Origin of the sequence: Tateyamaria armeniaca, assembly GCF_045797845.1 — a bacterium.
Taxonomy (GTDB): Bacteria; Pseudomonadota; Alphaproteobacteria; order Rhodobacterales; family Rhodobacteraceae; genus Tateyamaria; species Tateyamaria armeniaca.
Genome location: NZ_JBHDIY010000002.1, coordinates 1531888 through 1585835 on the forward strand (window position 1 = coordinate 1531888; position 53948 = coordinate 1585835).

Annotated in this window: 57 protein-coding genes, 1 tRNA gene and 6 pseudogenes (2 of these 64 only partly in view); 38 read left to right on the plus strand and 26 right to left on the minus strand. The window is 60.3% G+C overall.

Translation table 11 applies throughout. From position 1 onward, the window contains the following. The 3 genes from pdxR to ACERZ8_RS07635 all read right to left on the minus strand — a co-directional run. Positions 1–615 carry the 5' portion of a MocR-like pyridoxine biosynthesis transcription factor PdxR gene (pdxR, locus tag ACERZ8_RS07625; RefSeq protein ID WP_407591652.1) on the minus strand. 843 nt of this gene lie to the left of the window's left edge, so the window shows 615 of its 1458 coding nt (coding positions 1–615); the start codon lies at positions 613–615; its stop codon lies off the left edge, out of view. A gap of 494 nt (positions 616–1109) precedes the next feature. After that, positions 1110–1478, minus strand: coding sequence for a hypothetical protein (locus tag ACERZ8_RS07630; RefSeq protein ID WP_407591653.1), 369 nt, complete (start codon positions 1476–1478; stop codon positions 1110–1112). Between the two features lie 122 nt (positions 1479–1600). Next, positions 1601–2449, minus strand: a complete 849-nt coding sequence (locus tag ACERZ8_RS07635) for a hypothetical protein (protein WP_407591654.1) — start codon at positions 2447–2449, stop codon at positions 1601–1603. A 297-nt stretch (positions 2450–2746) separates the two neighbouring features. Between ACERZ8_RS07635 and ACERZ8_RS07640 the strand changes: the two genes are divergently transcribed. Then, the gene (locus tag ACERZ8_RS07640) at positions 2747–2962 is read left to right on the plus strand and encodes a DUF6434 domain-containing protein (protein WP_407591655.1); all 216 of its coding nucleotides are present in this window, start codon (positions 2747–2749) and stop codon (positions 2960–2962) included. 46 nt (positions 2963–3008) lie between these two features. Continuing rightward, positions 3009–4412 carry a hypothetical protein gene (locus tag ACERZ8_RS07645; RefSeq protein ID WP_407591656.1) on the plus strand — a complete coding sequence of 468 codons (1404 nt, stop codon included), beginning with the start codon at positions 3009–3011 and terminating at the stop codon, positions 4410–4412. Positions 4413–4449: 37 nt separating this feature from the next. Here the strand turns inward: ACERZ8_RS07645 and ACERZ8_RS07650 are convergent, their stop codons facing one another. Then, a complete protein-coding gene (locus ACERZ8_RS07650; RefSeq protein ID WP_407591657.1) occupies positions 4450–5844 on the minus strand; it encodes an aminotransferase family protein in 1395 nt (464 codons plus the stop codon). Positions 5845–6239: 395 nt separating this feature from the next. Between ACERZ8_RS07650 and ACERZ8_RS07655 the strand changes: the two genes are divergently transcribed. From ACERZ8_RS07655 to ACERZ8_RS07675, 5 genes are all read left to right on the plus strand, one after another. Beyond that, positions 6240–7247: a taurine ABC transporter substrate-binding protein gene (locus tag ACERZ8_RS07655; protein ID WP_407591658.1), complete on the plus strand. Its 1008-nt coding sequence runs from the start codon at positions 6240–6242 to the stop codon at positions 7245–7247. A 112-nt stretch (positions 7248–7359) separates the two neighbouring features. Continuing rightward, complete coding sequence (locus tag ACERZ8_RS07660; protein ID WP_407591659.1) at positions 7360–8166, plus strand: taurine ABC transporter ATP-binding protein; 807 nt, start codon at positions 7360–7362, stop codon at positions 8164–8166. Next, positions 8163–9428, plus strand: coding sequence for an ABC transporter permease (locus tag ACERZ8_RS07665; protein WP_407591660.1), 1266 nt, complete (start codon positions 8163–8165; stop codon positions 9426–9428). The genes ACERZ8_RS07660 and ACERZ8_RS07665 overlap by 4 nt, the downstream gene beginning before the upstream one ends. 130 nt (positions 9429–9558) lie before the next feature. Next, positions 9559–11910: a GAF domain-containing protein gene (locus ACERZ8_RS07670; RefSeq protein ID WP_407591661.1), complete on the plus strand. Its 2352-nt coding sequence runs from the start codon at positions 9559–9561 to the stop codon at positions 11908–11910. Positions 11911–12093: 183 nt separating this feature from the next. Continuing rightward, a complete protein-coding gene (locus ACERZ8_RS07675; RefSeq protein WP_407591662.1) occupies positions 12094–13011 on the plus strand; it encodes a hypothetical protein in 918 nt (305 codons plus the stop codon). Positions 13012–13300: 289 nt separating this feature from the next. Here the strand turns inward: ACERZ8_RS07675 and ACERZ8_RS07680 are convergent. Both ACERZ8_RS07680 and ACERZ8_RS07685 read right to left on the minus strand, forming a co-directional pair. Further along, a tRNA-Ala gene (locus ACERZ8_RS07680) sits at positions 13301–13376 on the minus strand. Between the two features lie 95 nt (positions 13377–13471). Beyond that, the gene (locus ACERZ8_RS07685) at positions 13472–13804 is read right to left on the minus strand and encodes a TIGR02300 family protein (RefSeq protein ID WP_407591663.1); all 333 of its coding nucleotides are present in this window, start codon (positions 13802–13804) and stop codon (positions 13472–13474) included. Positions 13805–13936: 132 nt separating this feature from the next. Here ACERZ8_RS07685 and ACERZ8_RS07690 point away from each other — a divergent pair. The 3 genes and pseudogenes from ACERZ8_RS07690 (at position 13937) to ACERZ8_RS07700 (ending at position 16460) form a co-directional block, all read left to right on the plus strand. Beyond that, positions 13937–14630, plus strand: a pseudogene (locus tag ACERZ8_RS07690) (M48 family metallopeptidase). A 31-nt stretch (positions 14631–14661) separates the two neighbouring features. Beyond that, positions 14662–15312: a GntR family transcriptional regulator gene (locus ACERZ8_RS07695; protein ID WP_407591664.1), complete on the plus strand. Its 651-nt coding sequence runs from the start codon at positions 14662–14664 to the stop codon at positions 15310–15312. Between the two features lie 65 nt (positions 15313–15377). Next, entirely contained in the window at positions 15378–16460 is a 1083-nt protein-coding gene (locus ACERZ8_RS07700) for a PAS domain-containing sensor histidine kinase (protein ID WP_407591665.1), read from the plus strand. Positions 16461–16463: 3 nt separating this feature from the next. Here the strand turns inward: ACERZ8_RS07700 and ACERZ8_RS07705 are convergent, their stop codons facing one another. Both ACERZ8_RS07705 and ACERZ8_RS07710 read right to left on the minus strand, forming a co-directional pair. Next, positions 16464–17426 carry an acetyl-CoA carboxylase carboxyltransferase subunit alpha gene (locus ACERZ8_RS07705; protein ID WP_407591666.1) on the minus strand — a complete coding sequence of 321 codons (963 nt, stop codon included), beginning with the start codon at positions 17424–17426 and terminating at the stop codon, positions 16464–16466. Positions 17427–17485: 59 nt separating this feature from the next. Continuing rightward, positions 17486–18079 (minus strand): LysE family translocator, encoded by a 594-nt coding sequence (locus tag ACERZ8_RS07710; RefSeq protein WP_407594206.1) that lies wholly within the window; start codon positions 18077–18079, stop codon positions 17486–17488. A 72-nt stretch (positions 18080–18151) separates the two neighbouring features. Here ACERZ8_RS07710 and ACERZ8_RS07715 point away from each other — a divergent pair, with 72 nt between their 5' ends. Continuing rightward, positions 18152–18604 carry an Lrp/AsnC family transcriptional regulator gene (locus ACERZ8_RS07715; RefSeq protein WP_407591667.1) on the plus strand — a complete coding sequence of 151 codons (453 nt, stop codon included), beginning with the start codon at positions 18152–18154 and terminating at the stop codon, positions 18602–18604. Positions 18605–18607: 3 nt separating this feature from the next. Here ACERZ8_RS07715 and ACERZ8_RS07720 read toward each other — a convergent pair whose 3' ends face one another. Next, entirely contained in the window at positions 18608–19075 is a 468-nt protein-coding gene (locus ACERZ8_RS07720; RefSeq protein ID WP_407591668.1) for a DUF302 domain-containing protein, read from the minus strand. Positions 19076–19185: 110 nt separating this feature from the next. Between ACERZ8_RS07720 and ACERZ8_RS07725 the strand changes: the two genes are divergently transcribed. Then, the gene (locus ACERZ8_RS07725) at positions 19186–19659 is read left to right on the plus strand and encodes a transglycosylase SLT domain-containing protein (protein WP_407591669.1); all 474 of its coding nucleotides are present in this window, start codon (positions 19186–19188) and stop codon (positions 19657–19659) included. A gap of 24 nt (positions 19660–19683) precedes the next feature. Here ACERZ8_RS07725 and ACERZ8_RS07730 read toward each other — a convergent pair whose 3' ends face one another. Then, complete coding sequence (locus ACERZ8_RS07730) at positions 19684–20640, minus strand: L-malyl-CoA/beta-methylmalyl-CoA lyase (RefSeq protein ID WP_407594208.1); 957 nt, start codon at positions 20638–20640, stop codon at positions 19684–19686. 252 nt (positions 20641–20892) lie between these two features. Here ACERZ8_RS07730 and dgcN point away from each other — a divergent pair, with 252 nt between their 5' ends. The 3 genes and pseudogenes from dgcN to ACERZ8_RS07745 all read left to right on the plus strand — a co-directional run bounded on the left by dgcN (position 20893) and on the right by ACERZ8_RS07745 (position 23802). Continuing rightward, positions 20893–21894 (plus strand): N-acetyltransferase DgcN, encoded by a 1002-nt coding sequence (dgcN, locus tag ACERZ8_RS07735; protein WP_407591670.1) that lies wholly within the window; start codon positions 20893–20895, stop codon positions 21892–21894. A 78-nt stretch (positions 21895–21972) separates the two neighbouring features. Continuing rightward, positions 21973–22939, plus strand: a pseudogene (gene dgcA, locus ACERZ8_RS07740) (N-acetyl-D-Glu racemase DgcA). Between the two features lie 2 nt (positions 22940–22941). Continuing rightward, the gene (locus tag ACERZ8_RS07745; protein ID WP_407591671.1) at positions 22942–23802 is read left to right on the plus strand and encodes a D-amino-acid transaminase; all 861 of its coding nucleotides are present in this window, start codon (positions 22942–22944) and stop codon (positions 23800–23802) included. A 4-nt stretch (positions 23803–23806) separates the two neighbouring features. Here ACERZ8_RS07745 and ACERZ8_RS07750 read toward each other — a convergent pair whose 3' ends face one another. Further along, positions 23807–24121 carry a DUF1244 domain-containing protein gene (locus ACERZ8_RS07750; RefSeq protein ID WP_407591672.1) on the minus strand — a complete coding sequence of 105 codons (315 nt, stop codon included), beginning with the start codon at positions 24119–24121 and terminating at the stop codon, positions 23807–23809. Positions 24122–24199: 78 nt separating this feature from the next. Further along, positions 24200–24938 (minus strand): annotated as a pseudogene (locus ACERZ8_RS07755) (N-formylglutamate amidohydrolase). Positions 24939–25040: 102 nt separating this feature from the next. On the opposite strand from ACERZ8_RS07755, the gene pyk reads away from it, so the two are divergent. From pyk to ACERZ8_RS07780, 5 genes are all read left to right on the plus strand, one after another. Then, positions 25041–26486 (plus strand): pyruvate kinase, encoded by a 1446-nt coding sequence (gene pyk, locus ACERZ8_RS07760; RefSeq protein ID WP_407591673.1) that lies wholly within the window; start codon positions 25041–25043, stop codon positions 26484–26486. Between the two features lie 30 nt (positions 26487–26516). Next, positions 26517–26741 carry a hypothetical protein gene (locus tag ACERZ8_RS07765; protein ID WP_407591674.1) on the plus strand — a complete coding sequence of 75 codons (225 nt, stop codon included), beginning with the start codon at positions 26517–26519 and terminating at the stop codon, positions 26739–26741. 180 nt (positions 26742–26921) lie between these two features. After that, entirely contained in the window at positions 26922–27122 is a 201-nt protein-coding gene (rpmI, locus tag ACERZ8_RS07770; protein ID WP_014873788.1) for a 50S ribosomal protein L35, read from the plus strand. A 15-nt stretch (positions 27123–27137) separates the two neighbouring features. Beyond that, positions 27138–27503: a 50S ribosomal protein L20 gene (rplT, locus tag ACERZ8_RS07775; RefSeq protein ID WP_407591675.1), complete on the plus strand. Its 366-nt coding sequence runs from the start codon at positions 27138–27140 to the stop codon at positions 27501–27503. Positions 27504–27764: 261 nt separating this feature from the next. Continuing rightward, positions 27765–28196 carry a BLUF domain-containing protein gene (locus ACERZ8_RS07780; protein ID WP_407591676.1) on the plus strand — a complete coding sequence of 144 codons (432 nt, stop codon included), beginning with the start codon at positions 27765–27767 and terminating at the stop codon, positions 28194–28196. Positions 28197–28238: 42 nt separating this feature from the next. Here the strand turns inward: ACERZ8_RS07780 and ACERZ8_RS07785 are convergent, their stop codons facing one another. The 5 genes from ACERZ8_RS07785 to ACERZ8_RS07805 form a co-directional block, all read right to left on the minus strand. Beyond that, positions 28239–28460, minus strand: a complete 222-nt coding sequence (locus tag ACERZ8_RS07785; protein WP_407591677.1) for a hypothetical protein — start codon at positions 28458–28460, stop codon at positions 28239–28241. Positions 28461–28471: 11 nt separating this feature from the next. Beyond that, a complete protein-coding gene (locus tag ACERZ8_RS07790; RefSeq protein ID WP_407591678.1) occupies positions 28472–28621 on the minus strand; it encodes an OmpA family protein in 150 nt (49 codons plus the stop codon). A gap of 34 nt (positions 28622–28655) precedes the next feature. After that, positions 28656–29276, minus strand: a complete 621-nt coding sequence (locus tag ACERZ8_RS07795; RefSeq protein ID WP_407591679.1) for a hypothetical protein — start codon at positions 29274–29276, stop codon at positions 28656–28658. A 30-nt stretch (positions 29277–29306) separates the two neighbouring features. Further along, complete coding sequence (locus ACERZ8_RS07800; protein WP_407591680.1) at positions 29307–29516, minus strand: hypothetical protein; 210 nt, start codon at positions 29514–29516, stop codon at positions 29307–29309. A gap of 230 nt (positions 29517–29746) precedes the next feature. Next, positions 29747–30481, minus strand: coding sequence for an OmpA family protein (locus ACERZ8_RS07805; protein ID WP_407591681.1), 735 nt, complete (start codon positions 30479–30481; stop codon positions 29747–29749). 387 nt (positions 30482–30868) lie between these two features. On the opposite strand from ACERZ8_RS07805, the gene pheS reads away from it, so the two are divergent. The 5 genes from pheS (at position 30869) to pheT (ending at position 36531) form a co-directional block, all read left to right on the plus strand. Beyond that, positions 30869–31942, plus strand: a complete 1074-nt coding sequence (gene pheS / locus ACERZ8_RS07810; RefSeq protein WP_407591682.1) for a phenylalanine--tRNA ligase subunit alpha — start codon at positions 30869–30871, stop codon at positions 31940–31942. A 36-nt stretch (positions 31943–31978) separates the two neighbouring features. Then, positions 31979–32911: a glutaminase gene (locus ACERZ8_RS07815; protein WP_407591683.1), complete on the plus strand. Its 933-nt coding sequence runs from the start codon at positions 31979–31981 to the stop codon at positions 32909–32911. A gap of 44 nt (positions 32912–32955) precedes the next feature. Next, positions 32956–33168 carry a phenylalanyl-tRNA synthetase subunit beta gene (locus ACERZ8_RS07820; protein ID WP_407591684.1) on the plus strand — a complete coding sequence of 71 codons (213 nt, stop codon included), beginning with the start codon at positions 32956–32958 and terminating at the stop codon, positions 33166–33168. Positions 33169–33199: 31 nt separating this feature from the next. Beyond that, positions 33200–33988 (plus strand): alpha/beta hydrolase family esterase, encoded by a 789-nt coding sequence (locus ACERZ8_RS07825; RefSeq protein ID WP_407591685.1) that lies wholly within the window; start codon positions 33200–33202, stop codon positions 33986–33988. A 143-nt stretch (positions 33989–34131) separates the two neighbouring features. Beyond that, positions 34132–36531, plus strand: coding sequence for a phenylalanine--tRNA ligase subunit beta (gene pheT / locus ACERZ8_RS07830; RefSeq protein WP_407591686.1), 2400 nt, complete (start codon positions 34132–34134; stop codon positions 36529–36531). Here the strand turns inward: pheT and ACERZ8_RS07835 are convergent. Beyond that, positions 36497–37414, minus strand: coding sequence for a LysR family transcriptional regulator (locus ACERZ8_RS07835; RefSeq protein ID WP_407591687.1), 918 nt, complete (start codon positions 37412–37414; stop codon positions 36497–36499). The two genes, pheT and ACERZ8_RS07835, sit on opposite strands and share 35 nt — an antisense overlap. Before the next feature lie 85 nt (positions 37415–37499). Between ACERZ8_RS07835 and ACERZ8_RS07840 the strand changes: the two genes are divergently transcribed. From ACERZ8_RS07840 to ACERZ8_RS07850, 3 genes and pseudogenes are all read left to right on the plus strand, one after another. Then, a complete protein-coding gene (locus ACERZ8_RS07840) occupies positions 37500–38129 on the plus strand; it encodes a class I SAM-dependent methyltransferase (protein ID WP_407591688.1) in 630 nt (209 codons plus the stop codon). Positions 38130–38191: 62 nt separating this feature from the next. Next, positions 38192–38638, plus strand: coding sequence for a YtoQ family protein (locus ACERZ8_RS07845; protein ID WP_407591689.1), 447 nt, complete (start codon positions 38192–38194; stop codon positions 38636–38638). A gap of 26 nt (positions 38639–38664) precedes the next feature. Beyond that, positions 38665–40271 (plus strand): annotated as a pseudogene (locus tag ACERZ8_RS07850) (GMC family oxidoreductase). An 83-nt stretch (positions 40272–40354) separates the two neighbouring features. Here ACERZ8_RS07850 and ACERZ8_RS07855 read toward each other — a convergent pair. Then, a complete protein-coding gene (locus ACERZ8_RS07855) occupies positions 40355–41053 on the minus strand; it encodes a glutathione S-transferase family protein (protein ID WP_407591690.1) in 699 nt (232 codons plus the stop codon). A 148-nt stretch (positions 41054–41201) separates the two neighbouring features. Here ACERZ8_RS07855 and mscL point away from each other — a divergent pair, with 148 nt between their 5' ends. From mscL to ACERZ8_RS07870, 3 genes are all read left to right on the plus strand, one after another. Next, a complete protein-coding gene (gene mscL / locus ACERZ8_RS07860) occupies positions 41202–41636 on the plus strand; it encodes a large conductance mechanosensitive channel protein MscL (RefSeq protein ID WP_407591691.1) in 435 nt (144 codons plus the stop codon). Positions 41637–41800: 164 nt separating this feature from the next. Beyond that, positions 41801–42091 (plus strand): hypothetical protein, encoded by a 291-nt coding sequence (locus tag ACERZ8_RS07865; protein WP_407591692.1) that lies wholly within the window; start codon positions 41801–41803, stop codon positions 42089–42091. After that, positions 42091–43824, plus strand: a complete 1734-nt coding sequence (locus ACERZ8_RS07870) for a methyl-accepting chemotaxis protein (RefSeq protein WP_407594211.1) — start codon at positions 42091–42093, stop codon at positions 43822–43824. Before ACERZ8_RS07865 ends, ACERZ8_RS07870 begins: the two co-directional genes overlap by 1 nt. A 96-nt stretch (positions 43825–43920) precedes the next feature. On the opposite strand, the gene rpsU is transcribed toward ACERZ8_RS07870, so the two are convergent. Then, positions 43921–44127 (minus strand): 30S ribosomal protein S21, encoded by a 207-nt coding sequence (gene rpsU / locus ACERZ8_RS07875; protein ID WP_007118112.1) that lies wholly within the window; start codon positions 44125–44127, stop codon positions 43921–43923. Positions 44128–44234: 107 nt separating this feature from the next. Between rpsU and ACERZ8_RS07880 the strand changes: the two genes are divergently transcribed. Beyond that, the gene (locus tag ACERZ8_RS07880) at positions 44235–44930 is read left to right on the plus strand and encodes a COQ9 family protein (RefSeq protein WP_407591693.1); all 696 of its coding nucleotides are present in this window, start codon (positions 44235–44237) and stop codon (positions 44928–44930) included. Here the strand turns inward: ACERZ8_RS07880 and ACERZ8_RS07885 are convergent. Then, complete coding sequence (locus ACERZ8_RS07885; protein WP_407591694.1) at positions 44916–45278, minus strand: hypothetical protein; 363 nt, start codon at positions 45276–45278, stop codon at positions 44916–44918. The genes ACERZ8_RS07880 and ACERZ8_RS07885 overlap by 15 nt on opposite strands. Positions 45279–45334: 56 nt before the next feature. Here ACERZ8_RS07885 and ACERZ8_RS07890 point away from each other — a divergent pair. The 3 genes and pseudogenes from ACERZ8_RS07890 to ACERZ8_RS07900 all read left to right on the plus strand — a co-directional run bounded on the left by ACERZ8_RS07890 (position 45335) and on the right by ACERZ8_RS07900 (position 47962). Further along, a pseudogene (locus tag ACERZ8_RS07890) lies at positions 45335–46323 on the plus strand (NAD(P)H-quinone oxidoreductase). 219 nt (positions 46324–46542) lie between these two features. Further along, positions 46543–47112, plus strand: coding sequence for a TetR/AcrR family transcriptional regulator (locus ACERZ8_RS07895; RefSeq protein ID WP_407591695.1), 570 nt, complete (start codon positions 46543–46545; stop codon positions 47110–47112). Further along, a complete protein-coding gene (locus ACERZ8_RS07900) occupies positions 47102–47962 on the plus strand; it encodes a sterol desaturase family protein (protein ID WP_407591696.1) in 861 nt (286 codons plus the stop codon). Before ACERZ8_RS07895 ends, ACERZ8_RS07900 begins: the two co-directional genes overlap by 11 nt. Here the strand turns inward: ACERZ8_RS07900 and ACERZ8_RS07905 are convergent. After that, on the minus strand, positions 47942–48571 hold the full coding sequence (locus ACERZ8_RS07905; protein ID WP_407591697.1) for a ribonuclease T2 family protein: 630 nt from the start codon (positions 48569–48571) through the stop codon (positions 47942–47944). The genes ACERZ8_RS07900 and ACERZ8_RS07905 overlap by 21 nt on opposite strands. A 126-nt stretch (positions 48572–48697) precedes the next feature. Here ACERZ8_RS07905 and ACERZ8_RS07910 point away from each other — a divergent pair, with 126 nt between their 5' ends. Together ACERZ8_RS07910 and ltaE are read left to right on the plus strand one after the other, a co-directional pair. Continuing rightward, positions 48698–49459, plus strand: coding sequence for a DUF1013 domain-containing protein (locus ACERZ8_RS07910; RefSeq protein ID WP_407591698.1), 762 nt, complete (start codon positions 48698–48700; stop codon positions 49457–49459). Between the two features lie 77 nt (positions 49460–49536). Then, entirely contained in the window at positions 49537–50577 is a 1041-nt protein-coding gene (ltaE, locus tag ACERZ8_RS07915; protein WP_407591699.1) for a low-specificity L-threonine aldolase, read from the plus strand. Here the strand turns inward: ltaE and recR are convergent. Then, the gene (gene recR, locus ACERZ8_RS07920; RefSeq protein ID WP_407591700.1) at positions 50574–51167 is read right to left on the minus strand and encodes a recombination mediator RecR; all 594 of its coding nucleotides are present in this window, start codon (positions 51165–51167) and stop codon (positions 50574–50576) included. The genes ltaE and recR overlap by 4 nt on opposite strands. A 217-nt stretch (positions 51168–51384) precedes the next feature. On the opposite strand from recR, the gene ACERZ8_RS07925 reads away from it, so the two are divergent. After that, complete coding sequence (locus ACERZ8_RS07925) at positions 51385–51924, plus strand: hypothetical protein (protein ID WP_407591701.1); 540 nt, start codon at positions 51385–51387, stop codon at positions 51922–51924. Here ACERZ8_RS07925 and ACERZ8_RS07930 read toward each other — a convergent pair. The 3 genes and pseudogenes from ACERZ8_RS07930 to ACERZ8_RS07940 form a co-directional block, all read right to left on the minus strand. Beyond that, positions 51921–52265 (minus strand): YbaB/EbfC family nucleoid-associated protein, encoded by a 345-nt coding sequence (locus ACERZ8_RS07930; protein WP_407591702.1) that lies wholly within the window; start codon positions 52263–52265, stop codon positions 51921–51923. The two genes, ACERZ8_RS07925 and ACERZ8_RS07930, sit on opposite strands and share 4 nt — an antisense overlap. 17 nt (positions 52266–52282) lie before the next feature. Further along, positions 52283–52648 (minus strand): hypothetical protein, encoded by a 366-nt coding sequence (locus tag ACERZ8_RS07935; protein WP_407591703.1) that lies wholly within the window; start codon positions 52646–52648, stop codon positions 52283–52285. Further along, positions 52645–53948: pseudogene (locus tag ACERZ8_RS07940) on the minus strand (DNA polymerase III subunit gamma/tau); it runs 440 nt beyond the window's last position. Before ACERZ8_RS07940 ends, ACERZ8_RS07935 begins: the two are co-directional and overlap by 4 nt.

Here is a 53948-nt window from a genome sequence, read left to right on the forward strand (position 1 = left end):
CCACAGGGCGTTCTGCGCCCCCATGGTGATGAGGATCTGATCGGCATTTGCGCTGATCCCGCGCCGCGGCAGCGTGTTGCGCTGAATGAACTCGATCAGTTGCGGGTCGTCGCGGTCATAATAGTCGGCCGTCAGCGCCGAAAAGTCGCGCTGCCCCAGCGCCTGCAACGCGCATTGCCGCCAGTTGGCGTGATCAAACAGTTGCGGGTCCGTTTGTCCGTAGATGAAGGCATAGCGAAAGCGCGCCCAGTCCTTGGGTTTGCTGAGGGTGCGCCCGCCCGAAAACCGCTGGCCGATGGCGCGGGTCCAGTCGACGGATTCGGCGGCCATGGGCTGTGGCTGATAGACCGGAGGGACCGGCGCATTGTCCGAGACATAGTACCCTGAACGCCCGCGTGCCGTCAGATAATCCGAGGCAACCAGTTCCGTATAGGCCAGCGTGACGGTAATGCGGCTGATGCCCAGATGCGCGGCGAGTTTGCGCGTGGATGGCAGCTTTTCCCCGGTGCCGAAGCGGCCCGACAGGATGCCGTGCGCGATCATCTGCTGCACCTGGCTTTGAAGGGTGCCCTGGTGGTTGGGGGACAGGAAAAAGGTTTCTATGGGCAGAGCCATGGTGCAACCTTAATCTGGCATTACTGCTATTTCAATCTGGTATTATTTGCGACCGAATGCCAAGGCGATGCGCAGTTCAAGCACATCGACCGCATCATGTTTCACTCATTAGTGGGACAATTTGTATCAATAAACTACAGAAATGCAATCTCTTCTTTTGGGATGGAGGCGATGTCGGGTGCGAGAGCCGGTTGGCGGATCATGCGACCCCATGCCCTCGCCTCGGCAGGATGAGGGAGGATGGGTGCAGCAAATTGGGTCGGATCGGGCTGAAAGCGCACACCGGTGCAATAGGCAAGTGGCGCTGGGCTGCGAAACTGAAGGGGTGCAATTGTATTCTGGGGGTGGCTCAGGTCATCACATATGGGCCAATCGGGTTGCGGCGCTGGCACAGGAAGGAGTGCGTCATTCAGTTGGTCGCCAACTGCCGCATCTACCTACGGAAGCATGCAAGCACTGCTGCAACTATCCGTCTCAGGCACAGTCTAAGCAGACTATTCTGAGGCCAGTGCCTTGATCTGTTCCGCGGCCTCGTCGGCGGGCACAAACTGGTCCGGGCGTTTCACTGCAAACAGGCCCGCACGCTCTGTCGCTTGCAGATACCACAGCCCGGCTTGCCCGTCTGCAATCAACACGTCCGCGCTGGAGACAAGCCCACCGGGCCGTGTCGGGGCCAGTATGACCGCGACGGTGTCGCCGTCTGCCGTACCTTTGAACACCTTGTCGATGCTCACAGTGCCGATGTTTTGAAGGTTGCCTGACCCAGCGATCTCTTCGCTCACCCGGCCCGTCAGGACGCCTGAAACGATCAGGTCGGCCTGTGCGGCGACCTCGGCAGGTGTGCGGTATTCCCAGTCAGCCACGGCTGCCCCTCCTGATGTGACAACCGCCAGACTGATTAGGACAGGCGCAAGAAGCCGTGTGAGCTGCGGGATACTTTTTGCTTTTAGGGTCAAAGGTGTATCCTGCATATCGTTGGCGACCCTCAGGCCGCCTTCTTTTTCGCGCGGCGTCCGTATGTGCCCAGACCTGCGCAGACGGCAAGCAAAGCCCAGCCCATGGCAGGCAGTGGCACAGGCTCCGGTGCGGTTGTGACATCGCGCAGGCCGACCGAACCGATCAACTGGCCGAATTTCGCATATGTGAATTCTCGATCCAGCACCCGCTGGCTGCTTGGCATCGACGTCGCGCCCGAGCCCATGACGCCCCATGCGGATTGGCCGGGGTTTACGGCTTGGGCACCAGCGTGTTCAAGAGACAGCGTGTGTGCAATTTCGTGTGACGTTGTGCCTGCGATCAGATTGAAGAGTTGGTCGTTGTCAGCCGCGAGCCCGGCAATGCTGGAAATTGCGTCAGTGTAGATGGATCCGACGACGTCGCCACTGGTCACACCGAAATTGGGACCGAACCCTGCCGCATTGCGTACGCAGCTCAGGCAGGCTTGGCCGAACAGACCCGGATTGGCTGGAACGGCCGTTCCAATTTGCATGAAGAAGTAGTCGGTGTCTCCGTTCGTCGGTGCGCTGCCGATGCTGCCAATCTCGAAGTCGATGTCCAGTTCCTGGCCGACGGGCAGCGGGCTGCTTGGGTTGAGACCTACCGTTGGGTAGCTGCGGAAATGCTCGGTCACTGTGTTCAGGACGCCCAGCTTGATTTCCGAGTCCGTCAGGCCGGAAAAGCCGAACGGGCTGGAATTGAACGCGTTGGTTGTCGATCCGAAAATGTCGGAGCTGCCAACCGTGTCAAAATCGAGAACAAAGGTAAGAGCCGAGGCTGGTGTCGCCAAGGCCATGACGACGCACGTCGCCGCCGCTTTCAAAAAATTGGATTTCATCGGTCTCTCCTAATCACTTTTTGTCAAATGCCTTTCCCGCGCGGGGTATCCCCCACGAAGCATGTATATCACATTTTTGTCAGGGAACGGTCGTCAAATCAATCATCTTGGCTCATGTGACGGGGATTCAGGCGATTTTTATTCAATATTTTTCGACATTTGGACCTAATCCACTCGTAAGTGACCGACTGTCCCCGATCTGAACTGCTCCGCCTTTGTGCTATACATTGGCGATCGACTCACCGTCGGGGCGCATTCAGCGCATGGCGGTGATGCGCACATCAAGCCGGAGGCGGGATGAGTTTCGACTGGCACAGCGATGCGATCACGCGGGAGACACCTGTCACCGCGACCTATCGCAACACCCAGAACGTGCGCCGTTTTCTGATCAACGCCTGCGGTGCTGAGTTCAAGTTCGATCGTGCCTTCATGGCGTGGATCAAGGATGGAACACCGCGCACCATGGGCGATGTCGCGGATGAATGGCTGCGCCGACACCGGTCGCGTTCGTAACCCCACAATGCTTGCACGGATCAGTTGAACTGTCGCAGGATGCGGCATGGGCAAGCATCTGTCATTTTGGATCGGTTTCTTTGCTGCCGCGCTGTTGGTGGTACCGGTTGCTGCTGCGATCATGGGCGTGGCCGAAGAGCGGCTGCGCGATGTCGCCATCGCCATTTTCGCGGCTGTGGCGGCACTGGTCGTCGTGCTGGTGGTTGTGCTGTTCTTTCGCGACGGCATTTTGCGTCGTCTGGTCGGGCGCAGCGAGGCGACGCTGGAGGATGTGAGCGGATCGCTCGTCGATGCGGTCACCGCCGCCAGCAAGGGCGATACCGATACCGCCGCCACCCATGCCCGCGCCCTCGTGCAAAGCGGGGTGGGCTGGTACACGTGGTCGAATTTCTACCGCTGGGTGATCGGCACCGCGCTGGGCCTGCTGCTGGCCTTTGGCGCATTTGTCGGCACGGTGCTGCTGTTCGAGCAGACGCGCACGCTGCGGGTGCAGACCGAACGGATTGGCGAGCAGACGGATTTGATGACCGCGCAGACCGCGCTGATGGAGGCGCAGACCGAGCGGTTGCGCGAGCAGACCGAAGCGGCGGCGATGCAGAACGAGATCCTGATGCTGTCGCTGGTCAGCGATCTCCGTGCGCGTCTGTTGGCCAGCGCGCGCGAGGTCACCCTGCAAGAGGCGATGCGTCAGGTGCAGTTCCAATTGCCGCCGAGCGCGCGCCTGCAGAACGCGGGGCGCAGTTGCGAGGTGTCGCTGAATGTCGACACCACGATGACTTATCCGCCCAACCGCGCCACCCTGTTTGCGATCCGCGCGCTGGCTGGCAGGGGACAGTTGGGCGAACAGATCAAAGAGGCGCTGTTGATCCTGTTGGTCGATGATGAACCCGCGGTGGTGTTGGGGGCCGCGAGTGTTCTGAGCGCGCTGGACGTCGGGCCGCCCCTGAACGTCATTCAGATGGACCGGGTCGTGGTCGACGAGCTGAACCTGCGCGGCGGGTGGAATTTGCGGTTCACCAACAGCATCGTGCAGGGGCTGCGCTGCGCGGAGTGTCGGGTCGAAATCTACCGGTCCCTTGTGCATCTGGACCGAACCGAGCGGGTGCTCGGCAACCTGAATTTCGAGATCTACGGCACGCCCCCGTTTTTCAACCGCTACAGGGTGCTGGATGATCTACCGGTTTTAGCCGAGCTGGCCGAAACCATCATCGGCAACGAGGTCGGGGGCATTTCCGAGGAATATCAGCTGCGGCTGCGCACGGGGGCGGAGCGTATTTCGGACCTGCGCCCGTTTCTCAATCCATTGGCTGGTGCGCACAATGCGGGTGCGCCCATGACTATGCCGGAACGGCAGTGCGGGGCGTTGAAGCAGTTCGCCGATGGCGGCGCACTGTTTCTGTATGGGCCTGTGACGGAGGATCCGCCCAGCGGTGCGGTGCTGGATTTTTGACCGGTTGGGCCGCGCGTGGTGGCGCGGCCCGCAGATGTCAGCCGAACACGTCCGTCAGTGCAGTGTCCACCGCCCCCACGATGTGATCGATGTTGTCCGTGGTCGCGATCAGCGCGGGCGAGAAGCACAGCGTGTTGTTCCGACCGGGCAGGGAGCGGTTGGTCGCGCCGATAATCACTGCCTGTTTCATGCAGTTGCCGACCACTGCCTGTACCATCTTTTCATCCGCAGGTTCGCGGCTGTCGCGGTCCTTGACCAGTTCGGCGCCCAGGAACAGGCCCTTGCCGCGCACCTGCCCGATGACTGCGTGGCGGTCTTGCAGGGCGCGCAGCTGGTCGAGCATGTAGTCGCCCATTGCGACCGTGTTGCCCAGCAGGTCTTCGTCCTCGATGATCCGCATGTTTTCGATGGCCGCTGCGGGCCCGGCCGTGCAGCCGCCAAAGGTCGAGATATCCCGGAAATAGTTCATGTTGTCCGAGGTGTCGTCCTTGAACATGTCGAACACGTCGTTCGTGGTGACCATGCAGGCGATGGCGGCGTATCCCGAGGCCACCCCTTTGGCCATCGTCACGAAATCGGGTTTGATGCCATAGTGCTGGTAGCCGAACCATTCGCCGGTCCGACCCACGCCGCAGACAACCTCGTCGATATGCAGCAGGATGTCATATTTCTCGCAAATCTCGGCAACACGCGGCCAGTAGCCATCGGGTGCCTCGATCACGCCGCCGCCTGCGGTGACCGGCTCAAGGCAGAGCGCGCCCACGGTGTCGGGGCCTTCGCGCAGGATGATGGCTTCGATCTGGTCGGCGGCCCATTCACCATAGTTTTGCTCAGGTGCGCCGTCTTGCTCGTGCTTGCGGTATTCAAGGCAATGGGGCACGCGCACGAAACCGGGGGTGTAGGGCCCGTATTGTGCGTTGCGTTCGTCCTGACCACCCGCGCTCAGACACGCGATAGTGGTGCCGTGATAGTCGCGGTCGCGGTAGAGGATCTTGTGCTTCTTGCCGCCGTATTTCTTGTGCGCGATCTGGCGCACCATCTTGAAGGCTTTCTCGTTCGCTTCGGAGCCGGAGTTGCAGTAATAGACGCGGTCCATGCCGGGCATCTTGGTCAGCAGCTTTTCAGCGAACAGCGCGCCGGGGATCGAGCCGGTGGTGCCGCCAAAGAAGTTCATCTTGACGATGGCATCGCGCACTGCGTCGCCGATGGTTTCCCGGCCATAGCCGACATTGACTGTCCAGACCCCGCCGGACACTGCGTCGATATGCTCAATGCCCTTCTGATCCCAGACTTTGATTCCCTTGCCTTCGACAATGATCTTGGGGTCCGCGCCGGTAAAGAACGGCTGGTGCTGGATCAGGTGATGCCACACATTTGCGCGATCTGCTTCGATCACACGGCTGATGTCGTTTTCGTTGAACGTGCCGTCCATGGGCTGCAAACCTTTCGATGAGAGGCGGGGCCAGTGTTCAAAAGGCGTTTGGCCGCCGCGCTGTCCCATAATCGCTGAGAATCTAGTCATAGCAATAGGGCCAGTTTGGGGGCGTAAATAAAGCCAGTTTTAGCCGATCAGGGCGTCTTTTTGATGGGTGTTTCGCCCAAATCGCCTTATTTTCAGGCACCTGTCACGATTTTCGATTCATCAAATGTACAGATTAATGCATCCGCAATGTAACAGTTTCTCCGAATAAACATTGATCCTAGGCGCATTATCGGCTCGGATCGCGCCAGCGCCGCAAGGCATAGCGCGCGAACAGAGGCGGACCACCGCCCGAAACCTTATCAAACGTGCGGCCCTCGGGCTGCGTGAACCACGGGAGTAAACGTATGACCTTCAAATCCAAGCTGATGGGTGCAGTTGCAGCCACCGCAATGCTGGCAGGCGCACAGGGCGCAGTTGCAGCAGGCCACGGCGGCGAAATCACAGTTGCCTATTTCCTCGAATGGCCGATGCCATTCCAGTTCGCCAAAGAGACCGGCATGTACGAAGAAGCCATGGGCGGCACCAAGATCAACTGGGTGAGCTTTGACACCGGCACGGCGATGTCTGCTGCCATGGCGTCGGGCGACGTTCAGATCTCGGTCAGCCAGGGCGTGCCACCCTTCGTTGTTGCCGCATCTGCGGGCCAGGACATCCAGATCGTTGACGTGGCCGTGTCCTATTCGGAAAACGACAACTGCGTGGTGAACGCGTCGCTGGAAATCGACAAGGACTCTGCCGGCGAACTGGCAGGCAAGAAAGTCGCCGTGCCACTGGGCACCGCCGCGCATTACGGCTTCCTGAGCCAGATGAACCACTTTGGTGTGGACGTGGCCAGCCTTGACGTCGTGGACATGGCCCCTGCGGAAGGTGCTGCGGCACTGGCGCAAGGCGCTGTCGACATGGCCTGTGGCTGGGGTGGCGCGCTGCGTCGCATGAAAGAATCCGGCAACATCCTGCTGACCGGCGCGGAAAAAGAAGCGCTGGGCATTCTGGTGTTTGACGCGACAACGGCACCCGCCAACTTCATCGCCGAAGAAGGCGAACTGCTGAGCCAGTTCCTGGCCGTCACAGCCGAAGCGAACGCGATGTGGGCTGATGAGGCAAACCACGCCAAAATGCTGCCTGTTATCGCCAAGGACGCGGGTATGGACGAAGACGCCACAGCCGAAACGCTGGCCGGCTTCGCCTTCCCGACTGTCGAAGAGCAGTTGAGCGATGCATGGCTGGGCGGCACGGCTGCATCCTTCATGAAGGGTGTTGCGGATGTGTTCGTGCAGTCCGGGTCGATCGACTCTGCACTGGACAGCTATGAAGGCACTGTGAACACAGCACCTTTGGCAGCCGTCAACTAAGATCATGATTGAGGGCTCGTGTGCCATGCGCGCACGGGCCCTTTTTCTCTCCGAGGCGGGGTGACCCTCGCCGAACCGGGTGCATCAGCACCTAAGCGACAGGTGGGAACCGATGTCCGGACTATCAATCCAAAGTATTTCGATGCGCTTTGATCTGCCAGATGGCGGGCATGTTCAGGCGTTGCAAGACGTCTCGCTTGACCTCAAGGCGGGCGAATTGCTGAGCGTGCTGGGCCCGTCGGGCTGTGGCAAGACAACGCTGCTGAACATCGTTGCGGGATTTCTTGCGCCCACGGGTGGCAAGATGATCCTGAACGGTCACGAGATCAACGGCCCCGACGCCGAACGTGGCATGGTGTTCCAGCAAGGTGCGCTGTTTGAATGGATGTCGGTGCGCGAAAACGTCGGCTTTGGCCCCTCGATGAAAGGGATGCCCAAGAACGACAAGCACGAGATTGTCGATCACCTTCTGGATGTTGTCGGTCTGCAGGATTTCAAGGAAAAGGCCGTGTACGAATTGTCCGGCGGCATGCAGCAGCGCGTGGCCCTGGCCCGCTGCCTTGCCAACGATCCGGACGTGATCCTGATGGACGAACCGCTGGGCGCGCTGGATGCGCTGACCCGTGAAAAGATGCAGTCCCTCGTCCTGAAGCTTTGGAAAGAGACCGGCAAGACGATCATCCTGATCACCCACTCGGTCGAAGAGGCGTTGCTGCTGGGCGAGCGGTTGCTGGTCATGGCCCCGCGCCCTGGCCGCATCCACAAGGAATATCGCCTGCCCTTTGCCGAGATGGGTGTCGATGCCGATCTGCGCGAGGTCAAGAAGCATCCAGAGTTCGGTGAGCGCCGCGAGGAAATCCTGGGCATGATCTGGGATATGGAAGAAGAAATTATGGGCCGCACGGAGGCAGCGACATGATCCCGTTCCTGATATACGTCGCGATCTTTGTCATCGCCTTTTTCGTGGTCAAGGCCGTTGCCCAACGCTCGGCCATTTCCGATTACGGCTCTCTCAAGACTGTCACCTTTGGCGATGAAAGCGCGGTCACCCCAAACCGCGCGGCCAGCGTGATATCCATTCTCACCATCTTCCTGTTGTGGGGCATGTTCACAGGCTCGTCCCTGTTGCCGGGTTTCCTGCACGCCCCCGGCCCGTTCGAGGGCGAAGGCACGTTTGAATACACGGCACAGGCCGGAAACGAGCGCGACACCGCCATGGTGACCGTGGTTGTGCATCCCATCGACGAACCCACAGAAGCCCCCGAAGTTGCGCCCGGGGACGGGTGGGCCAAGGACGATTCCGTTGCCATCGGCATGTGGCGGTCCGGATTGCTGCGGGTTGACCGCAATGACGAGATTGGCCGCGGCGACGGCGCCGAGATCATAGAGATCAACGGCGAACCCGTGCGACCCGGCGGCTCTGTCGATGTTGGCTGGGGCACGGTCAATATTTCCGACAAGGGCACGCCCAACATTCAGCCCAACAAGGGCTGGCAGATGGAACCGATCTGGTTGCCCGCGCCCGAGGCCGTTGTCGTGCGCATTGGCGAGATCGCCAGCGAAGGCTTTCGCGGCTCTACCTTGTGGGAGCACTTGGGCTATTCCCTGTTCCGCGTGATCGTCGGCTTTTTCTTTGGTGCGCTGGTGGGCATTCCGCTGGGCTATGCCATGGGTCTGAGCAACTGGTTCCGGGGCTGGTTTGACCCCATCGTGGAATTCATGCGCCCGGTGCCGCCCTTGGCGCTGATCCCACTGGTGATCATCTGGGCGGGGATTGGTGAGACGGGCAAGATCATCCTGCTGTTCCTTGCCGCCCTGTGGATCATGGCCATTGCCGCGCGGTCCGGGGTGTCGGGCGTCAAGATTTCCAAGGTCCATGCCGCCTATTCCCTTGGTGCATCCAAAGCGCAGATCATGCGCCACGTGATTGTCCCCAATTCATTACCCGAGATTTTCACCGGCGCGCGCGTCGCGATGGGGGTCTGTTGGGGCACGGTTGTGGCCGCAGAACTGGTCGCTGCCGAACAGGGCGCGGGCATGATGATCATGGTCGCCTCAAAGTTCCAAAACACCGACATCGTGATCATGGGGATTATCCTGATCGGGGTGATCGGGTTTGGCATCGACATGCTGATGCGCTGGGCCGAACGCGTGCTTGTTCCCTGGAAGGGCAAGGGCTGACGTCTGCCATCACCCGCCAATTCAAAACGGCACCTTCGGGTGCCGTTTTTTGTGTGTTGGATCGTGCTGGCCAAGTTCTGCGCGCGCCACTAACGTGACGGAAATTCATAAGGCAATTTAGGATGATGCGGTGACGGACAGGGACGACAGCGGCAAGCAATGCGACGCGTTGTCGGATGCCCGCGCGCATCTTGAGGCGCTGCGCGAGGTCCTTGATGTCATCGCGAACAGCCGCGATGACGAGGCGCCCGTCTTTGAATGCATCCTTGATCGCGCGCAGGCCCTGTGCGGTGCGCCAGTGTCGGCCCTTGTCCTTGTGCGCCCCGGAGACACGTTTCAGACCCTCGCGGCACAGCGCGGCGTCAAGGAAAGCGCGGCGCAGTTGTTTCGTGATCGCAAGATGCCGATGGATGCCGAACAGACCTATGCGGCCAAAAGCATTCTGGAACGCAAGCTCATTCATCTGCCCGATATGGCGCACAGCGATCTCTACAAGGCGGGCGCCGCCCCGGTGCGCGCGATGGTCGACGAAATCGGCATTCGCACTGTCCTGTTCGTGCCCCTGATATCCGAGGGCGAGGGGATCGGTGCCATCACGCTGTTCCGGCACGAGATTTCCGCCTTTGACGACCGCCAGATCGCGCTGGTCAAAACCTTTGCCGAGCAGGCGGTGATCGCCATCCAGAACGTGCGTCAGTTCAAGGAGGTCCAGATCCGGCTTGAGCGCGAGCGCGGGATGGCCGAAGTGCTGCACCTGATCAGCACATCGCGGGACGACGAGGTGCCCGTGTTCGATTTGATTCTGAAAAAGGCCGCCGCCCTCTGTGCCGCTGACTCTGCCGCGCTGGCGCTGGGCCGTGCGGGCGACAGCCATCAAAAACTTGCAGCCTCTCTCGGCGTCGATCCGGCGACGCAAAAGGTCTATGACGATGGGCTTGTCACGATGGACCCGGATATTTCGATGGCGGCCAGCTCCATCGTCAAGGGCAAGCCGGTCCATGTGCATGACATGGCCGACACCGAGGGCTACAAAAAGGGCATATCCCACTACGTGACAGTCGTGGAGGATACCGGCATCCGCACCAACCTGTTTGTGCCACTCATGACGCAAACGGGTGGGATCGGGACGCTGATCCTGTTCCGCAAGGACGTTCGCCCCTACACCGCCGATGAAATCGCGCTTGTCGAAACCTTTGCTGCGCAAGCCGTCATTGCCATCGAAAACGTCAATCAATTCCGCGAAATCCAGTCCCGTTTTGAACGGGAGGCGGCCGCCCGCGAGGTGTTGGGTGTCATCAGCCGCTCGCGCGACGACGAGATGCCGGTGTTCGAAGCAATCCTCGAAAACGCCTCGCGCCTGTGCAACGCGCCGCTGGCCTTTCTGCCCATGGCCAATGATGCACGCACCCACGTATCAGTACCCGCTTTTCGCGGGGTGAGGCCGGATTTTGCGGATGCGCTGAAAGAGTTCAACGAGCCGATGGCCGAGTCTGGCCTGGTGGCGGTGCGCGCCGTGGCCGAAGCCCGGATCATCCAGAGCGCAGATCTGGTCAACGACCCGGAATTTCCCGCCTCGGGTCGGTGGCGCAATGAGCTGGTCGAGACCGAAGGTGCCCGATCAGTTCTGCTGGTTCCGCTGATGCAGGGCGACATCGCCATCGGGGCGATCATGCTCTACCGGCGCGAAATTGCGCCTTTTGGCGCGCACGATGTTGAGCTGGTCAAAACCTTTGCCGAACAGGCAGTGATTGCCATCGAGAATGTCCGCCAGTTCCGTGCGCTGGAATCGCTGAATGCCGAACTTGGCACCCGGGTTGAGGAGCAGGTGGGCGAGATCGAGCGGATGGGCCGCCTCAAACGGTTCCTGCCCGCTGCTGTCGCCGATACTGTGGTCAGCCAGGGCTCGGACAAGCTGCTCAAAAGTCACCGCGCGTTGTTGGGCGTGCTGTTCTGCGACATTCGCGGGTTCACCGCCTTTTGCGAAACTGCGGAGCCAGAGGAAACCATCGAAGTTCTGCAATCCTATCACGAAGAGATGGGCGCACTGATCGCCGAACATGGGGCGGGGGTGGACACACGGGCGGGGGACGGGATCATGGTCTTGTTCAACGACCCGCTGCCTTGCGACGATCCGGCGGGCAGCGCGCTGCGTCTGGGTCTGGCGATGCGGTCCCGGATGGCGGAATTGTCGCTCAAATGGCGTCGACACGGGCATCGGCTGGGCTTTGGCGTTGGCATATCGCTGGGCTATGCCACCGTTGGCATGGTCGGATCGGCGGGGCGCTATGACTACACCGCCAGCGGGACTGCGGTGAACCTTGCCGCGCGGTTGTGTGATCAGGCCAAAGATGGTGAGATTTTGCTGAGCCCGCGCGCCTATACGGCCGTCGAGGACAATTTCGATGCCGAAGCGGTGGGCGAGATGTCCCTCAAGGGCATTCACGCACCTGTCGAAGTGTTCCGGGTTGTGACTGGCGACTGATCGCGGTGAGAGTCGCGACTTGATGAGTATCGAATAAAATTCCCGGGTTCGGGGTTATCTGATAGTGTCGCTTGCAGGTTGGCCCATGTGCCGGCCTGACAAATTTGAACACAGCAAAGAATCCGCATTTTCGGAGTTGAAATGACCTGCTTTTGCCCTCCTCGCGTTGCGCCTCTCGGGGCTTTGACGGCGCCCAAGGCCAGCCTTGCCGTGGGCGCTGTGCCCATACAGATGCCAAAAATGGTTGCGATGCTTGGCCTGCCCATGCCCGATTCTGCACCCGCCCCGCGCATCGACATGAAAATGGCCGCCGTCATGGCCCCGATGGTGGGCCAGTCCTGGGTGCCGCCGAAGCCTCCGGCGCTGATGGGCAAGATGGCGTCCTTGTCCTCTTTGGCGGCCTTTCTGCCGCTGACGGATATTGCCGCGCTGATGAATGAATTGCAGCAGATGGTGTCCGAGCTTGCCGAGAACGTGCAGCCCGTGCTGAGTGCTGCGGCCTATATGCCCAAGAAACCCATGTTCAACATGGTGATGGCTGCGCGGATGACCTTGGCGATGCGCGCGCAGGGCCTGTGCCCGATGGATCTGTCCGGGCTTGACAGCACCTTTGCCCAGGCCGAAGGGCTGCCGCCTGCCCCGGGCAAGATGAACGCAACGATGGGTGCTGTGCGCGGGATGGGTCCGATCCCGCGGTTTGCCCTGCCCATTCCAATGCAGTCCATGGCCATGACGTTGGCGAGCCTTGGCCCGCTTGAGACGATCCCCACGTCGCTGGCGATGCCGCCAGTCAGTTCGACCAGCTTTGCCGGGGCGGCGATGGCGATGCTGTCGCAACTGGCACGCATCCCGCCCTTGCCGCTTGATGCCAGCAAGTTGTTGTCCGAACTGGCCCGGCTGACCGATCTTGCAGCCATTCAGGCGGCATTTGGCGAAGGTGCCATGACCACGACTGGCGTTGGCAAAGTGCAGGCGATGCTGAATTACATGAGCCGCTTGCCCCTGCCGCCGATCCCGCCCATGGCACTGGCCATGCAGCCCAAGCTGGACATGTTGCCCCCCTTCCAGCCGTCGAGGCCGGGGCGCGGGTTGCCAGCCTGAACGTGCAGACCTTTAACCAGACGATGTCAATGAGCCCGCCGCGCGTGCCGATTCTGACGCCTTTGATGGCCCTCAACGCGCTGAAAAACGTCCTGGCCGATATTCTGGGGGTCGAGCCGCATTCCGGCTGCCCGGTTTGTCTGGGGTGACACACGGGTCGCCGTATGGGCGCGCGGTGCACGGGCACTGGAGTTGGTTTAGGATGACGCCCCTCGCAGGGGCTCGGGGCATTCTATTCCGAAATTCGATCCACTGGTTCGAATTTTTTGCTTCGCAAAATGGAAAAGAATGGTGGAGCATAGCGGGATCGAACCGCTGACCTCCTGCATGCCATGCAGGCGCTCTCCCAGCTGAGCTAATGCCCCATTCTTCAGGGTCGGCTGTGTCCAGCCGTGCGCCGCTGATTAGGCGCTTTGCCGAACGGGATCAAGTGAAAAAGACCCCGGTCGGCACTGGTGTTTCAGGTGTCGTCGTCGTTGGATGCGACGTCGGCAATCTCTTCGAGCGGGACTGTATCTTCGTCCTCGTCGTCATCATCCAGCAGATCGTCGTCCAGATCCACATCGACGTCATCATCATCAACCACCTGATCATCATCATCCGTGGCGGTTGCGGCCTTGGCCTTGGCTGTCACGGCGTCTTCGGCATCCGCCGCGATCATGCGTGTTTTCGAGCTGTCCAGTTCCACAACGTCGCCTGTATAGGGGCTGACGATGGGCGAGCGGTTCATGTCATAAAACCGTTTGCCCGTGGTTGGGCAGAGGCGTTTCGTGCCCCATTCTTCCTTTGGCATCGGGTATCCTTGTCTGTCTTGCGGACCGGGTGCGCATAACGCGTGGCGGCCGTCTTATATTGCAGCGATTCTGGGCAAGTGCCATAAGGCCGGGACGGAGTCAAAGCCTTATGGCCAGATAGGGGAAATGGGATGTCGATGCGTGTCCTGCAAGGGGATCCGGATATCGCGCTGACCTTGCGCCGATCTGCGCGGGCGCGGCGCATGACCTTGCGCATTTCGCAGTTTGACGGGCGGGTAACTCTGACCTTGCCCACCCGCGCGTCAGAGCGCGAGGCGCTGGCATTTGCCGAGCAGAAACAGGCATGGATCTCGCAAGCATCTGGCCAATTGGGATGGCCACCTGCCCGTTGGTCTGGGGTCTGAAATTCCGATTGATGGCGAGATATGCGTGGTCCAACCCGGCGCGGGGCGGTCGGTGCAACTGGAGCCCGGAGTGTTATCAGTGCCCGGGCCAGAGGCGCGTGTGCCCGCCCGTGTTCTGGGCTTTCTCAAGACGCGTGCCCGTGACCGCCTTGCCGCTGCCAGCGATCACTATGCCGCACAGCTTGGACGCACCTATTCGGGGATTTCCCTGCGCGATACCCGGTCTCGCTGGGGGTCGTGTTCCAGCGCGGGGCGGTTGATGTTTTCGTGGCGTTTGGTCATGGCCCCTCGCGAAGTGTTGGATTACGTCGCTGCCCACGAGGTCGCGCATCTGGCGCAAATGAACCACTCCCCCGCATTCTGGGCCGAAGTGACCCGCATTCATGGCCCTTATGAGGCGCCCCGCGCCTGGCTGCGCCGCCAGGGCAACGATCTGCACCGCTACCGCTTTGACAATTGACCAAGTGGACCACATGTGATCACAAATCAGCATGCAACCTGTTCTGCGCACGAAAGAGGCGTCTTCCGCCGCCCATGACCGCGTCTATCGCCGTTTGCGCACACGTATCATGCATGGCGACATCCCGCCCGGCACGGCCCTGACCCTGCGCGGGATCGGCAAGCAGTACGACGTATCCATGACCCCTGCGCGCGAGGCGGTGCGCCGTCTGGTGGCCGAGGGCGCGTTGACCTTGTCGCAATCGGGCCGGGTGTCGACACCGGAACTGTCCAACGAACGGATCGAGGAACTGGCCGCCTTGCGCGCCTTGATCGAGGTGGAACTGGCCACCCGCGCACTGCCGCGCGCCCATCTTGCCCTGATCGAACGGTTGCAGACCATCAACGGAGCCGTGGCCGAAGCGGTCGCACATCGCGATGGGGTCAGCTATCTGCGCACCAATCTGGAGTTTCACCGTACGCTTTATCTGCGTGCCCAGGCCCCGGCGATGCTGGCCATGGCAGAAACAGTGTGGCTGCAGATGGGTCCGACCATGCGGGCGCTTTACGGGCGTCTGCGCCGCACCGAACCGCCACAATACCACCGCCTCATCATCGCAGCCCTTCGCGCCGGAGACGAGCCGGGTCTGCGCCTTGCCGTGCGTTCCGACGTTACACAAGGGTTAAGGATGTTGGCGAGTTAGGGACTCGGCTTAAGACTTTGGTAGCGTCAGCAAAGCTAGATGGGGCGGACTCCAAGGAGACGGCCATGCGTTGGGAAGACTTTTCCGTATTTGATTTCGTCAATCAGTTCATTTTTGTGCTTGTGCCTGACGCGGACAATCGCCCGATCTATGCGTTCCTGAACAAGATCGGGTCTGACCGGCTGGGAAAAACCCGGGATGAAATTGTGGGGCAGCCCGCGCACGAGATTTTCAGCGGGCGCGCGGCCTATTCTGTGTACCGTCGCCAGTGTGGGGCATGGGCGAACGGGGTTGAAACCGATTACGAGATTGCACTGCCCTTGGGCACGGAAACCATGTGGGCCCGTACCAACCTTGTCCCGGTCCATGATGCAAATGGTCAGGTGACCCACATGATTGGCACGACACAGGATATCACTGACGAACGCAAGCAGTTGCAGGATCATGTCCTGTCCGCCGCCGCCGCGCAGGATCTTGAGGATCTGATGTGCATGGCCGCCCACGATCTGCGCAGCCCGCTGAGCAATCTCAAGACGCTCGCGGGCATGATGCGCAAGGATTTTGTCGATCACGGGGATGGCAAGTCGCAACTGATCGACATGATCGACTCGATTTCTGATCGGGCGCTGTCCGTGGTGTCGAGCATCATGGGGCAGGCCATGGCCATGGGACCGGTAGGTTGCAACGCCGCCTTTGATCTTGGGGCCATGTGCGACGATGTGATGGTGATGCTGGACCCGATCAGCAAACACAGCGTTTCTTACCCGCGCGTCGAGGTGCAGGCCGAAATCATGGTTGTGCACATCGTCCTGCGCAACCTGATCGACAACGCAGTCAAACACTCGGGCAAAGAAGTGGTCAAGATTTCAATCGACATGACCCCGATGAATGCGGAGCGGTTGCTGTTCAGGGTAAGCGACAATGGTTCGGGCTTTGACAGTCGGGTGGTTGACGCATGGGAGACTGCTGAAAGCGGGAATTACGGGGGTTTTGGTCTGATGGGTGTGCGGCGATTGGTACGCTCTCGCGGGGGGAATGTCGCGCTCACCACACCCACGTCGGGGCAGGGTGCAGAGGTGCAGGTGGAACTGCCGGGGCGCATCGTGCAAACACGCGCCGCACCGATTGCATCGCTGCGCGCAGGCTAGCCGTCAGGCTGCAAGTCCAGTCTGCCCGAGGTTCATGAACTTCTTGCGTCGATCCGCGATGAGGGCGTGCGCATCCATCTGGCTCATGTCGTCCAACATCGCGGCGATGGTCTTGCAAACCGATGTCATCGTTTCTGCGGCGAACCGGTGTGCACCGCCCAAGGCCTCAGGAATGATACGATCAATCACACCCAGTTGCTTGAGGTCTTGCGCGGTAAGTCGCAACGCCTCGGCCGCTTCGCGCATCTTTTCGGAATCCTTCCACAGGATCGAGGCGCAGCCTTCGGGGCTGATCACCGAATAGACCGAGTGTTCGAGCATCGCGACCCTGTTGGCGGTGGCAAAGGCGACGGCCCCGCCTGACCCGCCTTCGCCGATGATCACGGAGGCGATGGGCACGCCGATCTGCAGGCACTTTTCAGTCGACCGCGCGATGGCCTCGGACTGGCCGCGCTCTTCTGCGCCTTTGCCCGGATAGGCACCGGGTGTATCAACCAGCGTGATCAGCGGCAGACCAAACCGGTCAGCGATGTCCATCAGGCGGATCGCCTTGCGGTACCCTTCGGGCCGCGCCATGCCGAAATTCCGAGCAATCCGCGATTTGGTGTCGTTGCCTTTTTCGTGGCCCAGCACCACCACAGGCCGGTCGTTGAAGCGCGCCAGACCGCCCATAACCGCGTGGTCGTCGGCAAAGTTGCGATCCCCGGCCAGTGGCGTGTATTCGGTGAACAGCGCATCGATATAGTCAATGCAATGGGGCCGCTCGGGATGGCGTGCCACCTGACATTTGCGCCAAGGCGTGAGGTTCTTGTAGAGGTCCTGCAGCAGGGCCGCCGCCTTGCCATCCAGTGCCGCCGCCTCGTCCGAGACATCCATGTCCTCGTTTTGCCGTGCAAGGGCGCGCAGTTCTTCGGCCTTGCCTTCGATTTCTGCCAGCGGCTTTTCGAATTCCAGATATTGCGTCACGCGCGCACTCCTGATGCGGTTTGTCGCTATATGGCCGGAGGGCGCGGCATTTGCAATGTTCAGGGAAAGACGACCGGGTAAAGCGAGGCGACAAGCAACGCGGCCATCGTCCAGTTGAAGGCGGTCAACCGCGTCGCATTGGTCAGCAGGCGCGCCATTTGCTGACCCATCAGGGTCCACGTACTGACCGAGGGCAGATTGATCGCGCCGAACACCAGGGCGACCAGTGCGATTGCGGGCAAAGTGGTGTCCGGCGTGTAGACCGTCACGGCCGTCAGCGCCATGCTCCACGCCTTTGGGTTGACCCATTGAAAGGCGGCGGCCTGCAGGAATGTCATGGGCGTCCCCTTGCCCTGCCCGGTCTGAACAGGGGCGGCATTGGCGATCTTCCACGCCAGAAACAGCAGGTACAGGACCGATACGACTTTGAGGATCTGGTGGCTGATCGGGTAGGCGTCAAACACCTGCACCAGACCTGCACCGACCAGCAGCACCATGAAACAGAACCCGATGCCGATCCCCAGCATGTGCGGGATCGAGCGGCGAAAGCCGAAATTGGCCCCGGATGCCATCAGCATAAGGTTGTTCGGCCCCGGTGTGATCGAACTGACAAGAGCAAAGGCGGCAAGCGCGGGGACAAGATCAAAAGTCATCCGCAATAAATGACCTCTTGTTTGCGATCATAAATTGCAAAGATGCGGTGTTTTCGCCATTGTTTGCAATGAATGGCTGAAATTGACCAGATAAGTGAACGTATCCTGCGCGAGTTGAGTCGCGATGGGCGGTTGAGCAACATCGCGTTGGCTGAACGTGTGGGCCTTTCACCCTCTGCCTGCCTGCGCCGGGTGCAGGAGTTGGAGCGGCGCGGTGTCATTTCGGGTTACCGCGCGGTGCTGGATCGCACCAAGCTTGGCCAGGGTTTCGTCGCCTATATCGGTGTCGGGCTGAACGAGCATTCCAAGGCCAGCCAGGAGGCGTTCGAACGTGCGATTTCGCGCGCGCCCGAAGTGCGGGAATGCCACAATATTACGGGCACCATCGAATACCTGCTGCGGGTCGAGTGCGCCGATATCGCCAGCTACAAGGCGTTTCACACCGACATGCTGGGCGCGTTGCCGCATGTGCACAGCATCACGTCCTATGTGGTGATGGGCTCGCCCAAGGATGAGCGGGCCTGAACGCTATTTTGCCGCCTCGGCACTGATGGTCGCGAAAATCGCGTCGAGTTCAGCGGCCAGTGTTTCCAGTTCCGGCCCTGCCTCTGCCATGTAGGGGGCAAATACGGTCGAGGGCAGCTTGTAGCTGAGCGTTGCGGTGCCGTCTTGATTTTCCGTCACATACATCCGGATCGGAGCCTCGATCATCGCCGCAGTCGACAGGTTCAGGATGTTGACGGCGTAGACATTGTTGAACAGGCCGATCACGCGGTTGCCGGGGATGGTGATGCCCCGATTTGCTGCGGCCCCTGTGGGTCCGGCTTGGGTCACAACGCCCATCTTGTTGGCCTTCGCCGCCGCTTTCACCGCATCGATCAGCGCGTCATAGCCTTTGTCCGTGGCGGTGACGGACCAGCCATCGCGCGGCGCCATTTCGGCCTGTGTCATGGGGGCGAGAAGGATCAGGATGAGGGCGGCAAGCAGGCGGGTCATTGAACGGCTCCGGTCTATGTCAGGTCCACAGGGAAACATGTGCGCAGAGAGTTGCCCAATCACGTCTGTGTGCATGGCGCGCACAGCGCACTGTTGATAACGATGCGCGCATGATCCGCATTCTGATGACCGTCGCCCTGTTGGCACTTGCCGCCTGTTCCACCAGCGAACCGCCCATGACTGCGCCTGCCGTCCCGCTATATCCCAACGAAACCCCGCAATTGCGCGCGCAGATCGAGGCAGCGGCGGCAGAGAATGACATTCCCGTCGCCCTTGTGCAGCGTGTTGTCATTCGGGAAAGCACGCATCGCCCAGAGGCCCGCAATGGCCCCTATTACGGTCTGATGCAGATCCTGCCCGCGACTGCGCGCAGTATGGGTTTTCGCGGTGAACCGCGCGATCTGCTCGATGCGGAAACCAACCTGCGCTATGCGACGCGGTACTTGCGTGGGGCGTGGCTGGTGTCGGATGGAGACATGGATGCGGCAGTGATGTGGTACGCACGCGGGTATTATTTCGAGGCCAAGCGGCGCGGGCTGATCGAGGAAACGGGCGTGGACGGGCGCAAGGTTTGGCCTTCGTAAAGTAAGGCGGCGCCCGCTGTCCACTCAGCCTGCGATCATCTCGGATTGGCGTACGATGACTTCGGCCTGTTTGATCGATGCGATGTCCACGAGACGCCCCTTGTAGACAGTCGCGCCTTCGCCCTTCGCCTTGGCCTCTTCCATCGCTGCAAGGATTTCGCGGGCTTCTGCAACGGCCTCGACCGATGGGGTGAAGACTTCGTTCGCGATGGCCACCTGTTTAGGGTGGATCGCCCATTTGCCGACCATGCCCAGAGTGGCCGAACGCCGCGCCTGTGCACGGAAACCGTCGTCATCCGAAAAGTCGCCGAATGGTCCATCAACGGGCAGGACCCCTTGCGTGCGACAGGCGGCCACGATTGCGGCCTGCGCCCAGTGCCACGGATCGGACCAGTGTTTCTGACCCTCATGCAGCATGTAGTAGTTTTCCTGCGTGCCCCCGATCCCGGTCGTGGCCATGCCCATGGACGCGGCGAAATCGGCGGCCCCAAGGCTCATCGCGGCAAGGCGGGGCGAGGCGGCGGCGATCTCTTCGACATGGGCTATACCTGCGGCGGATTCGATGATCACCTCGAACTCGATGGGCTTGCTGCGGCCCTTGGCGGCCTCGATCGAGGACACAAGTGCGTCGACCGCGTAGATGTCGGCGGCATTGCCAACTTTCGGGATCATGATCTGGTCAAGGCGGTCGCTGGCCTGTTCCAGCAGATCGACCACGTCACGGTACCAGTACGGGGTGTCGAGGCCGTTGATGCGCACGGACAGGGTTTTGGTCCCCCAGTCGATGTCGTGGGTGGCCTGAATGATGTTGGCGCGCGCGCTGTCCTTGTCAGACGGGGCCACCGAATCCTCAAGGTCCAGGTTGATGACGTCCGCCGCAGAAGCCGCCATTTTTTCGAAGATGGCGGGGCGCGATCCGGGGCCGAATAGCTGACAGCGGTTGGGGCGGGCCGGAGGGGTGGGTTGCAGGCGGAACGACATCATGCGCCCTTTCGGTAAGATTGTTGCGTGTGATTTGCTTCGTCAGTTATTAAATTTCAATCACCTTCACAAGCCGGATTGTGCAGGTGCAGCATCACCGCCCTTATGCATCGAAATGACGCGAGCGGCACGATATGGAGCCGATAGGCGCATCAATAGGTCCCAGATTTGCTCTGGAGTGCCGATTTTGCGATGCGCCCGCCGGGCAAATGCGCCATTTTGGCGCGACAAATGTGAACAGAAAGACCTCAGATGATTCAGACACCCTATCTCTTGTTTCTCGGTGATGCTCCGGACCAGTTGGCCGCGAAAGTGGCCCAGGGGATCACCGACTGGCGCCCCGAAAACGCTGTGGGCCAGTTCCGCCTGCCCGGATGTGGTGCGGATATGGGGCTGACCGACATGACGCTTGAAGAGGGACTTGCCGCAGGTGCGAAAACGCTGGTGATCGGCGTGGCCAACCGTGGTGGTGTCATTTCCGCCGAGTGGAAGGTGGTTTTGGTCGAGGCGCTGAAGATGGGCTATGACCTTGCCGCTGGTCTGCACAATCTGCTGCGTGACGAAAACGAATTGCAGTCTGCCGCTAAGGTCAATGGTGGCACGTTGCACGACGTGCGCGTCCCCACGGTCGCATACCCGATTGCAAATGGCATCAAGCGGTCGGGCAAGCGTGTTCTGGCAATCGGCACGGACTGTTCCTGCGGCAAGATGTATACCGCCATGTCGATGGACGCCGAAATGCAGGCGCGCGGAATGAAGTCTGATTTTCGCGCCACGGGCCAGACCGGCATTCTGATCACGGGGCGTGGCGTACCGCTGGACGCGGTGATCGCCGACTTCATGGCCGGTGCGGTTGAATATCTGACCCCGGACAATGATGCCGATCACTGGGATCATATCGAGGGGCAGGGCAGCCTGTTCCATGTGTCCTATTCCGGTGTCACCATGGCGCTGATCCACGGTGGACAACCCGATGCGCTGGTGCTGTGCCACGAACCGACCCGGACCCATATGCGGGGCCTGCCGCATTTCGGATTGCCCACACTTGAAACGCTGCGGGACACCGCGCTGCCCTTGGCGCGCTTGGCGAATCCGGCTTGTCAGATCACCGGCGTGTCGGTCAACACCAAGGCGCTGGACGAGGCCGCTGCCAAGGCGTGCCTGACCGAGATCGAAGATCGCATGGGCCTGCCCGCCACGGACCCTTACCGCTTTGGTGCTGCCAAGTTGGTGGATGCCCTTGTCGCGTCGTGAGGGTGCGGATGAAAAATCGGCCTTTCCCGGTGCGTTTCGCTTGCGAGTGGGTGGAGCCCCGGTTTCGGGGAGAGCGCGATGCGCATTGACGTAAGTCGCGACGTGTTTCGGCTCGCCAAGGTGTTCACCATCTCGCGCGGGTCGCGGACCGAGGCGCAGGTGTTGAGTGTGACCATCACCGATGGCGCGCATCGTGGCTGGGGCGAATGTGTGCCCTATGCGCGCTACGGTGAAACGCTGGAGTCCGTGACTGCGGAGATCGAAGGCTTGCCAAGTGAGTTCACGCGGCAGGATCTGTATGATCTGTTGCCCGCCGGGGCGGCGCGCAATGCGGTGGACTGTGCCCTTTGGGATATTGAGGCCAAGCAGGCGGGCAAGCGGGCATGGAATCTCGCCGGTCTGGCCACTCCGGGCCCGGAAATCACGGCCTATACGCTGTCTTTGGACACGGCCGAGGCGATGCAGGCGCAGGCGGAACATCACAGCCATCGCCCGTTGCTCAAGATCAAGCTGGGCACGCCGGATGACATGCCGCGCCTTGAAGCTGTTCGCAAAGGCGCGCCCCAATCCCGTATCATCATTGATGCGAACGAGGGCTGGTCCGCAGATGTGTACGCTGATCTTGCCCCCCATCTTGTGCGTCTTGGGGTGGACCTTGTGGAGCAACCCCTGCCTGCGGGTGAAGATGAGGCCCTGATCGGAATGTCGCGGCCTGTGCCTGTCTGTGCCGACGAGATCCTGCCATGACCGGGCCAGTCTGCCCGCGTTGAAAGGCAAGTATGACGTGGTCAATATCAAGCTCGACAAGACTGGCGGTCTGACAGAGGCGTTGGCCCTGCGGGATGCGGCCCGCGCCGAAGGCTACGACGTCATGGTGGGGTGCATGGTTGGATCGTCACTTGCTATGGCCCCTGCGACACTGGTGGCGCAGGGCGCGCGCGTTGTGGACCTTGACGGGCCGTTGCTATTGGCCGAAGACCGCGACACCGCTTTGATATTTGATGACGCCGGGGTGCACCCACCCCGCGCAGAGCTTTGGGGATGACGATGCGCACAGTTTACGTGAACGGTGACTACCTGCCTGAGACCGAGGCGAAAGTGTCGATCTTTGATCGCGGATTCCTGATGGCCGACGGGGTTTATGAGGTGACGTCCGTTCTGGACGGCAAGCTGATCGATTTCGATGGTCATGCGGTGCGTCTGCAACGCTCGCTCGACGAGTTGGACATGGCATCGCCCATCACCAAGGACGACCTGTTGGAGGTACACCGCAAACTTGTGCGCCTGAACGGGATCGAAGAGGGGATGATTTACCTTCAGATCACGCGCGGCGCGCCCGATGATCGCGACTTTGCCTTTCCTGATCCCGAAACGACGCCCCAGACCATTGTTCTGTTCACGCAGAACAAGCCCGGTCTGGCGGACAATCCTGCGGCGAAAAAGGGTATGAAGGTGATCAGCATCGATGACATTCGCTGGGGACGGCGCGACATCAAGACAGTGCAGCTGCTCTATCCGTCGATGGGCAAGATGATGGCCAAGAAAGCGGGCGCGGACGATGCGTGGATGGTGCAGGATGGGTTCGTGACCGAAGGCACGTCCAACAACGCTTATATCGTCAAAGGCAACAAGATCATCACGCGGGAGAAATCCAACGACATCCTGCACGGCATCACCCGCGCCGCCGTTCTGCGCTTTGCCCGTGAGGCGCAGATGGAAGTCGAAGAGCGTAACTTTACCATCGAAGAGGCGCGCGCGGCGGATGAGGCCTTTATCACCTCGGCCAGCACATTCGTGATGCCCGTCGTTGAAATTGATGGTGTTCCCCTGGGCGACGGGACGCCGGGCCGCGTGGCCCCGCGCCTGCGCGAGATTTATCTGGACGAAAGCCGCAAGGCCGCCGTCTGACGCCCTAGTCTTTCGTGCCTACATTCTCTTCAAAGGCGGTCTCGAAGGCCGCCTTTTTCGCGTCTGACGCATCGGTCTGATAGTTGGCCTTCCATGCGTCCATCGTCATACCGTAGAAGGCTTCACGCCCCTCATCCTTGGTCATCTCGATCCCTTTTTCAGCGGCAGCTTCCTGGTACCAGCGGCCGAGACAGTTCCGGCAAAACCCGGTCAGGTTCATCATGTCGATGTTCTGAACGTCCGTGCGATCCTCCATCAGGTGCTTGCGCAGGCGGCGAAAGGCGGCGGCTTCGAGTTCGATCTGGGTTTGCGGGTCCATATGTGCGTGCCTCTTTTGGTGCTGGTGACCGGGGCGCTGCCCCGGACCCCGGAGTTTATCCGGCGAGATGAAGATGGATCAAAGATTGGCATCCTTACGCGCCGCTTCAAGATAGGGGGCAAGCCATGTGCCCCATTGGCGTTGCTGTGCGGGTTCGCGGATCAGGTCGTGCCGCAGTTCCAAAAGCGCATTGGGCCGTCCATGTTGCAGGGCGTGTTTGTCGATGGCGTCGCCGGGCAGGTGGCCGCCGTACGGTTCGTTGTCACCCACAGGGGTGTCGAGGTCCGGTTGCAGCCGCCCGATCAGCGGATCGGCAAAGCGGCGGTCAGCTGCTGACAACACGCCGACCTCCCAGGGTCGAGGCCCGTGACCGTTGAGTCTGGGCGTGAAACTGTGCACTGAAACGATGGCGATGCCGGGGCGCGCGGTCAGGCCCGCCAGCGCGGTGTGATAGGGCTGGTAAAGCCGGTCGATCTCGCTCTTGCCGTTCCGCGTCGGTGATGTGCCGGTTACCCGGGATGATCGTTCCGTCATAAAGCTGCATGATCAGCGTCGGATCATCCAGCCCGCGGTTCGGATCAATCACCAGCCGCGAGAAGTTGGAACAGATCACTGGCGCATCCAGAATTGCACCCAGTGCGAGGGCGACCCCCAGAGCGCCGACATCATAGGCGATGTGACGCTCCATCTCGGTATCTGGCAACCCAAGCGCGCCACCTGCGATAAAATCGGGCACCGTGTTGGTTGCGTGGTCACATGTCACCACCCACGGACCCTGCCGGTCTGGACCATGGATAGAAAAGGGGGAGTATGTCATAGAGGTTTCACCATTTCCCGGCCACGTTTAGGCCAGTTGCTTCGGAATGTGAATTGAGCAATAACCGCGCCTGTTAGCGGTACCACAAAAAGGCTTTGGACCATGAAACGCATGCGCAACGTAAAGATCGTGGCCACACTCGGCCCGGCGTCAGACGACTACGAGATGATCAGGGCGCTGCACGAGGCAGGCGCAGATGTGTTTCGCCTTAATATGTCCCATGGCAGTCACGAAGAGATTGCCAAGAAGCACGCCATTATCCGGCAGGTTGAAAAGGACACCGGCTCGTCCATCGCGATCCTTGCGGATTTGCAGGGCCCAAAGCTGCGCGTTGGCGTCTTTGCCGGGGACAGCGAGATGCTGGAAGAAGGGGCCAAGTTCCGCCTTGATCTGGATACCGCAGATGGGGACAGCAGCCGCGTATGCTTGCCACATCCCGAGATTTTTGCGGCCCTTGAGCCGGGTAAGTCGCTGCTGGTCAACGATGGCAAGATCCGTCTGAAGGTCGAAGACTGCGGTCCCGATTTTGCCAATTGTGTGGTGATTGCGGGCGGTGTGATTTCCAACCGCAAGGGCGTGAACGTGCCGGATGTGGAACTGCCGCTGGCGGCCTTGTCCGAGAAAGACCGCGCCGATCTGGAATTCACCGCCAAGCTGGGCGTCGACTGGATGGCGCTGAGTTTCGTGCAACGCCCCGCCGATGTCGAAGAGGCCCGCGCGCTGGTCAAGGGGCGTGCTGCCATCCTGTCCAAGATCGAAAAGCCCAACGCCGTGGAACGGTTTGACGCCATTCTGGCCGCAAGTGACGGGATCATGGTCGCCCGTGGCGATCTGGGTGTTGAACTGCCCGTGCAGAACGTGCCCCCGATCCAGAAACGTCTGGTGCGCAAATGTCGCCATGCGGCCAAGCCGGTGATCGTTGCCACCCAGATGCTGGAAAGCATGATCGAAAGCCCGATGCCGACGCGCGCCGAAGTCAGCGATGTCGCCACCGCCATTTACGAGGGTGCAGATGCCGTGATGTTGAGTGCGGAAAGTGCGGCAGGCTCTTATCCTATTGAGGCCGTGACAACGATGGATCACGTGGCCGCCGAGGTCGAACAGGACCCGACCTACACCCAGATCATCGAAAGCAGCCGCAGTGCCAACCGTGCCTCGGTCGCCGATGGTATCGTGGCCGCCGCCCGTGAAATTGCCGAAACGACCAATATCAAAGCGATCTGCTGTTTTACTCAAAGCGGGACAACGGCCCTGCTCGTGTCGCGTGAACGCCCCCGTGTGCCAATCATCGCGCTTACGCCACTGACGGGCACAGCGCGGCGACTGGCGCTGAGCTGGGGTTGCAATTGCGTGGTGACGCCGACGATGGAGCGGTTCAAGGGGGCCGTGGTCAGCGCGGCCAAGGCTGCGCTGGAAGGTGGTTTCGCCACATCCGAAGACCAGATCGTCGTGACAGCGGGTGTGCCGTTCAACGTCACGGGAACAACCAATATTTTGCGCGTTGCGCCCTGCGATGAACGTTTGATTTTCGCGACTGATCCAGAGTAACTTTCCCGCGGGTAAAGTTGAGGTGGGCACGTGACGCCGGATATGTATTTGGTGCTGGGCATTCTGATTGCCGCGTTTTCAATTCCGTCGATCCTGTCGGCGGTGTCTGATGGACGCGCCCCGCGCGCCTCTGCGATTACGATCCTGATTGCGGGGGGTTTGATCCTGTTGGCAATCCAGACTCAGCCCGGTGGATATACCTTGCAGGAAATCCCGGATGTGTTCGTGCGCGTGATCGCGCCATTCGTTTCCTGACCCTAGTACGCTGACCGATTGCAGGAGGGCGGTAGCAGTCGCCACCGTGCTTGGGCCAGGCATGCAGAAATGGCTTGCACTTGCGCCATCATCATCCTATCTGGCGGCTTCGCAATGCGCGTCCGGCCAATGTGGCATGCCGAGTCGCGCGGTTACCGAACTCGAACTATGGAGACGGAAATGCCCAAGATGAAGACCAAGTCGAGCGCCAAGAAGCGCTTTAAGGTGACAGCGACCGGTAAGGTCCTGGCAGGTCAGGCCGGCAAACGCCACGGCATGATCAAACGCACCCGCAAATTCATTCGTGACGCCCGTGGCACCACGACCCTGTCGGCCCCCGACGCCAAAATCGTCAAGGGCTTTATGCCCTACGACCGCTGATAGGAGGATAGACATATGTCCCGTACCAAAGGTGGAACAGTCGCCCACGCCCGTCACAAGAAGGTCATCAAGGCCGCCAAAGGCTACTATGGCCGCCGCAAAAGCACCTTCAAAGTTGCCCGTCAGGCCGTCGACAAGGCGAACCAGTACGCAACCCGTGACCGCCACAATCGCAAGCGCAGCTTCCGCGCGTTGTGGATTCAGCGGATCAACGCCGCCGTACGCGCCCATGACGAAGCGCTGACATACAGCCGTTTCATCAACGGCCTGTCGCTTGCCGGCATCGAAGTGGACCGCAAGGTTCTGGCCGATCTGGCCGTGAATGAGCCCGAGGCATTTGCTGCCATCGTGGATCAGGCCAAGGCCAAGCTGAGCGCCTGACGCCAGCATACGAAAACCAAAAACAGGCCTCGTATCCAACTGGATTCGGGGCCTTTTTTTCTCTTCGGTCGATCCAAGCGTTTTTGATGTATTGGATTGAAAACCGTTCGGTCAGGCGCACATGCAAGCGCAGTAGCGAATTCAATTGTCTACCTGTGGTCGAATGTCGCCCCGATTCGCCGAATCCTGCTTCGCATTCGGCTTGCTTCGGGGTAAATCATTGAATTAGATTTTTGAGAAAGAACCGAGAAAGATAGCACCGTGAAATTAACCAGATTGACGTATTACAGTCAGAGAAACCCTTCTGAAAAACTGGACGTGGACGACCTGATCAGTGTTTGCCAACGCAACAACAACCGCCAGTTTCTGACAGGCCTGCTGTATTTCAACGGTGACCATTTCCTGCAGGTGATCGAAGGCGGCCGGGTCGAAGTATCGGCCTTGTATCACCGCATTGCGCGCGATCCGCGCCACAGCAACATCATCCTGCTCAGCTGTGTTGATGTGCGCGAACGCCTGTTCCCGAAATGGTCGATGGGCCTGCATCAGGGAATGAACGACCGGACGCGCGATATTTTCCTGCGCTACTTCTCGACGGATGAAGTGAACCCTGAAACCGTTGATGTCGAAAGTCTTTTGGACGTACTGCAGGATCTGTCCGCAGAATTGGTTCCGACAATCAGCAAAAACTGAGGCCGCGACCGGCCTCAGATTCCATTTGAATTTGTTTTCGCTCTAGCGGGCGATGCGTATGCGGCGCAATTTGCGCGCGGCAATTGCCTTGTTCTGTGCGGCATCGCGTTCGGCGGCATGCGCGCGACGGCGCAGGCGCACGATTTCCGCTCCGAGCAATTCTGTCTGTTCTTCGGCTTCCGGCGCTGACCAACGCTGACCGAAGATAAAGCCCAATGCCCCTGCGATCAGAGTGGCACCCAGAAAAAACAAAACAGTGAACATATCCATTTCTCCTATTCCACATCCAGGCGGCGCACATCGAATTCCACACGCCGGTTCAAATCATCGTCTTCCGCCGAACCCTGCGCCAGCGGCAGGCGCGCGCCAAAACCAATCGGCTCAAAGCGGGACACATCAATGCCCACGGCGCGCATCAATTCCATTGTGGCATCCGCACGCTGCCAGCTCAGTTCCAGGTTAAGCGCCGGTGTTCCTGACGAGATCCGAATGGCCCGCCACGACAATCTTTGCGGCTGGGCAGTCTGCCGCCGCTTCATCCATGCGCAGAAGGGCATCGACATCCATCTCGACCGGTTGCGTTGCGCCGATCCCAAAGAACAGCACCGTTTCCGACGCCATGGCGCGCAGATCATCGACACAGTCGGGGGCCGCGACTTGTGGTTCCGCCGGTTCGATTTCATCGACCATGGCGCCTGACGCCAACAACGACGCCTCGCGCCAGTCAAATTGCGCAGGTGGCGTATCGGGCGTAGCAAAGACGAAGACCGGGCTTGGATCAGGCGCTGCTGGCGCGACCACTTCTGCTGGGGAAACCTGAGGACCGACTGTCGGAGTGGCAGCGACTTCTGCGGCACCCACATCAGTCAGAGCGGCCATCTGTTCAGCACCCGGAGTGCCTTGGTACGCGGCATACCCGCCAGCGCCCATCAACGTCACACCGGCCAAAGCCACCAGCAAGACGACGGGCCGCGCGCCACTGCGCTGTTTGCTGGCAAAACTGTTGGCCTGCGCAAGTGTCAGTCCCTTGGCGCGCAATTGCGCAATAGACTTTTGCTGACGCTCTGCACGATTGAACATATGCCTACCCCTTTGACTGTCCCGAAATCTCTATTTGTAAAATGTGATTGTGGTCCGATCGCCCGCGCGCTGCACATCCACACTGATGCCCAGCAATTGCGTGGTTTCGGCAATCATCGCTTCGTAATCTGCCAACGACATTTCACTGCGATGATCATCTAGGACAACGGTGAGCCCCAATTCACGAACTGTTTGTTGCAGCACCGATTTCAGTCGATGCGAGTACATTGTCGGCGCCATAACTTACCTTGCAAACGGATTCTATTTGAGAAATTAGCACCACATCTTGTAAGCTCAAAGCGCTAGAGCGCAATTTGTTGTGTATAACTCACATCTTTTTGTGAATTATCGGCGCGTGATCAAACGGCGGGCGCTTCCGTCCGGCTTGGAATGCAGATTAGCCGCGCGATTCACGCGGAAACCAATGGGCGGATGTTAGTCAGACGGCGGATCGCGTCGCGTCAGCGGAATCAGTTCCCGCTGACGCGCACGGTTGATGAGGCGCGCCGTGGCGCAAGGGTGAACTGGACACGGCGGTTGACGGCTTCACCCGATATTGTGCCCGACAGGTTGATCGGGCGTTTTGCCCCGAACCCGCGCGGCTGCATGGCCGATATGTCGAAGCCTTCGCGCTGAAGCTGATCGATGACGGACTGTGCGCGCAGCCAGCTCAGTTCCATGTTCAGTTGTTCATCGCCACGGCGGTCCGAATGACCTTCAACGATGACTTTGACTTCTTCGCAGGTTTCAACAGCGGTCGCGATATTGCGTGCACGTATCATGTCCGCATCGGCGGGTTTGTCGCTGCCCAAGGGGAAGTTGACAGTGGTGATTTTGACCAGCGTATCAAGGTAGTCGACACAGCTTGGCACCCGGTAGCGGTGGTCAGCACCCAGACCGAGTGGCGCAAACGTGGCTGCGGCCACTTCGATGGATGCCGGTTTCGGCGTTTCGGGGGTGACCTCGGATTGCACTGGTTCAACAGGCGTCGCAAGGCCAGGCGTTTCGGCAACGCTGTCGGACTGAAGCAGGCTGACATCCTGACGTGCGACAGTGTTGTCGAGTGCAGGCAAGGTCGGTTCTTCAAGCCCGCGGGCCGTGGCAAGGGCTGCTGCCTCGGACTGGTTGGATTGCGTCACCAGAAGCGTCGTGGTGACGACCAGACCCGTGAACATGACCAGAAAGACCGCTGCGCCTCCGGCCAAAGCCCATTTCGAATTCCATCGCGTTTTGGTGCAACAAATTCTGCTTGCCGGGGGCATCCCGCCCCGGTGTATTCATCGTAAGTTTTGCCATTGCGCTGTCCCCCAGACCAGTCAATGCAGTCGACCGGATGACAGTCTTGGGCCAATTCCAATAAATTCTCCCACACATGTGGCAGTTGTGCGGGCCTGACCATCAATCCGTAGGGCAAACACAAACATATCGCGGATCAATTCTCAATAGTGTCAATATACGGTATTGGCCTTTTTTGAGAAACTGAAACCGATTTGCATACGCACACGTACACCACAGGTTGAAAAGCGGGTGATGACTTGCGCTGCAGTTGTTGAAAGACTACTCCGCCTCAGAGCGGGAGCGGAGCCGACACGATGGATGATCTCAAAGCGAAATACCTGACCCAAATTGCGGATGCCGGTGATGAAGCCGCCCTTGAGGCGATCCGTCTTGCCGCCGTTGGCAAGAAGGGCGAAGTGGCCCTGAAGATGCGCGAACTGGGTCGCATGACACCCGAGGAACGCCAGGTCGCAGGCCCTGCGCTCAACGCGCTCAAGGACGAGATCAACAGCGCGCTTGCGGCCAAGAAGGCGGCCCTTGCCGACGCTGCGCTTGATGAACGCCTGCGCAGTGAATGGCTGGATGTCACCCTGCCGACACGCCATCGCCCGGCAGGCACGATCCACCCGATCAGCCAGGTGAGTGAGGAAGTCACAGCCATTTTTGCAGAGATGGGGTTTGCGGTCGCCGAAGGTCCGCGCATCGACACCGACTGGTACAACTTTGATGCCCTGAACATCCCCGGCCACCACCCCGCGCGCGCCGAGATGGACACGTTCTACATGCACCGTGCCGAGGGCGACAATCGCCCGCCGCACGTGCTGCGCACCCACACGAGCCCTGTGCAGATCCGGTCGATGGAGAAGACGGGCGCGCCGACCCGCATCATCTGCCCCGGCGGCGTATACCGTGCCGATTACGACCAGACCCACACGCCGATGTTCCATCAGGTCGAGGGCCTTGCCATCGACAAGGACATCTCGATGGCCAACCTGAAATGGGTGCTGGAAGAGTTTGTGAAATCTTATTTCGAGGTGGACGGCGTTGATCTGCGTTTCCGCGCCTCGCACTTCCCCTTCACCGAGCCATCGGCAGAGGTCGACATCCGCTGTTCCTGGGAGGGCGGCACGCTGAAAGTGGGCGAGGGCGACGACTGGCTCGAAATCCTCGGCTCCGGCATGGTGCACCCCAAGGTTCTGCAAGCCGGCGGGATCGACCCCGAAGAATGGCAGGGCTTTGCCTTTGGCATGGGGATCGACCGGATCGCGATGCTGAAATATGGCATCCCCGATCTGCGCGCCTTCTTTGACAGCGACTTGCGCTGGCTGCGCCATTACGGCTTTGCGGCACTTGATGTGCCGACGCTGCACGGTGGTCTCAGCAGGTAACTTCGGGGCCACGTCAGGCTTGGAAAGGAACGATCCGTGATCAGCCCGACGCCCGAAGCCCTGCAATCCTTTCTGGACGAGTTGAACGGGACGATGTGTGACCGCACAGATTGGGGCCGGGTCGCGGATTACATCCCCGAGCTTGCCGATGTGCCTGTCGATCAGTTCGCGATTTCGGTGGCGCTGCCGGACGGTCAGGTGCTGTCCGCAGGGCGCAACGACCAGCCATTTTCGATCCAAAGCGTGTCAAAGGTGTTCACGCTGGCATGCGTCCTGGGTCGCATCGGCGATCAGTTGTGGACACGGGTCGGGCGCGAGCCGTCAGGCACATCCTTTGATTCCATCGTTTTGCTTGAGCGTGAAAAGGGACGGCCCCGCAATCCGTTCATCAACGCGGGTGCCTTGGTAACCACCGATGCCTTGTTAGAAAGGCGTATGCCGCGCGAAACGCTGGCCGAATTGTTGCACTTCCTGCGCGGTGCCGCCGAAGATGACGACATACACATCGACAAGGCCGTGGCCCTGTCGGAAAAATCCACCGGCCACCGCAATGCGGCCTTGGCCCATTACCTTGCGTCCTTTGGCAACCTGCGCAACCCGGCGGAATTGACCCTTGGAACGTATTTCCATCAATGCGCCATCGCGATGACCACCGATCAACTGGCCCGCGCAGGCCGCGTGCTGGCTCGCTTTCCCGATGCGCCGATGCAGTTGTCACCCCAACGGGCACGCCGCATCAACGCGCTGATGATGACCTGCGGGCATTATGACGGGTCCGGCGATTTTGCGTTCCGGGTTGGCCTGCCCGGCAAAAGCGGAGTGGGCGGCGGTATCCTGATCATCGCCCCGGGCAAGGCATCCATCGCGGTCTGGTCGCCGGGGTTGAACAACTACGGAAACTCGAAGGTCGGGACAGAGGCGGCGGATCACGTGGCCCGGTTCACCGGATGGTCCGTGTTCGAGGGGTAAGGCCGCGACATTGCCCGACGCTGCGTGAAGCCTAGGTGTAAATCATGAAATACTACCTCGTCGCCATCATGGTCGCTTTGATCATCATCGCCCACGTGTTCCTTTGGCTTTCGGATATGGAGCCGGGCCTGATACTGACCTTTACCATCCTGAATGCCATCGGTTGGTCCATCGTTTTTCTTCCCATCCTGTTCATTGACCGCTGGCTGGATGCGATCAAGCGACGCAACAACAGCGACCACGATAATTTGACGTGACACTGCCGCACGGTCCCGTACCGTCGCGCGCATGAAACAGCTGATTTTTCTTCTTGCCCTGATCTGGGCTTTCCCCGCCTTTGCGATGGGCCCTTGGCAACGTGATTGCCAGCTGGATGTACCCTGCGAACTGGGTGAGCGGTCTTATCACGTCAAGGAACCCGACGGCTGGGATGGCACTTCACCATTGCCGGTACTGATCCATTTCCACGGCTGGCAACGCACTGGGGCCTTGCCCGTCCAGCACCAGCGCATTTCGGGATCGACCCGGCGGCGTGGCGTGTTGCTGATCGCGCCCAACGGCCTGCGCAAGACGTGGAACATGTGGTCGCCCGAAACCGAGGATGTCCAGTTTGCCGCCGACGTTCTGGTGGATGTGGCCAAGCGTTACCCCATTGATACTGATAACATCTTTTTATCTGGCTACTCCTATGGCTCGATCATGGCGTGGCGCGTGGCCTGTGATCGCGGTGCGCAGATGAACGTGCGCGCGCTGTTGGGCATTTCTGGCACGCTGACCCGCACGGATCATTGCGCCGAAGCCCCGAAAGAGGTGCGGCATGTTCATGGGCTGAAAGACAACGTGCTGGATTTTCCCTTCGGACCCGGGCGCGACACCAACTTTCCGGTCAAGCTGTGGCGCGAGGCGCTGGAATGTGGCGATCAGTCCAGCGACCCAATCGACTGGAGCGCGGTGGATTTCCTGACCCTGACCCGCACCACATGGACCGATTGCGCGAACGGCACAACCGTGTCTCCTAGACATCCATCCTGGCGGACATTTCATCCCGCACGGCTGGATCGCGCGGCAGTTGGATGAATTGCTGGGCCTGCCCATCCGCTATCCCTGATCCTTGCCTGTGACATCGCGGGCAACTTGAGAGGGTTTTGCCCCGGCGCAGTTGCACCTTGCGCCGATCTTTGCCATTGCAGAGCCAAGGTTTACCCCAAGGGCTTTGCGACATGAAATTCACACTTTCCTGGCTGAAACAGCACCTCGACACGGCCGCATCCGTGGACGAGATCACCTATGCGCTGACTGACCTTGGCCTTGAGGTCGAAGGGGTCGAGGATCGCGGAGCAAAGCTGGCCGATTTTACCATCGGGCACGTCATCAGTGCGGAAAAGCATCCCGATGCGGACCGTCTGCGCGTTTGTCAGGTGGCCACGGATGAGGGCACCAAACAGATCATCTGTGGCGCGCCCAATGCGCGCGAGGGGATCACCGTGGTTGTGGCAAAACCCGGCGTCTATGTGCCCGGCATCGACACGACCATCGGCGTGGGCAAGATCCGGGGCATCGAGAGCTTTGGCATGATGGCCTCCGAGCGCGAGATGGAGCTGTCCGACGAGCATGACGGCATCATCGAATTGCCCTCGGGCGAGGTCGGCGAGCGGTTTGTCGACTGGCTGGCTGCCAACGATCCCGCCAAGGTCGACCCGGTGATTGAAATCGCCATCACCCCCAACCGACCCGACGCGCTGGGTGTGCGCGGCATCGCGCGCGATCTTGCGGCCCGCGGCCTTGGGACGCTCAAACCGATGCGCGACCCGAATGTCGAGGGGGCCTATCCGTCGCCTGTGTCGATCACCATTGACGAGGACACGCGCGACCAGTGCCCTGTGTTCTTTGGTCGCCACATTCGCGGTGTTCAGAATGGCCTCAGCCCCGCGTGGCTGCAAGACCGTCTGCGGGCGATCGGCTTGCGTCCAATTTCGTTCCTTGTGGACGTGACCAACTATTTCACCTTTGACCTCAACCGCCCCCTGCACGTCTTTGATGCCGACAAAATCGAGGGCGGTGCCCTGCGCGTACACCGCGCGACAGGCGGCGAAACTCTGATGGGTCTGGATGACAAGGAATATACATTTGAGCCTGACATGACCCTGATTTCAGACGCCGAAGGTGTCGAAAGCATTGGCGGCGTCATGGGCGGGCTGCGCACCGGGTGCACGCCCGAAACCGTGAACGTATTTGTCGAGGCCGCCTATTTCGATCCTGTCCGCACCGCGTATACGGGCCGCGCGCTCAAGATCAATTCGGACGCGCGCTACCGTTTTGAGCGCGGAATTGACCCCGCATTCACACCCACCGGCCTCGATCTGGCCTGCGAATTGATCGTTGAGATTGCGGGTGGCGAGGTGTCGAGCCGCGTGCAGGCGGGTGAAGTGCCCAACACCGCGCGCGCTTACCGTCTGAATGCGGCACGTGTGCAAAGCCTTGTTGGTATGGACATCCCCGAAAGCGAGCAGCGTCAGACGCTCACCGCTCTTGGCTTCCGTCTTGAGGGCGACATGGCCCATGTGCCCAGTTGGCGCCCCGACGTGATGGGCGAGGCTGATCTGGTCGAAGAGGTTGCACGCATTGCATCACTGACCAAGCTCAAGGGCCGCCCCTTGCCGCGCATTGGTGAGGGCGTTCCCAAGCCCGTGATGACTCCGATGCAGCGGCGCGAACAGATTGCGCGGCGCACGACGGCGGCACTGGGCTACAATGAATGCGTGACCTACAGCTTTATCGATCAGGCCTCTGCCGCGCTGTTCGGGGGCGGTGATGACGCCACCATGCTGGAAAACCCAATCTCGTCCGACATGAGCCACATGCGTCCCGCCTTGCTGCCGGGTCTGTTGCAGGCGGCGGCGCGCAATCAGGCGCGCGGGAACATGGATGTGGCCTTGTTCGAAGTTGGCCCGGCCTTTCACGGCGGTGAGCCGGGCGAGCAGCATTTGCTGGTCTCTGGCTTGCTCGTGGGTCGGACTGGTCCCAAGGACGTGCACGGTGCCTCGCGCGCAGTCGACGTCTTTGACGTCAAGGCCGATGCCGAAGCGGTTCTGGCCGCAATGGGCGCCCCAGCCCGCGTGCAGATCCTGCGGGGTGCGGCAGGTTGGTGGCATCCGGGCCGTCACGGCATGATCTGCCTTGGCCCCAAAAAGATTCTGGGCGTCTACGGCGAATTGCACCCGCGTGTGATTGAGGCGATGGACATCAAAGGGCCTGCAATGGCCTTTACCCTCTGGCCCGGCGAAGTGCCGATGCCCCGCAAGGCAGGGGCCAATCGCGGCGCGCTCGAGATCAGCGATCTGCAGGCAGTCGAGCGTGATTTTGCCTTTGTGGTGGACGCAGATGTCGAGGCGCTGACTTTGGTCAATGCGGCATTGGGTGCCGACAAGGCGCTGATCGCGGATGTGCGCGTGTTTGACGAATTCATTGGCGGCTCGCTTGGCGAAGACAAGAAGTCGCTCGCCATCACAGTGCGCCTGCAACCGCGTGATGCCACGCTGAAGGACGCCGATATCGAAGCAGTCGGCCACAAGGTCGTGGAAAAAGTCACCAAGGCGACGGGCGGCACGTTGCGCGGTTAACCCCGCGCCCGCGCAGCATGTCTGCCAGTAAATCGAACACCAGCCGGATACGGCGGCTGGTGTGCAGTTCCCGATGTGTCACCAGCCAGACTGGAAAGGACATGTCGGTTACGTCCGCCAGAACCGGTTCCACATCGTCAAACTTGCACGCGATGTCTTCGGACATTGGGAAAATACCGAACCCTTTGCGCACCAGTTCCCAAATCGTGATGCCACTGGTCGAACCGGAGCGCAGGTTTTCCGCGCTCACCGGGATTCCGCGCTGCTGCATGGCGTCAAGGTACAGGGCATCATCGCCCATGCTGATAAATGCGTGGTTTTCCAGGTCCGACAATGTCTCGGGCCTGCCGCGGGCTGCGATGTATTCCTTTGATGCGTAAAGGTGGGCCGGGGCGTCGCCGATGCTGCGCGCAATCAGGTCGGGCTGTTCGGGGCGGACATGGCGAATGGCAATATCGGCCTCCCGCTTGAGGATATCGCGAATGTCATTGCTTGCAATGACGTCAACGCGCAGCCGCGGGGCCATCTGGCGCAGCTTCAGCAATGTGTCCGGCAGGACATAGGCGCTCATCATGTCGCTTGCGGTGATGCGGACGGTGCCATCAAGGGTGTGCACACGGCCCTGTGCCCTGAGAGCAATCCGGTCGGCTGCCGCGCCCATTGCGCGCGCCTCGGACAGCAAGTCGCGCCCGGCATCCGTCATGGTCATGCTGCGCGCAGTACGTTCAAACAGGGCAAGCCCCAGTTCCTCTTCCAATCCGCTCACTTGTCGCCCGACGGTGGGCTGTGTCAAACCCAGCGTGCGGGCTGCGGCCGACAGTGATCCTGTTTCCGCCGTGGCAAGAAACGCGCGCATCCGGTTCCAGTCAAATGTGTGATCCATGCAATACTGTATATCTACTCTGCGGATTTCGCGAATTTTAGGCCGAATGCGACGTGAGTATATGCGCGTTTGAAGGAGATACACAATGAAATCAAATCCTGACTTCTGGACGAAGATCGCGGAAAAGTACGCGGCCTCGCCGATCTCGGACGTGCCCGCCTACGAGGCGACGATGGACCGGGTTGTCGCCCACATGCCCGACGGTGCGCGCGTTCTGGAGCTGGGCTGCGGCACGGGATCGACCGCGCTGCGCCTTGCGCCACATGCCCACAGCATCATCGCAACCGACTTTTCACAAGGCATGATCACTCAGGCCAAGGCGCGCCCGGGTGCAGACAATGTCCAGTTTCTGTGCGCCGACGTCTTTGACCCTGCACTTGAGGATGGCGTGTTTGACGTCGTCATGGGCTTCAACCTGTTTCACCTTGTGCCGGACACGCCCGCCGCAATGGCGCGCATACATGATCTGTTGGCGCCGGGTGGGTTGTTTATCTCGAAATCGGTCTGTCTGGGCGAGCGGTCGCTTGGGTTCAAATTCGGGCTGATGAAACGTGTGATCCCGCTGATGCAATGGGTCGGAAAAGCGCCATTCGTGCGGTTTGAAACCATCGCGGGGCTTGAGGCTGACATCACCGGTGCCGGGTTCGAGATCATCGAGACGGGCGATTACCCTGCGCGCCCGCCCAACCACTTTGTTGTTGCCCGCAGGGTCTGACCCTTGCCACCAGCGCGCAACCTGACAGGATGTGGTGCAATCTCATCCAAAGGAGCACGCGCATGCTGAACGTATATCTCTCTGGCGAAATTCACACCGACTGGCGTGAACAGATCATTGATGGGGCGCAGGGGCTGGATGTGACCTTTTCCAGTCCCGTGACGGATCACGCGGCCAGTGATGATTGCGGCGTTGCGATCCTTGGGGCTGAGGCCGACAAATATTGGCACGATCACAAGGGGGCCATGGTCAACGCCATTCGCACCCGCAAAGGGATCGCCGAAGCAGATGTGGTCGTTGTCCGCTTTGGCGAGCAATACAAGCAGTGGAACGCGGCGTTTGACGCTGGTTATGCCGCTGCCTTGGGCAAGTCGCTGATTATCCTGCACGGGCCTGATCACGCACATGCGTTGAAAGAAGTCGATGCTGCTGCATTGGCCGTCGCGCAAGAGCCTGCGCAAGTGGTCGGCATCCTGCGGTACGTGCTGACCGGGGCCTTGCCGGGCTAGGCCACGGCGCCGCGGGAGGGGTCGATATGAAGTTTGACTATGTGATCGTCGGCGGCGGATCAGCCGGCTGCGTGATGGCTTCGCGCTTGAGCGAGGATGCCGATGTCTCTGTCTGTCTGATCGAGGCCGGGGGGACGGGCGCGGCATTCTGGTGCGCGCGCCAGCACTGATCGCCGGCATGATTTCGGGACGTCCCAAGATTAACAACTGGGCCTTTTACACAGAACCACAACCTCAACTGAATGGGCGGCGTGGGTTTCAGCCGCGCGGGCGTGGCCTGGGCGGGTCAAGCGCGATCAACGCGATGCTGTATGTGCGTGGTCATCCGCAGGATTACGACGAATGGGCCGATCTGGGCGCGACCGGTTGGAATTGGGACGCGGTGCTGCCGTACTTCAAAAAGTCCGAAGGCAATGTGCGCGGTGCGGATGATCTGCACGGCGCGGACGGCCCATTGCAGGTCGCCGAACAGTCCGAACCGCGCGCAATTTCCCATGCCTTTGTCGAGGCGGGCACGCAGGCGCAGATTCCGCTGCGCAAGGATTTTAACGGACCTGAGCAGGAAGGCATCGGTCTTTATCAGGTGACCCAAGTCCATTCCGGTGCGGCCAAGGGCGAGCGGTGTTCAGCCTCCGCCGCCTATCTGCCGCCATCCGTTTTGGCGCGCACCAACCTGACGGTGCTGACCCGCACAATGGCCCATAAGGTCGAGATGGACGAAGGCCGAGCCGTCGGTGTCCGCATCAAGCACGGCGGCAAGATCAAGCTGGTCGAGGCGGGGCGCGAAGTCATTCTGTCCGGCGGTGCCTTTGGGTCTCCGCAACTGCTGCTGCTGTCTGGCATCGGGCCGCGCGATGAATTGGCAGAGCACGGGATCGAGCCGGTGCACGAGCTTCCGGGGGTTGGCCAGAATCTGCAGGATCACCTCGACTACATCATCAGCTATCATTCCAAGCGTGACGATGTGGTGGGCCTCGGTCCAAAAGGGTTGATGGACCTCACACGTGCCGGGTTGCGTTGGCGCAAGGATGGGTCGGGTATGTTCGCCTCTCCGTTCGCGGAAGGGGGCGCGTTTCTGAAATCTGATCCCGGAGTGGACCGCCCCGACGTGCAGTTGCATTTCGTGATCGGGATCGTGGACAATCATATGCGCACGATCCACCTGCGCCATGGCTATTCCTGTCATGTCTGTGTGCTGCGCCCGCACAGTCGCGGGCAAGTCGGATTGCAATCAGCCGACCCGGCGGACCCGCCGCGTATCGATCCCAACTATCTGAATGACCCGAGCGATCTGGATGTCCTGATGAAAGGCGCGCGCGCCATGGAGCGGATACTGGAGGCTCCACCGCTTGATCCATGGCGGGGCGACAGGCTCTATGCTCATGATGGGACTGACGCGAGCCTTGAGGCGGATATTCGTGCACGCGCCGACACCATCTATCACCCGGTTGGCACCTGCCGGATGGGGACGGACGAGATGGCGGTGACGGACGCTGCGGGATGCGTGCACGGCGTTATGGGTCTGCGCGTGGTCGATGCATCGCTGATGCCGCGCCTGCTGGGCGGCAACACCAATGCACCAACGATCATGATGGCCGAAAAGATCTCGGCACAGATGCGCCGCGCAAGCTGAAGGTGGCTGCGCCACGCCAATCTATGTAGGGGGCTTTGCCCCCGCCCTTCAGGCCCCCCATGGTATTTCCAGTCAAGAGAATGTCAGGGGCGCGGGGGTATGTTCTTGCCCTTTTCCACTGCGGGGCGGGCCATGAACCTGTCCAGGTATGCGACAAGGTTCTTGTGATCGTCCCAGCCGACCATATCGCGCGCCTCGTAAAAGTTGAGCGCGTTGAGCCATGGCGCAATTGCGATGTCGGCGATTGAGTACTGACCGGTGACCCAGTCCTGCCCATCCAGTTGCTTTTCCAGCACTGCAAGCAAACGCTTTGCCTCATCCACATACCGCTGCTGGGGGCGCTTGTCGTCCCACTGGCTGCCTGCAAACTTCACGAAAAAACCCATCTGCCCCAGCATCGGACCCAGACCGCCCATCTGGAACATCAGCCACTGGATCGTGTGGGCCTTGTCGCTGGCCGACTCTCCGATCAGTTTGCCGGACTTTTCGGCCAGATAGATCAGGATCGCACCAGATTCGAACAGCCCGATCGGCGTGCCGTCAGGTCCGTTCGGATCGATGATTGCCGGAATTTTGTTGTTGGGGTTCAGCGACAGGAATTCGGGGCTTTTGACATCTGCGTCTGACAGCGTCACGAGGTGCGCCTCGTAGGGGATCTGCATTTCTTCCAGCGCGATGGACGCTTTGACCCCGTTGGGCGTCGGGAATGAAAAGAGTTGCAGAACGTCCGGGTTCTGCGGCGTCCATTTCTGGGTGATCGGAAAGGCGCTGAGGTCAGCCATGTGGTGTTCTCCTGTTTGTGCTTGTTCAGACATAGGGGAAAAGCGCGCTCAAAATACCCTTTGAGGTGTCCGACCATGTGCTATCAGGTGTTCATCAGCGCACACACTGCAGAAACAGTGGTGCGTCAAAGTGAGTGAGGGACAAAATATGCTAAACGAATTCAAAGACTTCATCGCCAAGGGCAATGTAATGGACATGGCTGTTGGTATCATCATCGGTGCGGCCTTTACCGCCATCGTGTCGTCACTTGTTGCCGACTTGATCAACCCGTTCATCGGTTTGTTCATGGGTGGCATCGACTTTACCAACATGTATGTCGTCCTGTCGGGCGAGGTTGCGGCAGGCACATCGCTTGAGGCTGCGCGCGAAGCAGGGGCGGCTGTGTTCGCTTACGGCGCTTTCATCATGGCGATCATCAATTTTTTGATCATCGCATTTGTGGTGTTCATGCTGGTGCGGTTTGTCAACAAGGTGAAGGATCAGGCGACCCCATCCGCGCCCGAGGCCGAAGAGGCACCAGCAGGTCCGACCGAGCTGGAAGTCTTGCTGGAAATCCGCGACAGCCTCGCGAAATCGGCCTGATCAGTCGTTACGCGATCAAGGCGCCGTCCCATTGCCGGGGCGGCGTTTTTTTGTGAAGTAGGCTGATGGCAAAGCGCCGTGGCGGCCTGTGATGCTGGATCGGTTAGCTATTTTTTCAGACCTCCACCCTATCAGCGCATCCACACAAGACGGTAGGGCGCGCCATGCGTATTTGGTTAATTATGTTTGTGCTGCTGGCAACGGGTCCGCTTATGGCGTTGTCAGTCCAGTCTTCTGAAACCTCCGAAATTACATTGATCGTTTTGCCGCCCTGGACGGACCGGGCGCAGCTGCTGGACGCCATACAGGGTTTCGAGATTGGACCGCAAAGCGCGCCGTTCGGTTTTCTTGTTCAAAGCACGCATGGCGACCTTGCCTCGGTGGCCTATGCGGCAGGCGCGTGGTGGGTCACGGACGGTGCTGGACTGGCCTCGATTTGTGGAGTTGAATCGTGATGTCTGATATTGACACGACCCTCGAAGAAGCACGCAAAGAGGCCGCAACCTGGATCCTGTACGGTTGTGCGCCAATCGGAATTGTCGTGTTGCTGTGCGGTATTTTGCTGCCAGTGCAGTCGCTTTTTCCCGGGCTTGTTGCACTTGGTACAACTGCAGTGGCGCTGTGGTCTGTCAGAACGTGCCATCCGCACTACCGCCTTGTCGTCAGTTTGGCGAGCGTTGCACAGGCAATCGGGCTGGTGGCTGCCCTGTCTGGCACCGCGTGGCAGATTGATGCGCACATGCTGTTTTACGTGTCACTGGCTGCGCTGATCAGCCTGGTCGACGTTCGTGCGATCCTTTTGGGCGCGGTGACTGTTTTGGTACACCATTTGGCCTTGGGTGTTTTCCTGCCGCAGATGGTCTTTCCGTCCTTTGATCTGATCGAAAATCTGGAACGGGCGATAATGCACGGCGCCATTGTCGGGCTCGAAGTCCTTGCGTTGATCATGGCCGTTAAGATGAGGCTGAAGCTGACCCGAGAGGTGGATCGTGCCTTGAAAGATGTCGAGACATCCATGGGAGAGGCAAAGGAGTCGAGAGCCCGTGCAGTGGAGGCACGTCAGGAGGCTGAAGCCGAAGCGGAGCGCGCCCGCAGCGCCCAAGACAAGGCAGAAGAGTTGCTTGAGGGACTGCGCCTTGAGCAATTGGCGCGGGAGCGCGCAGATGCCGAGGCAAGGGCCGCCAAGGAGGAAAGTGCGCTGGCACAATCCGCGCTGCTGGAGTCACAGACCAAAGTCGTCACGGCCTTGCGCAGCGGTCTGGAGCGGATTGCCGAAGGCGACCTGACCGGACAGATCACCGCCCCATTCCCGGACAGCTACGAAGTGCTCAGACATGACTACAACCGTGCCCTCAAGACACTTTCGTCGGCCTTGGGAGAAGTATCGAACAACACCAACGACCTGCTTGACCGGGTTGCCGCCGTCGGATCCTCGGCTGCTGCCCTCGCCGCCCGTACCGAGAGGCAGGTGGCGTCCCTTGAGGCGACAAGCCAGGCAGTCCACGCGTTGAACGCGACGGTGCGCATGTCCACGGACAATGCCAAGGCAACCGCACACGCCGCCGGAGTCGTCAAATCAGATGCAGTTTCCGGCGGTGATGTGGTGCGTCGCGTTATCGCTGCGATGAGCGATATCGAAGTTTCCTCGCAGGAGATTGCAAAAATCAACGCCGTCATGGATGACATCGCCTTTCAGACAAACCTGTTGGCCCTGAACGCGGGCGTCGAGGCCGCGCGCGCCGGGGAAGCGGGTCGCGGGTTTTCCGTTGTTGCATCCGAAGTGCGTGCCTTGTCCCAACGGGCAACCGAAGCCGCACGCGGGATCAATGAACTGACCGAACGCAGCGGCAGGCAAGTGCGCGACGGCGTAAGCCTTGTCGGGCAGGCGGGTCAGGCGCTTGATGCGATTGTGGAGTCCATCGCCGGAATGACGGCTTCGGCCGAACAGATTGCAAACGCAGCCGTGGAGCAGTCAAGCGGGTTGAATTCCGTCAGCAAATCCATGACGGAACTGGACGCGGTGGCGCAAAGCAATGCGGCGATGTGCGAAGAAACAAGTGCCGCCTGTCAGGTGTTGACCAAGGGCATGGATCAGATCGCGGCGCGGATGCAGGATTTCCGCGTCACTGCTGTCGACACTGAACACCACGTGGTCGGAGAATCAGAGCAAGAGCGCATCGCGTCGTGACGCCGATGTGTGTTGATCACGTTTTGACACTTCAAAGACAAACCCCCGCGGCGGGGCCACGGGGGTTGTAACTGTGTAACACGTCGCGGGTGTGACTTACATCATACCTTCGCGTTGCGCTTTTTTGCGTGCCAGCTTGCGGGCACGGCGGATCGCTTCGGCTTTCTCGCGCGCTTTTTTCTCGGACGGTTTCTCGAAATGTTGCTTGAGCTTCATTTCACGGAACACGCCTTCGCGCTGCAGCTTTTTCTTCAGAGCCCGAAGGGCCTGGTCGACATTGTTGTCGCGAACACTAACCTGCATGTGGTTGTCACCACCTTTCTAGTTTCGAGTTGCAAGGAATTGCAGGAAGTGGCCACATAGCAAGCGCGCCCTAGTTTGTCCAGTGCCTCGCTGAACAGGAGACTGCCATGACCAAGCCCTATGAGACCACCAAGGATGCCTTGCTGGATGCTGCATTGATGCACGTGCCCTTTGATGGCTGGTCGGAAACCACGTTCAAGGCCGCAGCCGCCGATGCAGGGGTCGACATGGCTATGGCGCGCGCAGTGTGTCCGCGCGGCGCGGTTGATCTGGCGCTGGCATATCACGCGCGCGGGGATGCGGCGATGGTCGCTCGGCTCAAGTCCGACGACCTGCCGGAACGGTTCAGCGAAAAGATCGCTGCCGGTGTCCGTTTCCGTATCGAGGCTGTCACCGACAAAGAAGCCGTTCGGCGCGGCACAACACTGTTTGCCCTGCCAATGCACGCCGCCGACGGGGCCAAGGCGATCTGGGGCACATCGGACAAGATCTGGGACACGCTGGGCGACACATCTGATGATGTGAACTGGTACACGAAGCGAGCCACTTTGGCCGGGGTCTACAGCGCGACGGTTCTCTATTGGTTGGGCGATGACAGCACCGACAAACAGGCAACCTGGGCTTTTCTGGATCGTCGTATAGAAGACGTCATGCAGATCGAAAAGGTCAAGGCGCAGGTGCGCGACAACAAGGTTTTGAGCGGGTTGCTGGCTGGCCCCAACTGGCTACTTGGCCAGATCAAGGCACCACCGCGCATGCCCAACCCGGATTTGCCGGGCATGTGGAGCTCACGCGGAGAATGACCCGGCCCTCCAAACCGTGACAATCGCAATGGCCTGAACGACGATGACCAGCATGTTGGTCATCACCACGGGATTGGCGACGCCGACAGCCCAGAGCGTTGCAGCTTTGTAGATGATCTGAACTGCAAACAAGGCAAGCGTCATCGGAATGGCCCAAGGATGCGCCGCGCTGTGAAGGACTATCAACCCGATGCTCAGCAAGGCGATGGAGCCATACACGCAGGCCAGAATACGGCGCGCCGGGGTATCTGCCCCAAAAGCGACATCCATCCCTGCGCCCCGAAAGCTCAGCGACCAGATGACGGGCGCGAGGATCACGACGTTCAGTATCAGGGCGGCGATCAGCATTTGGGTTCCTTTCCCGATCTCAAACGGGATACGGTGCCGAAAACGGAGTGGATGACGTGACCGAGAAAATGCGAGCAGTCGAGATCAGCGCCCCCGGCGGGCCAGAGGTCTTGCAGGTGGTTGAGCGCCCGCGCCCCGAACCGGGCCATGGGCAAGTTGTGATCAAAGTCGCGTGGGCAGGTGTGAACCGCCCGGATGCGCTCCAGCGTGCCGGCCTTTACAACCCGCCCCCACTGCAAGCGATTTACCCGGGCTGGAGGCGTCTGGCACGATCGAGGCCATTGGCACAGGCGCCAGTGGCTGGTCGGTCGGCGATCAGGTTTGCGCATTGTTGCCCGGTGGCGGGTACGCCGAATATGTCGCAACGCCTGCCGCGCATTGCCTGCCGGTGCCGGACGCGCTGGATTTGAAACAAGCGGCCTGCCTGCCCGAGACATATTTCACCGTTTGGTCGAATGTCTTCACCCGTGGCGAGTTGACGGGTGGCGAGCGTTTTCTGATCCACGGAGGCTCCAGCGGCATCGGCACAACGGCCATTCAGTTGGCCCATCACTTTGGCGCGCGTGTGTTCGTCACGGCCGGGAGTGATGAAAAATGTGCGGCCTGCCGGGATCTCGGGGCCGAAGTTGCGATCAATTACAATGACGCCGATTTCGTCGAGATCATGAAGGAACAGGGCGGTGCAAACCTGATCCTTGATATGGTCGGTGGGCCTTATATCCAGCGAAACCTGAACGCGCTTGCCGATGATGGTCGGCTGGTTCAAATCGCTTTCCTGCAAGGGCCCAAGGCCGAGCTGAACATGGTGCAATTGATGACGCGTCGCCTGACAATGACGGGCAGCACCCTGCGTCCGCAAAGTGATCTGGCCAAAGCCCGGATCGCGCAGGATCTGCGCGAGGCCGTCTGGCCGCTTCTTGCGGCTGGGCGCATCGGGCCGGTGATGGACTCCGAATTCCCGCTGGATCAGGCGGCTGCGGCGCATACACGCATGGAGGGGTCCACGCATATCGGAAAAATCGTTCTGAAAGTGGCCGGAGGATAGGGGGCCAGCCACGTCGGCGCGACGCGCCTCACCCCCGTGCTGTTTTCAGTCAGAAGAAATAAAAAGGCCCGCGGTGCTCACAGGATGAGTGGTGCGGGCGTTTTTTTCTTCTGACCAGACATACCACCGCCAGAGACATCTGAAGTCTCAGCAGGCTGGACAGTGAAATTTTCTCCTATGCCCCTTGAACATCGAGAAGCAATGAGACACATATGTCTCATGCGAGACAATAATGACTTAACAAGACAATTCATCCTGAACGCGGGCTTTGACGTGTTCAGTCAAAATCCCGGCGCGTCCTTGGCCGAAGTGGCTACACATGCCGGGGTCGGGCGCGCGACGCTGCACCGCTACTTCTCCGGCCGCGCGGATTTGATGGCCGAACTGGCACTGGTCGCCACGGCCGAGTTGAGCGCAGCGGTCGAGGCTGCGACGCGCGATGTAGACACCCACACAGAAGGGTTGCGCGTGGCCTTTCGCGCAATGCTGCCGCTTGCCCAAAGGCACATGTTTCTGGCCACCGAACCGGTCGGGCAAGACCCAAGGGTGGCCAAAGCCTATGCCGCTGAAACCGCCGAGCTTGTGCATAGTATCGAACAGGCCAAGATCGAAGGCACCTTTGATCCTCACGTGCCCACCGCATGGATCGCGCAGGCCTATGACAACCTGCTTTATGCCGGGTGGGAAATGGTCACCGCCGAAGAGGCGACGCCGAACCAGGCCGCTGATCTGGCCTGGCGCACCCTGACACGCGGCCTCAAACCCCAAGGAAACTCCGATGACGCCTGACACACTGACCACCCTTGGCACACAGATCGACGAGGTATTCTTGCTCATCGGTGCGGCCATATTACTGATCGAACTGGCCGAAGTCCTGTTCAAGGGCAGCCACAAGGGCCGCACGCTTGCCGAAATGGCCGTCAGCGCCTCGACCCAGATCCCTTCGATCCTGATCGAAATCTTCCTGCTCACCGCGGCCTACGGCCTTTACTACATTCTGGCCGATGCATTTGTGCCGTGGGAGATTCCGCTGACCTGGTGGGGCATTGCACTGGCTGCGATCGCCGCCGACTTTACCTACTACTGGGAACATCGCATCGCGCATGAAGTCCGTCTTTTGTGGACTCAGCACGCGGTGCACCATTCCTCGCGCGACTATAACATCATCACCGGCATTCGCTTTGGCCCGCTTGAAGGCGTGTGGAGCCTCATCGCCCATATCCCGCTGGTTTTCCTGGGCTTTTCGCCCGAGATGATCTTTTTCGGGATCATTGTCGTGCTGGCCTATCAGACGTGGATTCACACCGAGGTGATCGGCAAGATGGGCTGGTTTGATACGGTGATGAATTCGCCCTCCAATCATCGCGTCCATCATGGGTCAGAGGACAAATATCTCGACAAGAACTATGGCGGCATCACCGTTGTCTGGGATCAATTGTTCGGCACCTATCAGGCCGAGGAAGAGACGCCGCGCTATGGCCTCAAGCGTGATTTTGACAGCCGCAATCCGCTGGTTGTGTGGTTTTCAGAAATCCCGGGTCTTTGGCGTGACATGCGACAGGCACGCACTTGGGGCGAGGCATGGCGTTACATGATGCGCCCGCCCGGATGGCGCCCGTCAGCGGACCGGGGTGAATAGGGCATCCCGGGCCGTACAATCGCGCACCACATCCTGACCGCAAGGCACTGGGTTCAGATCGCGCGACAGGCAAATTCGCGCCTCCTGAATATACCCCTGGCGGCAGGTGATCGTGATCCCGTCCGCCTCCATATCCGGATTGGCCTTCAAAAATGCCTCTTCGACCACGGACGCGGGCAGTTTCACGGTACGGTCCAGTTTTCGAAACACATCCGGGCGCACAACGCGCCCGTAGGCTTGCCGGGACAGTGCGTAGTAATCGGATGCGGACAGCCCCGAACACACGCCATGTTTCTTCCACTGATGCCACGCCAGACCGGACGTGCCCATGATGTCCGCCATTTCTGACGTCATACCGCGCGATGGCGCCCGCTGGGAAGTCGGGCAGTAAGATGGATACCCGCGATGAAACTGCGGCCAAAGCCCGTGCATGATCCAGCCATGGTCATGGCGCGCATCACATTGATCCGAGTCGCGCGCGTCCCCCTCATAGGCGCACCAGTTCGGGGACCAGCTGAGGCTGAGAACGTAATAGTCGAACGTGCCGGGCGTCTCTCCCTCTGCCCGGAGCGGCAGGGCAAGACAGAGCCAGATCAACAGAATACGCATAAGGCTTTCCTTTTTCTGCGCCGCCACTTATATCCGCTCCAAGTTCCCCCACAACGGAAACCCGCCTTGGACGCCAAGGCCGCCCTCTCCGGGCGACGGGAAAGATATGCGCGAAGGAGCACGCAAATGGCAAAACCGATCATGGCACGGGCCACAGCCGTCTGGCTGGTGGACAACACGACCCTCAGCTTCAAGCAGATTGCTGACTTTGTTGAGATGCACGAACTGGAAGTGCAGGGCATTGCAGATGGTGACGTGGCTGCGGGTGTCAAAGGCTTTGATCCCATTGCAAACAATCAGCTTACGCAGGAAGAAATCGACGCGGGCGAGAAAAACCCGCTGCACAAGCTGCAACTGAAATACTATGCGGCTGCCGCAGGCGAGGAAAAACGCCGTGGCCCCCGCTATACCCCGCTGTCCAAGCGCCAGGATCGCCCCGCTGCCATCTACTGGCTGGTTAAATTCCACCCTGAACTGACGGATGGCCAGATTTCCAAACTGGTGGGCACAACCAAACCCACGATCCAGTCGATTCGCGACCGCTCGCACTGGAACATTTCGAACATCCAGCCCGTCGACCCTGTCGCCCTGGGTCTGACCAAGCAGTCCGAACTGGATGCCGCCGTGCAAAAGGCCGCCGCCAAGAAGGCCGCCGATGCGCCCGTGATGTCCGATGACGAACGCCGTAAACTGGTCAGCACCGAACAGTCCTTGGGCATGGAAGCCGAACCCAAGATCCCGACCGCCATCGAGGGTCTGGAGACGTTCTCCCTGTCCATGGATGTGGACAACGACGAGGATGAAGACGACAAATCCACACTGGTCGATGCCGACAGCCTGTTCAACCTGCCCAAAGGCGGCGGCAAGGACGAAGACGAACAGCCCTGATCGCACGGCCAGTCTTTCATATCTGAACGGGTGCGCCTAAGCTGGGCGCGCCCGTTTTGCGTTTCAGAGGGATGTTCATGAACCAATATGCCGCCATGCAGGACGCGCCTGCCGTTCCCATCATCTGTGATTTGCGCAGCGACACAGTGACGGCCCCGGACGCTGCCATGCGTGCAGCGATGGCGGATGCCGAAGTGGGCGACGACGTCTACGGCGAGGACACAACTGTCAATCGGCTTGAACAATCTCTGGCCGAACGTCTGGGCAAGGAAGCCGGGTTGTTCCTGACCTCGGGCACGCAAAGCAACCTTGTTGCCCTCCTCAGCCATTGTGCGCGGGGCGAAGAGATTATCACCGGGCGTGGGTATCACATCTGGAAATACGAAGCGGCGGGCGCGTCGGTTCTCGGGGGGATTGCGCTTGATCCGCTGGAGGTGGCGCAGGACGGCGCGTTGGAGCCGGACGCCATCCGGGCCGCGATCAAGGAGGACGATCCGCATCACCCCATCACGCGCCTGTTGACGCTGGAAAACACCCATAACGGCAAGGCCGTCCCGCTTGAGCGCTGTCACGCGGGCGCCGATGTTGCCCGCGGGGCCGGTTTGGCAGTGCACCTGGACGGCGCGCGTTTTTTCAATGCGGTGGAAGCACTTGGGTGCGCCGAGACGGACCTGAGCGGTACTTTCGACACGGTTTCGATTTGCTTGTCCAAGGGTCTTGGCGCACCGGTTGGGTCTGTCCTGATTGGACCCCGTGATCTGGTCGACCGGGCGCGGCGCTGGCGCAAGATGCTGGGCGGCGGAACGCGGCAGGCGGGTGTTCTCGCGGCGGCAGGTCTGCACGCGCTTGATCACAATGTGGATCGCCTTGCCGAAGATCGCATGCGGGCCGAACGGCTGGCGCAGGCCCTGTCCGCATATGGTGATGTGCGACAAGACACGAACATGATCTTTTTCACGCCCAAAGGTGGTGTGACCCAAGCGTTACAACACCAAATGGCGTCCATAGGCGTCCAGCTCAGCGGGGCCACCGGCACAACCCGGTTGGTCTTGCACAAGGATGTAACCGATGATGGGCTCGACGCTGCGATCAGCGGATTTCAGTCCGCCCTTGGCTAAAGCGCCTTGCGGGCGCGCATCGCGGCCGTGATCGTGCCGTCGTCGAGATAGTCCAGTTCGCCGCCGATTGGCACGCCTTGTGCCAGTGACGTCAGCTTGACCCGCCCTTCCAACTGATCGGCGATGTAGTGGGCCGTTGTCTGTCCGTCTATCGTGGCATTCAGGGCCAGAATGACTTCGGCGATGTTTTCGGTTTCAACCCGGTCAACCAGACGCGGGATGCGCAATTCGTCAGGGCCCACAGCGTCCAGAGCAGACAATGTCCCGCCCAGAACGTGATAGCGCCCCTTGAACACGCCGGATCGCTCCATCGCCCACAGATCAGCGACGTCTTCGACAACGCAAAGCTCTCCGGTTGCGCGTTTTTCGGCCGTGCAAATGTCGCACACATCGGTTGTGCCGACATTGCCGCAGTTCATGCACTCGCGCGCTGTGGCGGCCACGATCTGCATCACGTCAGCCAGCGGAGTCAGCAACAGCGCGCGCTTTCGGATCAGGTGCAAGACAGCCCGCCGTGCGGACCGTGGGCCCAGCCCGGGCAGTTTGGCCATCATCTCGATCAGGGCGTCTATGTCTTGGGTGCTGCTCATAAATGCGGACTTTATTGACGTTTGACGGGGACAGAAAGTGCAGATTGAACAGACGTGATTCACCAGTTCTCAACACGTTCTGTGCAAATTACCCAGTGATTCCGCAATTTGCCGAGAGAAAATGGCGCGCACAGTATTAACAGTTCTGGTTTTAGTTCTCTGGACATTGGTGCCAGTGGCCGCTGCTGCGTGCGTTTATCCGTCCTCCTTGCGGGTCGTGAACACCACACTGATCAAGCAAATGGATCGCGGTGGCGAGGTTGGCATGTTTGTGCGCAACACGTTGCGACGTGCGCTTGCCAACATGCCTGCGGATGCAGTCCTTGCATCCATGGCTGGCGAGGTCAGTCGCGGCGAACTGCGCTCGGCACGCACAGTTTTGGGTGTTGCCACGGCCCTTGCAGACGGGCGGGGGGTGTTTGTGGACCCGGCCTTGCGCGAACACACATCGCGTCTGGACGACGCCGTGCAAGAGGCGTGTTCTGATGGCACGCAGGGGGCCAGCGGAGTGTCCGAGGCCAGTGGCGTGGAAGGCGGCGGCGCGCGCAAGGAAGTTGGCAGTGCAGGCGGTCTGACCTTCAGCGAGGGCATGGCTCGACTGAGCATCGCCTTTTCGATCTACGCTGTTTTTCTGGCGTTCCTGTTTGTGTTCCGCCAGATGTATCATCGTCATTTCCTGCCGACTGCGAAAGCGGCGGGTGGTCAGGTCGGCACCAGCATCGCCGACCTGCCAAAGAGCATGCGCCCCGACGCTTAGAAGGGCAGTTTCATTCCTGCGGGCAGACCCATGCCTTCGGTCAGTTTCCCCATTTCTTCCTGCGCACGTTCTGCCGCCTTGGACTGAGCGTCCTTGATCGCGGCGAGGATCAGGTCCTCGACAACCTCTTTGTCATCACCGTTGAAGATAGATGGGTCGATGTCGAGGCTGGTCAGATCTCCTTTGGCGGTGGCCGTGGCCTTGACCAGTCCCGCGCCGCTTTCCCCGGTCACGGTGATCCCATGCAGATCGTCCTGCATTTGCGCCATCTTGGTCTGCATTTCCTGCGCTTTTTTCATCATCCCGGCCATATCGCCGAGCCCGCCTAGTCCTTTGAGCATCTTTGCCTCCTGATCCGCTATTCGTCTGCCTTGTGTGGCATCGTGTAAAACACCGTCCCGATACATATTGCAGCGACAGCAACAATGAACAAGGTCGGCGAACCGATACAGCCCTCAACCATTGCGTCGGCGCGAAGGCCCGTCGGGTCGGCCATGGTGATAAGGGTTATGAACGCGGTCCACCCCAACACCGCGGCCAGACCCATCCACTGGTGGCGGAACCGCAGCGCGAGAACCGTGAAGGCCAGTAACAACAGCCCGAAAGGTGTCGCAAAGAGGGTCATCGCCTCACTCAGCGCCGTTACCTGATCACCGTCCCAATCGGGACGTTCCTTGTCACAGACTTCGGCACAGGCAATCCCCGGCACCAGGACGACGATCAATCCTCCTCGAAAGGGTCCCATTCATCGTCCACTTCTGGCAGTGCTTCGATATGGGCTGCGTTGGCAATGTCCTGTGCCGTGCGGATGTCGGTGATTTTGGCCTTGGGGAAATGCTCAAGAACGGCCTGAACCAGCGGATGTGCCTGCGCTTGCGATTTCAGCGCAAGATCGGCGGCGTCGCGCACTTCGGCGATGGTCTTGGCCCCGCCGTCGTTCACCACGGTGACAGCCCAGCGGTTTCCCGTCCACAGTTGCAGGCGTTGACCCAGACGCTGCGCGAGATCACGAGGGGCGGTGGGCCCGGGTTCGAATTCAATGCGCCCGGGCTGGTAGGCAGCCAGACGCAAATCCGTTTCCACATCGATCAGCAATTTGCCGTCGCGATTGGCGCGGATCAGTTCCAAAACATGCTCAAACGTCGGATAGCGTGCGAGTGCCGCCCCGGGGTCTTGCGCCAAAGCGGTGGTTTGGCCGGATGCATTGGGTTGCGCCGCCATACGCGTTTTTGCCTGCGCGACCGCTTGCGCTCCGCTGGACGGTACCCCCGGGGTTCGCTCGCGGTGCGGGGGCGGGGGGTGTTGCGTTTTGCAGCTTGTGCACCAACTCGTCCGGGCTGGGCAGGTCAGCGACATGGGTCATGCGTATGATCGCCATTTCAGCGGCCATCATCGCATTGGGGGCCATCGCCACTTCGTCCAGCGCCTTGAGCAGCATCTGCCACAGGCGCGTCAGAACCCGCATCGGCAGCGTTTCCGACATGGCGAGCCCGCGGCTGCGCTCGTCCGGTGAAATTGTCGGGTCGTCCGCCGCCTCGGGGGTGATCTTGACCACCGACACCCAGTGCGTGATTTCCGCCAGATCGCGCAGGACCGCCATCGGGTCAGCTCCATCCGCGTATTGCGCGCCCAATTCGGTCAGGGCGCCACCCGCATCGCCCTTGAGCACCATATCGAACAGGTCCAGCACGCGACCCCGGTCCGCCAGACCCAGCATGGCGCGCACCTGATCCGCCGTCGTTTCGCCCGCCCCATGGCTGATCGCCTGATCCAGCAGCGACGTGGCATCACGCGCAGACCCTTCGGCGGCGCGGGTGATCAGCGCCATGGCATCGTCGGCAATCTCAGCCCCTTCGGCAGTCGCGATCTTGCGAAGCAGCGCGATCATGACCTCGGGTTCGATCCGGCGCAGATCGAAGCGTTGGCAGCGCGACAGCACGGTCACCGGCACCTTGCGGATTTCCGTGGTGGCAAAGATGAATTTGACGTGCTCTGGCGGCTCTTCGAGCGTTTTCAGCAGCGCG

What these genes read in the sequence shown, in the direction of transcription:
- ACERZ8_RS07635 (WP_407591654.1), bottom strand. Translation starts at nt 2,449, where the DNA reads ATGAAATCCAATTTTTTGAAAGCGGCGGCGACGTGCGTCGTCATGGCC.
- ACERZ8_RS07640 (WP_407591655.1), top strand. Translation starts at nt 2,747, where the DNA reads ATGAGTTTCGACTGGCACAGCGATGCGATCACGCGGGAGACACCTGTC.
- ACERZ8_RS07645 (WP_407591656.1), top strand. Translation starts at nt 3,009, where the DNA reads ATGGGCAAGCATCTGTCATTTTGGATCGGTTTCTTTGCTGCCGCGCTG.
- ACERZ8_RS07650 (WP_407591657.1), bottom strand. Translation starts at nt 5,844, where the DNA reads ATGGACGGCACGTTCAACGAAAACGACATCAGCCGTGTGATCGAAGCA.
- ACERZ8_RS07655 (WP_407591658.1), top strand. Translation starts at nt 6,240, where the DNA reads ATGACCTTCAAATCCAAGCTGATGGGTGCAGTTGCAGCCACCGCAATG.
- ACERZ8_RS07660 (WP_407591659.1), top strand. Translation starts at nt 7,360, where the DNA reads ATGTCCGGACTATCAATCCAAAGTATTTCGATGCGCTTTGATCTGCCA.
- ACERZ8_RS07665 (WP_407591660.1), top strand. Translation starts at nt 8,163, where the DNA reads ATGATCCCGTTCCTGATATACGTCGCGATCTTTGTCATCGCCTTTTTC.
- ACERZ8_RS07685 (WP_407591663.1), bottom strand. Translation starts at nt 13,804, where the DNA reads ATGCCAAAGGAAGAATGGGGCACGAAACGCCTCTGCCCAACCACGGGC.
- ACERZ8_RS07695 (WP_407591664.1), top strand. Translation starts at nt 14,662, where the DNA reads ATGCAACCTGTTCTGCGCACGAAAGAGGCGTCTTCCGCCGCCCATGAC.
- ACERZ8_RS07700 (WP_407591665.1), top strand. Translation starts at nt 15,378, where the DNA reads ATGCGTTGGGAAGACTTTTCCGTATTTGATTTCGTCAATCAGTTCATT.
- ACERZ8_RS07710 (WP_407594206.1), bottom strand. Translation starts at nt 18,079, where the DNA reads ATGACTTTTGATCTTGTCCCCGCGCTTGCCGCCTTTGCTCTTGTCAGT.
- ACERZ8_RS07715 (WP_407591667.1), top strand. Translation starts at nt 18,152, where the DNA reads ATGGCTGAAATTGACCAGATAAGTGAACGTATCCTGCGCGAGTTGAGT.
- ACERZ8_RS07720 (WP_407591668.1), bottom strand. Translation starts at nt 19,075, where the DNA reads ATGACCCGCCTGCTTGCCGCCCTCATCCTGATCCTTCTCGCCCCCATG.
- ACERZ8_RS07725 (WP_407591669.1), top strand. Translation starts at nt 19,186, where the DNA reads ATGATCCGCATTCTGATGACCGTCGCCCTGTTGGCACTTGCCGCCTGT.
- ACERZ8_RS07730 (WP_407594208.1), bottom strand. Translation starts at nt 20,640, where the DNA reads ATGTCGTTCCGCCTGCAACCCACCCCTCCGGCCCGCCCCAACCGCTGT.
- dgcN (WP_407591670.1), top strand. Translation starts at nt 20,893, where the DNA reads ATGATTCAGACACCCTATCTCTTGTTTCTCGGTGATGCTCCGGACCAG.
- ACERZ8_RS07745 (WP_407591671.1), top strand. Translation starts at nt 22,942, where the DNA reads ATGCGCACAGTTTACGTGAACGGTGACTACCTGCCTGAGACCGAGGCG.
- ACERZ8_RS07750 (WP_407591672.1), bottom strand. Translation starts at nt 24,121, where the DNA reads ATGGACCCGCAAACCCAGATCGAACTCGAAGCCGCCGCCTTTCGCCGC.
- pyk (WP_407591673.1), top strand. Translation starts at nt 25,041, where the DNA reads ATGAAACGCATGCGCAACGTAAAGATCGTGGCCACACTCGGCCCGGCG.
- rpmI (WP_014873788.1), top strand. Translation starts at nt 26,922, where the DNA reads ATGCCCAAGATGAAGACCAAGTCGAGCGCCAAGAAGCGCTTTAAGGTG.
- rplT (WP_407591675.1), top strand. Translation starts at nt 27,138, where the DNA reads ATGTCCCGTACCAAAGGTGGAACAGTCGCCCACGCCCGTCACAAGAAG.
- ACERZ8_RS07785 (WP_407591677.1), bottom strand. Translation starts at nt 28,460, where the DNA reads ATGTTCACTGTTTTGTTTTTTCTGGGTGCCACTCTGATCGCAGGGGCA.
- ACERZ8_RS07790 (WP_407591678.1), bottom strand. Translation starts at nt 28,621, where the DNA reads ATGGAATTGATGCGCGCCGTGGGCATTGATGTGTCCCGCTTTGAGCCG.
- ACERZ8_RS07795 (WP_407591679.1), bottom strand. Translation starts at nt 29,276, where the DNA reads ATGTTCAATCGTGCAGAGCGTCAGCAAAAGTCTATTGCGCAATTGCGC.
- ACERZ8_RS07800 (WP_407591680.1), bottom strand. Translation starts at nt 29,516, where the DNA reads ATGGCGCCGACAATGTACTCGCATCGACTGAAATCGGTGCTGCAACAA.
- pheS (WP_407591682.1), top strand. Translation starts at nt 30,869, where the DNA reads ATGGATGATCTCAAAGCGAAATACCTGACCCAAATTGCGGATGCCGGT.
- ACERZ8_RS07820 (WP_407591684.1), top strand. Translation starts at nt 32,956, where the DNA reads ATGAAATACTACCTCGTCGCCATCATGGTCGCTTTGATCATCATCGCC.
- ACERZ8_RS07825 (WP_407591685.1), top strand. Translation starts at nt 33,200, where the DNA reads ATGAAACAGCTGATTTTTCTTCTTGCCCTGATCTGGGCTTTCCCCGCC.
- pheT (WP_407591686.1), top strand. Translation starts at nt 34,132, where the DNA reads ATGAAATTCACACTTTCCTGGCTGAAACAGCACCTCGACACGGCCGCA.
- ACERZ8_RS07835 (WP_407591687.1), bottom strand. Translation starts at nt 37,414, where the DNA reads ATGGATCACACATTTGACTGGAACCGGATGCGCGCGTTTCTTGCCACG.
- ACERZ8_RS07840 (WP_407591688.1), top strand. Translation starts at nt 37,500, where the DNA reads ATGAAATCAAATCCTGACTTCTGGACGAAGATCGCGGAAAAGTACGCG.
- ACERZ8_RS07845 (WP_407591689.1), top strand. Translation starts at nt 38,192, where the DNA reads ATGCTGAACGTATATCTCTCTGGCGAAATTCACACCGACTGGCGTGAA.
- ACERZ8_RS07855 (WP_407591690.1), bottom strand. Translation starts at nt 41,053, where the DNA reads ATGGCTGACCTCAGCGCCTTTCCGATCACCCAGAAATGGACGCCGCAG.
- mscL (WP_407591691.1), top strand. Translation starts at nt 41,202, where the DNA reads ATGCTAAACGAATTCAAAGACTTCATCGCCAAGGGCAATGTAATGGAC.
- ACERZ8_RS07865 (WP_407591692.1), top strand. Translation starts at nt 41,801, where the DNA reads ATGCGTATTTGGTTAATTATGTTTGTGCTGCTGGCAACGGGTCCGCTT.
- ACERZ8_RS07870 (WP_407594211.1), top strand. Translation starts at nt 42,091, where the DNA reads ATGTCTGATATTGACACGACCCTCGAAGAAGCACGCAAAGAGGCCGCA.
- rpsU (WP_007118112.1), bottom strand. Translation starts at nt 44,127, where the DNA reads ATGCAGGTTAGTGTTCGCGACAACAATGTCGACCAGGCCCTTCGGGCT.
- ACERZ8_RS07880 (WP_407591693.1), top strand. Translation starts at nt 44,235, where the DNA reads ATGACCAAGCCCTATGAGACCACCAAGGATGCCTTGCTGGATGCTGCA.
- ACERZ8_RS07885 (WP_407591694.1), bottom strand. Translation starts at nt 45,278, where the DNA reads ATGCTGATCGCCGCCCTGATACTGAACGTCGTGATCCTCGCGCCCGTC.
- ACERZ8_RS07895 (WP_407591695.1), top strand. Translation starts at nt 46,543, where the DNA reads ATGCGAGACAATAATGACTTAACAAGACAATTCATCCTGAACGCGGGC.
- ACERZ8_RS07900 (WP_407591696.1), top strand. Translation starts at nt 47,102, where the DNA reads ATGACGCCTGACACACTGACCACCCTTGGCACACAGATCGACGAGGTA.
- ACERZ8_RS07905 (WP_407591697.1), bottom strand. Translation starts at nt 48,571, where the DNA reads ATGCGTATTCTGTTGATCTGGCTCTGTCTTGCCCTGCCGCTCCGGGCA.
- ACERZ8_RS07910 (WP_407591698.1), top strand. Translation starts at nt 48,698, where the DNA reads ATGGCAAAACCGATCATGGCACGGGCCACAGCCGTCTGGCTGGTGGAC.
- ltaE (WP_407591699.1), top strand. Translation starts at nt 49,537, where the DNA reads ATGAACCAATATGCCGCCATGCAGGACGCGCCTGCCGTTCCCATCATC.
- recR (WP_407591700.1), bottom strand. Translation starts at nt 51,167, where the DNA reads ATGAGCAGCACCCAAGACATAGACGCCCTGATCGAGATGATGGCCAAA.
- ACERZ8_RS07930 (WP_407591702.1), bottom strand. Translation starts at nt 52,265, where the DNA reads ATGCTCAAAGGACTAGGCGGGCTCGGCGATATGGCCGGGATGATGAAA.